Below are 56,317 nucleotides of genomic sequence, written 5' to 3'. Positions count from 1 at the left end.
GACGACCCAGAAAGCGTCGTTTCCGTCCTCCACTCGCTGCAGGAGGCCGGTCTCGATCCCGACGTGGACGACGTTCGATCCGGTCTCCGGAGCCTCTCCGACAAGGGTCTCTGCGAGCGCGTCCAGCGCACCGTCCCGACGTTCCGTCTCGCCGTGTCGCGCGACGAGCTCGCCGTCGAGGAACTCGACTGAGTTACGCTACTTCTCCAGGCCAGGTCGCTCGCGGTGGCGCTGTCGGTCGAGCAATCGTTTGATCGCTTTTCCCGGCCCGCCCTCGATCGGCCAGCCGCGCTGTCGCCAGGTCGGCGGCTCGGGTTCCCACGCGGAACAGGACCCGGAACACTCGGCCGCAGTCGGATGACAGCCTTTCGCACCGCACCACGGGAGCACGTCACCGTCCGCCGTCGCGAGCTCGAAGTGACGGCAGTCCGGTCGCATGGTGTCGGCGTAGGCGCGCCACCCGCGCTCGTAGGCTCGCTCGGCGATTTCGAGTCGCTTGTCGGTTTTCCACTCCGGGTCTGCGTACTCGAAGCGGGCCGCGGAGGCGTCGTGGTCGCCGCCGGACGGCCGCTCGGTGATGCGCGTCCCGGGGTCCTCGACGGTGAGCGTCCGTGGATTCCACGCGACCTCGGCCGTCGACCGCTCTGCGTCGACGGTCAGGATGCCAGCCTCGACGGGGATGTCCTCCAGCAGTGCCGGTTCGACGGTCGAGCCAGTGGCAGTGGTGGCGACCCACACTTCGTCGGCGAGCGCGAGCGCCACGTCGCGTTCGAGTTGCGGCGCGAGGTTCCGTGCCGCGCTGGCGTCCAGGTCCGGTTTGTTCTCGATAGCGACGATCCGTTCGACCCAGTCCGGGTAGCGCCAGTTCCGGCGGAGTTCGATCCGGCCGTTAGCGCCGCGCCGCGTCTCGACGATGCCGCGGTCGCTCGCCCGGTGGACCGCTTCTCGAACGTATCGCCACGGGTACCCGGGATACGGGAGCGCGTCGCGGTACCACTCCCAGTCGGCGGGCGCGTACCGGACGACGTCGAGAAGGTCCGAATCCAGTGCGTCGGCGCCGAAGTTGGCGCGCTGCCGAAGCGCGTCACGGTCGGCTTCGATGACGATGGTGTCCCAGCGACGGCGCTTGACGCCGAGTTGGCGGGCCACGATCGCGGTGGTGTCCGCGTCGAGCGAGTCCGCCGGTGGCCACTCGCGCTCTGCCCACTGGCAGACCTGCAACTCGAAGGTGAACTCGCTTTCCGCCGGGGACGATCGAGTCACGTGTGGATCTGGAGTGCCCGGGTTGTAACGTTTTCCGGCGCGGTCGCTAGCGACCGCGGGCGGTCACGCCACGAGTCGACGGTCCGAGCGGCTAGAACTCGGTCTCCTCGTCGATGAACTCGTGGGCTCGCTCCAGGATGGCGCGCGGGCCGTCCTGCGTGACCGTGTTGATGGCTTGTTCGTAGTCGCGCCACTGCATGTCGCGGTGTTCGTTCGAGAGTTCCGCGCTCGCTTCGAACGACTTGGCGATGAACAGGTGGACTGTCTTGTGGATCGTGTTCCCGTTGGCTTCGAACACGTAGTCGTAGTCTTCACGGAAGCCGTCAATGAGCCGGAAATCGCTGATTCCGGCCTCCTCTTTCACTTCGCGGATGGCGGTCTGCTGCAGTTCCTCGTCGCCCTCGACGCCGCCCTTGGGAAACTCCCAATCGCCGGGTCGGCTCTTGAGCAGGAGGTACTCGCGTCGGCCACGCGTATCGCGAAAGAGGATGGCTCCCGCGCTCGTGGCCTCTATCATTATCCCAATCTATTCGCGGGTTACTTAAGAGAATGTCGGAGGCCACCGTGGGCCTGTAGTCGGCAAAAGAATCCTTTTTGCCGACGGGCGTTCTCGGTCGTGGTAGATGCCGTTCGTCACCAAGCTCACGCTCAAAAGCGGCGATCGCCACAGCCTCGACGACGTGGTCGACACGATCAAGGAGTCCGCCGCGCGCAAGGGCGTCGAACTGAAAGGGCCACACCCGCACCCGCCCGACGAGAAGAACGTTCCGCAGCTCAAGGGACTGGTCGACGAACACGCGCAGTTCGACTCCTGGAACTACACCGTCTACACTCGGACCATCGAGATCGTCGGCCACGACGAGTTCGCCCGCTCGGTCGCCGGCCGGGAGTTCCCCGACGGCGTCCACGTCTCCGCCGAGATCGAACAGCAGCGCCAGATGAACTGAGCTTCCGGGGCGAACCGTTACCTTCCTGCGCTCGCTTCCCTCTCCTATGACTCCCGAGACCGAGCGCCTCGTCTCTCTGCGCCGCGAGTTTCATCGCCGACCGGAGCCCGCCTGGCGCGAGTTCTGGACCACCGCGCGCATCGTCGAAGAACTCGACGCCATCGGCGTCGACGACCTGTTCGTCGGGCCCGACGTGCTGGACGCCGAGGCCCGTATGGGCACGCCCGACGCGGACGACCTCGAGGCCTGGATCGACCACGCCCGTGAGGCCGGCGCATCCGACGACCTCCTCGACCGTCTGGCCGGGGGGACAACTGGCGCCATCGCCGTCCTCGACGGTGAGGACCCGGAGGGCGGGCCGACGATCGCCCTTCGCGTCGACATCGACGGCCTGCCCAGAGCCGAGTCCGACGCCGGCGACCACGTGCCAGCAGCCGAAGGATTTCGCTCTGAAAACGACGGCGCGATGCACGCGTGCGGGCACGACGCCCACGCGACCATCGGGATCGGCGTCATCGAAGCCCTCAAAGAAAGGGGATTCACCGGTCAACTCAAAGTCCTGTTCCAGCCCGCCGAGGAGGTCGTCGGCGGTGCCGCGCCGATGGCCGAAAGTGGCCACATAGACGACGTGGACTACCTGCTCGCGGTGCACATCGGACTCGACCACCCCACTGGGGAGGTCGTCGCGGGAATCGAGGGGTTCCTCGCCGTGAGTCACTTCCGTGCGGAGTTCGCCGGCGAGCCGTCCCACGCCGGCGGCCACCCGGCACAGGGCCGCAACGCCGTCCAGGCCATGGCCGCTGCCGTCCAGAACCTCTACGCGATCCCCCGCCACGAGGCGGGTGCGACCCGCGTGAACGCCGGCGACGTCGGCGGCGGGACGGCCGCGAACATCGTTCCCGAAGACGCCTACATCGAAGGCGAGGTCCGCGGCGAGACGACGGCACTGATGGAGTACATGCGCGAGAAAGCCGACCGCGTGCTCCGAAACGCCGCCGAGATGCACGACTGTTCGGTCGAGATCGAGACGAAAGGCGAAGCGCCGAGCGCGACGAACGACGCAGCGCTGGTCGATCTCGTCGAGGCCGTGGCTGGCACCACCGACGGCGTCGAGTCCGTGCTTCGCCACGACGACCTCGGCGGGAGCGAGGACGCGACCTACCTCATGCGCCACGTCCAGGAACAGGGCGGGAAAGCCGCCTACGTCTGCGTCGGGACCGATCACCCCGGCGGCCACCACACGGCGACGTTCGACGTGGACGAGGCGTCGCTCCCGATCGGTGTCTCGGTGCTCGCTGACGCGATTCGGCAGGTCGGTGAGCACCGTCCCTGACGACGCATCACTGGCTGAATGCGGCGACCAAGCTTCTTCTCGCCGACCCGATCGACGGCGAACTGCGAGCCAGTCTCAGGCCGTCGGTGACGTCCAGTCCGCCAACGTGAAGGATTTGCTGTCGTCCGGGTCTTCCCAGACGACCTGTGCCGAGGCGTGCTTCAGCGAGAAGGCCTCGTCGTCGAGGCTCTTACTGTACTCGCTGTCGAGGCTCTTTGCGGACACGTTCACCGCCATCCCAGCGGAAACGTCGGAAACGGAGCCCTGCTGGAGATCGTTCCATCCCACCCTCGGGTCGACAACTCCGACGCCCCCGTCAGCTGGCTTCGGAGTCGAGACGTCACTCACGGCGATCGCGATGGTGTCCGCGTTCACCGTGTCGCCGCCGTTGTGCTCTATTTTCAACGTGTGATACGGTACCTCGTTGCCGCCGATCACGTCCGTGTCCGCAGTGTACTCGAACGTGATCGCTGCCTTCGGTGTACTCGTGTTGTCGCCCGCCAGCCCCAGGAAAAACGACCCTGCCGTCGCCGCGAGCAACACCGTAATCGCAACCATGAGGATGACGCCAACGACTGGCGACACCGCTGTATCGTCTGTGATGAGTTTCGTGATGTCCATCTTCCTTCCCCCAACGTACGACCGGGTCGGCGACCCCCGTCGCCCTCCCGACCTGCGTTGCTGCGATTGCAGCACTGGAGCCGCGTTCCCCGCCGTATGTCTACTACGATAACGCCTCTCTACGTCGGTAAGTTTTGAGCAGTGTCATCCCGGCCCTTTATCCACGTTACACGTCTCGACACGGGCGCAACTTTTAATACTGAAAACAGGAACCCGAGCGTTCTCTGGTGGATTTTCAGTACTTCGGCTCTGCACCAGTGGTTTCGTAGATCTGATCCATCAGGTCATCCCGCTGCGACTGCCAGGTCTCGAATCCAGCGGGGCTGTCCGGGTAGTCGCCGTAGTGGTCGAGCAACTCGTCGGCGAGTTGCTTCGTCTGATAGAGGTCGTAGATGGTCTTCCAGTGACCGAAGCTCTTGATCGCCGTTTTCAGTTTCAGGAACGGTCCGATCTCGGCCGACCCCGAGTAGAGCGCCTCGGAGATCTGCTCGGCCGGCATCGCGGACATCAGCGCCATCAGATCGTCGAGCTCGTAGGCCGTCGTGAAGATGTTGTAGACGTCGAGCGCGGCGTAGCGGCCGCCGAAGTGATCCATGATGCGGGTGTTGTAGTCCCAGACGGCTTCCTCGGTCACGGCGCCGTCGCTGAGCGCGTCGATCGCTTCTTCGGCGGCGTACTGCCCGGCGTAGGCCGCGCCAGCGATGCCCCCGCCAGTGGTCGGGTTGACGTGTGCGGCGGCGTCCCCGACGGCGATGTAGCCCGGTGCGACCGCCGAGTCGTAGGGCCGTCGGGTCGGCAGCGCCGCGCCGAGTTTGTCCTTGACCGTGGCGTTCTTGAACTCGGGTCGGTTCCGGATGTCCCGTTTGAGGTCCTCGACCAGTTCCATCGGCTCTTCGTTCATCTGGAAGCCCAGGCCGACGTTGATCTCCGTGGGCGTCCGCGGGAAGTACCAGAGATACCCCGCCGACCGCTGGGTCGGCTTGAACACGAGCGCGTCGGACCACTCGACCGGTTCGTCGACCTCGACGACTTCGCGGTACGCCGAGGAGAACTGGGAGTAGCTCACGTTCGTGTCGAAGGTCGCGTCTTCGAAGTCGACCTTGTCCTGGAGCAGCGACAGCGACCCGGCCCCGTCGATGACGACGTCTGCTTCGTAGGTCACCGGCTCGCCCTGTCTGACGGCCTCGATCCCGGTGACGCGACCGGTTTCGTCCTGGGTGACGTCCTTGACGACGGTGTCGTAGTGGAACTCGGTGCCGGCCTTCTCTGCGCCCTCGATGATGAGGCGACCGTACTTCCAGCGGTCGATGACGGCGAGTTCGCCCGGCACTGGGATGTCAAGGACGGCGTTCTCTGCCGGGATCTCGAAGCGACCGTGGTCCACGTCCGTGTTCGTGAACGCCGGCTCGATCTGCGATTTCGGGATGCTTTTCGGGAAGTTGGATGCACCTTTCAGCGCGTCGCCGCATGCGATGTGCCCTGCCTCCGCTTCCGGTTTCCGTTCGACGATGACGACGTCGAGGCCCTCGTTGGCGATGGTGGCCGCGGCGTAACACCCCGAGGTCCCAGCGCCCACGACGACGACGTCGTACGTGCGGGTCCCGCCGCCGGCAGTCGGCGTGCCAGCGTCGGTCTCCTGTGTAGCCATGTCGAGTTCTGGTAACCCCATGGAGAAAACTCTTTATTTGCCTGGTCGCCCCCGAACGCGTGCCCGTTACGGCCGGCTGTTCACGGAAGAACGGCGACGGACCCGGTGATCGCAGTCGATATTCTGTCGCAGTTTATAGGTCAAATCGGGAATAAAGAGTTTTGTTTGGGCCTGTCATATCGCTCGCCATGACCGACTACTCCGTCGAGTTTGTGGGGACGGGCGAGACGATCACCGTCTCCGACACAGAGACGATCCTGCGCCGATGCATCGAAGAGGGGATCGCGCAGGAGTACTCCTGTCGCGTGGGGATGTGTCTCGCGTGCTCAGCGAAGATCGTCGAAGGTGACGTCACGCAGCCGGCCGCACACGGGCTGACCGACCAAGAGAAGGAAGAGTACGCGCTCACCTGCATGGCCCGACCCCAGTCCGACCTGAAACTCGACCGCGGGAAGTACCCGCCGAGCATCGAGGACGACGTCCCCGAAGCGAGCGCCGACGAGGCCGCCGCGGCCGACGACTGAAGCGATCTTTAGTTCTTTGTTCCGTCTGTCGCACCCTCTTGAGTGGTGTTTGTTACGTCGTTGGGCCCGTCTGCGTCGTTTTCTGCTTCATCGGTCCTTTTTTCCCATGCTTCACGGGAATCGTCAGTTCGAAGCTCATATCCTCGACGTTCGTACGATGACCACGACGCCGACCCCGGTTCGGGTGGTGCGCTGTAGCGGTACACCAGGTCTTCGACGGTGACCACGTACTCGCCGTCACCGTCTTCGATGACGCGACGGTTGCTGTCGATGGCGATGTCGACGAGTCCTTCGAGCGACTCCACGGGGACCACGGTTCCGTCGAGCGCATCCGCCGGTAACTGCGCACGCGTGATCCAGTCCTCGAACTCGGCACGGGCGCTCTCGTAATCAAGGTACGCCCGTTCGTGCTCGTCCAACTCTAACATCCCCCGGAACCGGCCAATTCCGAGAACGAGCAGGCCACTGAGGCCGACGACTGCCAGAGCCGGGCCACCGAGACGACGGAGCGGTCCTGGTGTTTTCGTCACCGTGACCGTCCGTTTCTGTTGCGTGGTGTTCGTGACAGTTCCCGGGTCCGCGATACGATAGATCCCTCCGTCCGGTGAAATACCGAGCGTATACTGCTGTTCGCGGGCAATCTGTTTTCCATTGACTGTGCCGTCGGTTTCAATATCGGCGACGACTTTCGTCTCAATGGTACCAGGCGTATCGCCGACCATCTTATCAAACTGTTCAGACCTGTTCGCCACCTCTGTCACGTTCTCGGAGAAGGTGAGGTTGAGAGACTCTCCCGGTGCGAGTGATGCGGTCCCCTGATCTAGTTGTTGAGTGTCCCGCCAATACTCAACAGTCGTATCCTCGGACTCGGAGTCAACGGATGCAATGATGAGTGTGAGTGTGCCGTCGACAGTCACGTTCCCGTCTCTCGATGCGGTGTAGCGGTAGCTGAACGTCCCGTTGAGTGTCGGCGTGAGTCTGCTGAAGTAGACACTTCGATTAGACAGCGTCGCCCCCTGCGGGAACACTGGATTCGACCGATTAACTGTTGCCTGGTGCGTAAATTCTCCAGTGTAAGTGGCTTCCGACCCTGGTTTCTGGTTAATTTCCGTCCCCTGTTCACCGTATGCCGTGTAGGTTATCTCTGCCCCGACGGTCGCGACCATAAACAAGATGATCGCGATGGTCGCGAACTGCGAGTCAAGGACTGCCCGTATTCGTCTCCCCCACCTGCCCATTGTTCATGCTGTATATGAATGTTCATATTGTTAACTTATTTTGTTCCCTCATCGTTCCTGATGCTTAGTCAAGAAGGTCTCTCGTTGGTGAGTCAGTGCGTGCCCGAGATCGAAGACGACCGGTTCCGAGAACGGCGATTCCGCCAAGGTAGAAGCCTCCCCCAAGAATTCCATCGATAACGAGGATCGGAAGCCACGGATGAATCCCGTACAATGTCCGGATGGTTGGCGCTGGAAGGATAGCGAGATAACGGTGCTGGACGAGGAACTCCCGGTAGTAGCCCGTCTCCGGTGGTGTCGAAAGGGTCACTGAAGCATTGACAGTCGTCTGCGGCGAAAGTTTGAGCTCTGTTGGTTCCACGGTGACTCCGTCGGTTGCTGATTCGAAGAATACCATTACTGGAATCAGTCCCGAGTTCGATACTTGGTAACCGACAGTTTCGTTCGTCCCCTGTTTGATGACACTCGGTCCTGGCGAGTCTGATTCGGCACTTACGATGCCGAATTTCTCTTGTCCAGCGGGAATGACCATCGCAGCCGTCGCTGAAATCACGATCAAAGCTGCGAACACTGCAATAAGGAGCTGCACACTTGTTCCCGAATTTCTGGACCGTTGTCTTTCTCGCGGCCGCTCCTCACTTCCACCGAGCCACAGATCTAGTAAGTAAGCGACGACCGATATTCCGAGCAAGATATATGCGAGTCCCTGGGTTCCGAGCAGTGATCTGGTTCCTAAAGCTGCGGCCAGTTCTCTCTGAACTGTTTCCAGTACTGTTTGTGAACTGGTGATGAGTGTTCCAAGATGTGGGATTGAAACCACTCTTCCACCCGACTGCCAGACAACTGCCACAACTTGTGCATTTTTAACGGGTGGCTCTTCGTTGTCTTGATCCGTGAACGGGTTGCCATCACCCTTAGTAATATATCCCTCTTTAGTCTCCCTGACAACTCGATGGGTTGTGAGCCCGCCATCGTGGAGTTCTTCGGCCTGAAAGACGACAACATCACCTTTCTCAATGTCGCCTACAATCGCTGAGGGTATCGCAATGAAGCCATCTCCCGGATTTAGTGTTGGCTCCATGCTTTCGGTCTTCACAAAGCTAAGCAGTACCGGCTGGCCAAGTATCTGGCCGACGAGTAATGCAGCTACGAATACAACTATGCACAGCTTCAGTGTGGCCCCCACCACCTCCCGTACCATGATCACATAATTCAATCAGCGCTCAAAAACCACTTACGGTTGATAAGATAACTCGTCAAGAAATTTTTCGCTCATCTCTATTACAGGCGACGAGATGCTTTCGATGCTAAGGAGTCTTCTCGCTACCTTGCGCAGGCTGACTTCAAAAGAAAAAGCTTAACAAAACGTTACCACCGAGTGAGTCTCAATTGATTAATAGACTAGCTCTCGCTCCCAAGAGGGTTGTCCTCATCTGTGACGGCGAATGTGATTTCTCCACCGGGCAAGTGAGCCTTGTCGCGAGTATCAATCATAACACCCACAAGTGTTGATTTACCCGACTCAAGACCCCCTCCACTTGCGTTGGTACTATCGTATCCCCCGAAGTCATCCCAACTGGGGTAGAAACTGTCTTCGGGATAATTACCACTGTATTCTTCGTACACCTCTTTTGGAACAAATTCCCATCTGTTGGGATTGTTCAGTCCGGTCTTATCGATGGTAATGTCAATGTCGTTCGGACCGTTATTTGTCATTCTGAACACTCCGTTAAAAGTGGTCACAGCATCTGCGTTCACGCCCTCACCACCGTTATCATTGTTAGCGAATTTCAGTTGAAGCTGTTTACCGTTGACTTGGGCGTACGGAGAGGTACCCTCGAGGCCGAGGTACGCTGACTTGTCGCCAGCAACATTAACTTGAACAGATCGGGTTGCTTCAACGCTCCCCCACGCACCTGTCCCTACTGCAGCTGCCGAACCGGCAGCGAGCGATCCTGCGCCAATTAGGAATTTGCGTCGTTCCATAGTCGTACTCTCACGCACCCACCCCCAAGGCGGGCTGCGCTCACCATGCTATCCGACCGGGATGGTGATTGTATTAACACGATTGAACACCGTTCAAAACGTGGCGGAAGCTCTTCTATGGTGGCCTATCTGTGTTCTGGCACAGCTATCGCCTCTGCAAAACCGGCCAGAGGACACCATAACATCCAATTACACTGCTATAGGTGGGGAATAACTCGACTTCCAGGAGAAACTAAGCAGTAGTATCGTATCACCGGCCGAAAAACGACCGCCTCTATATCTGAAATCAATTAGGGACTTGATTATTTTCCTGAATTCGCGCATCTAAGCCGTATGAATCCCCTCAAACCTCTTTTTCAGGTCAAACTATCGAAGGGTATATCAATGCTGTTGGATTACTAACTAGTCGCGAACGATAGTAGGTGGCATCCAAGGGTAGTGATGGGGCTCCGATAACAGCTGGCTATGTAGCCACTGCTGGCCCCATCGTCTCAGAGGGGAGGTTCCGACCGACTCATCGGTCGTGCAGGAGCTAGAAATGGGGGTAACCGTGAGTGACGCAGTACTGGAAAAAACAGGGACAGAGGGTGAACCGACGTTACAAGCCGAGGGCGCTCGTACGGCGGGCGAAGTCGTTTCGACGGACGAGGCGTTCGAGCTGTTGAGTAACAGGCGCCGTCGGTACACGCTCCACCATCTAAAACAGAGTGGTCCGCGCGTGCAGCTAGGCGACCTGTCAGAACACATCGCTGCCTGGGAGAACGGAACGACCGTCGAGGAAATAAGCGCAAACGAACGCAAGCGCGTGTACACGTCGCTCCAGTCACATCACCTGCCGAAGATGGCTGAGCGCGGGATCATAGAATACGACTCTCGCGCGGGCGTCATCGAACTGACCGACCAGGGCGACGAACTGGACGTTTATCTTGAGGTGGTCGCCGGACGTGACATCCCGTGGAGTCAGTACTACCTCGGACTGTCAGCGGTCAATGCGACGATAGTCGCCGCCGTCGCCGTCGGAGTCTGGCCGCTGAGTCTGTTGTCAGATATCGCCTGGGCAGCGTTCATCGTGACGACCGTGTTGGTGTCCGCGATCGCACACGTGTATCGTGATTCGTCGATGCAACTCGGGACGAACGAGAAACCGCCAGAACTCCGAGACACATGATCCGACTCAAACGCCTCAGTTTCGTGCTGATCCTCTCCGCCGCTCTGCTCACAGTGGGGACAGGCGGGTTCAGCGCCACGAGCATCGACCGCAGCACCGATATCTCGGTCGTCGAAGACGAACGCGCGTTTCTCGGACTCGAAGCCCACGGACGGGAACTCCCTTATGGCACCACGAGCGAGGAAACGACCCACTCGGACGTCCGACTTCTCACCATCGAAAACCAGTTCGAGAGCGACATCACCTCCCTTACGGTAACAGACGCGTCCCACGGGACGCCTCACGTTATAGGCTCGATAGAGACTCCAAACCGTCTTGAAGTTGGGTCCTCAACGACGATTTCCGCTGCTGTGGTCTGTAGCGCCAGCGGTGACGGGACCGTCGATCTTTACATCAAAGCGAGCACTGGTTCGACGACAGTCGAAAAGACGAAATCCGTCTCGGTCACCTGTTCGCTGCAACAGACGCCTGCGAACGCGAGCGAAAACTGATATTATCCAACAGACATGCACGTGAAGACGCAAGATAACTGCTTGTAGGTCGACTAGTCGCTGCTGTCCACGTGGTACTACTAACGACAACTAGTTGTATCCATACTCGGCCGGTGGGTGCGTCTGGAACCCTGGTGAAAATTCAAATCGGCATTTATCCGCGGCTTTTCGAGTAATATGCGTGGTAAATGGTGACGGAACCAACCAGGTTTAAGCAGTAGGATTCACGACATTATAGACAGATGTCAGACGCATCCGAGATACCGGAGCAGCCGTGGTTCAAGGAATACGAGCAGTTCGGGGTACCGAAGACGCTCGAGCCGTATCCCGACGAGCCGGTTCATCAGTTCCTCTACGAGACAGCCGAGGAACATCCCGACCAGGGCGTGGTGCAACTTGGGGAAAAGCACCCGTACACCGAGGTCGTCGATCACGTCGACCGACTCGCCACGGCGCTCCGCGAACGTGGGGTAGAGAAGGGGAGCCGTGTGGCAACGGTACTTCCGACATCAGCGCAGTTCATCATCGCCGAGAACGCCATCTCGCGAGCGGGCGGGGTGCACATTCCGAACGACTTCCTCGACGCCGAGGAGGACCTGATCTATCGGCTCGAACAGGGTGACCCCGAGGTGCTCATCGGGCAGGACAAGCACCGCGACCTCATCCTCTCGCTCAAAGACGAACTCGGCCTCACTGACGTCATCCTGACCGAGGTCGAGGACTACGGTCCGAACCCGCCGGCAGAGTACGACGAGGTCGAGGGCGTCGAGTGGCTCACCGAGGTCATCGTGGACACCGAGCCGAACCCGCCGGACGTCGAGTTCGACGTCGAGGAGGACGTCCACACGCTGCTGTTCACCGGTGGGACGACCGGACTCCCGAAGGGCTGCCAGCTCACGCACAGGAACCTCGTCGCCAACACGCTGCAGGGCGTCGCCGTTCAGTCTCGGATGGCGGACATGATGCGCGGCAGCGAGGCAGCGGTCATGTCGCTCCCGATGTACCACGCCTACGGCTACTCCGTGGCGCACTCGCTGGTCGAACTCGGGCTGGACCTCCTGCTCGTGCCCGACGCGCGGGACACCGAGATGATGACCGACCTCATCGAGGAGTACGAGCCGCTGGTGATGCTCGGGGTCCCGACGCAGTTCATGAACATCGTCAACGAGGACTTGGAACAGGACGTCATCGGCCTGTCCGGGTCCGCGCCGCTCGCCGACGAGACCAAAGAGGAGTTCGAAGAGAAGTCCAAGGGCATCTCGCAGGGGTACGGGCTCTCGGAGATGTCGCCGATCACGCACTTCAACGTCCGCGGGCTGCAGGACATGCTGCTCGGGCAGGACACGGCCGAGGAAGGCTTCGACAAGCCGACGATCGGCGTCCCGGCGCCCGACACGGAGATCAAACTCCGCGACGTCGACACGGACGAGGAGATCCCGATCGAGGACGCCATCGAGGAGGAACGCGAAGGCGAACTCCTCATGAAGGGGCCACAGCGCATGAAGAGCTACCTCGATCAGGACAAGGACCCCTTCGACGAGGAGGGCTACGTCTCGACCGGTGACGTCGCCAAGGTCGATCCGATGGGTCGGTTCTACATCGTCGACCGCGTGAAGAACATGATCAACGTGTCCGGCCTCAAGGTCTACTCCGAGGAGGTCGACGAGGTGCTGTTCTCCCATCCGGGCGTCCACCGGCCGGCGACCATCGGCGCGCCCGACCCGGACCGTCCCGGCAGCGAGATCGTCGTCATCTACGTCGAACCCGATCCGGACTACGACGGCGACCTCACCAAGGCGGACATCGAGGCGCACCTGGAAGGAAAGGTTCCGCGTCAGGCTATGCCCGAAGAGGTGCACATCGTCGACGAGATCCCGCTGACGGACATCGGCAAGACGGACAAGCAGCAGCTCAAGGAACGACACGAGGACTGAGCGCGACGCTCGCGCGTCGCGGGTTTCGCCCGTTATATTTCGGCAGTAACATCTTTATTCGTCCACATGCAGCTATCAGGTATGCAGCACATCCGTTTCTCAGATACGTTTGCCGTCCCGTCCGCTCCCCACCCGCAGTGGTGTGACGCTCGCTTCCGAACGGAGGTGGCGTGATGGCGATCACCGAGACGCTCCTCGCGAATAAACTGCAGGTCGTGATCGCTGGCATGGTCGTCATCGGCGGTGCCGGGGCGACGTACGTGGTACTCGACGGTGACCTTCCGTTCCTGGGTGAAGACCAGATGGCCGACAAAGTCCCCGAGGACGTCGACGTGGTGATGTACATGGATCCCGACGTCGCCGAAGACCAGACCACGAAGGAACTCGTCAACAGTCTCATCAACATGTCGAAGGAACAACAGGGTGAGCTGTACACGGGGCCGGACAGTTACGAGGAGATGATGGCGAACACCTCCTCGAACACGTCGCTGGAGATGGACAAGCTCAACAGCGTCATGATGTACGGGAAGTACCCTGACGCGAGCGAGTCCGCGAGTACAGGTCTCCCCGACGACAGCTACGCCGGGTTCGTCATCGACTCGGAGTGGAGCGAAGAGAAATTCATCGACGAGACCGATTCGAACGGCACCGAGTACGCGGAAGACGACTACGAGGGCTACACGATCTACAAGCAAGAGAACGTCTCGGAGGACGAGGACCGGGGCTGGATCGGCGTGCTCGCAGACGGCCAGTACGTCGTCGGATCGGAGGACGCGGTCAAGGACGCCATCGACGTGGACCGCGGTGAGATGGACGCGTTCGACGGCGACCTGCGGACCGCCTACGACGACACGCAGAGCGGTGAGAACACGTACATGAAGTTCGCTGCGACGTTCCCGGACGAGGAGAAACTGAACCAGACTGGAACGGGCGTGACGAGCGACCAACGGTTCGAGTCAGTCAAGAGCATCTCGGTCGTGTCCGGGTCGTACTACACGGCAGAGGACGATATCGGGATGCAGATGCGCATGGAGACCGGCGACGAGAGCGACGCTGACGACGTCGCCGCTCTGGTCAAGGCCGGCGTCGTCGGAGCCGAACAGTTCACACAGTCAAACGAGACAAAAGCCCTCCTCAACGACGTGAACGTCGAACAGGACGGGACGGCAGTGAAGATGACCTTCGAGAGCGACGTCGACACGATCGTCGACGCGTGGAAAGCCGCGATGGAGGAGTGGGGCGGGATGTACGGGAGTAGCTACGGAACCGACTTCGACACCGACACTGACTCCGGCTACGACTACGAAACCGGCTCGGAGTACGACCTCGACTACGGCTCTGACTCCGAGACCGATTCCAGCTACGAGAGCGAATCCGACTACGGATCTGAGTCCGGGTTCGGCGACGACGTCCCGACGGAAACTGCCACGCCTGTCGGGAGCGGGACCTAAGTGACACGGGTTCGGGTCTGCCGCGATGGAGGCGCCCGGTCCTGATTCCGAGCGCAACACCAGGCTGAAGTCCCCTGGCTTCGTCCCCAAGCGTAGTCTCGATGAATATTCTGTCGCTCTTACGGAAGGAGGTGCTCTGGAGCCGGCACCGAATGGTGACGCTCCTCTTTTTGCTCCTCTTGCTGCCGGGCTTTTTCGCTCTCACGACCGTCGTCTTCGAGACGGTCGTCCCCGAGGACGCCCCGATCGCCGTCGTCCCGGAGAACGAGACCGTCTCCGAGGACGGCCTGACGATCATCGAGGGTGGCGCAGCCACGTTCTCCGACCCGCAGCGCTACGAGAACAAGTCCGCGGCGATGACCGCACTCCGACGGGAGTCGGTGTACGCGGTCCTGGAGGTGCCGCCCGGCATTCTGGACGAGAACACGGAGAACGCCACGTTTTTCCTGTACATCGACGGGAGCATGGTGCCGTTCAAGGAGCCGTCGAAGGCCATCCGGAGTATCATGGCGTTCTATCTCGACCGGAACCTGCCGGCCGACATTTCCGTCGAGCGGGAGGTAGTCGGCCAGCAGCACACGCTCTCGGAGTATCTCGTGCCCGTGTTCTTGATGGGGATCGTCATGCTGTTCGCGTTCACGTACCTCCCCTACAACCTGGCCAGGGAAGCCGACGTGCTCGAACGGTTACTGGTCGAAACCTCGATGGACGCGGTGGTCGCGACCAAGATCCTCTACATGACGCTGCTCATGCTGGTCCCGATCTCGGCGTTCTACGGGGCGGCGTGGCATCTGGGCTACACCGTGACGTTCCTGTCGCTGGCGGTCGTCGGCGTCTTCCTGTTGACGTTCGTCTACCTCTCGGCGATCAGCGCGAGCATCATGATCCTGAGCGACTTCAGCACGCTCGGTCGGTTCGTCAACGTCGCGGTCATGTTCGCGTTACTGACCTTCTCCAGCATCGTCTACCCGGTCGGGTTCTTCTCGCCGCTCCGCAAAGAGATCGCTCGCCAGATCCCCCTGCACTACTCGATGATCGTCGCGCGAAGTCTGACGCTGAAGGACCTGCACGTCGGACTGTTCGCGGACTGGCTGCTCGCGCTGCTGGGGTTCACTGCGGTGACTGTGCTGCTGTTGAAACTCTCCATCGAACGCTACAAACGGACGATCTGAACATGGGAGACGAGCTACCACCCCCGAGAACGGAGGTCGTGCAATGGCAGTAGTCGAACTCCGGAACGTGACCAAGCGCTACGACGACGTGACGGCCCTGACGGGGGTGGACCTCACCGTGCAGCAGGGCACCTTCCACTGCCTCGTCGGCCCGAACGGGTCCGGGAAGACCACCCTGTTTCGGACGGTGTTGGGACTGACGACGCCAACGAGCGGCGAGGTGTCGCTCCCGGACGGACGGATCGGCTGCGGGTTCCAGCGGGCGAACTTCTACCGGGGACTGACGGTCGCGGAGAACCTCTCGGTGTTCAGTGCGCTGGTCGGCGCGACCGACGACGCGTGGCGGGCGGAACTGGTGACGACGCTCCGGCTGGATCGCGTCATGGATCGGAGCGCGGCCGAGCTATCCGGGGGGTTCGCGAAGAAACTCGACCTGGCGCTGGCGCTGCTCGACAAGCCGGACGTGCTCTTCCTGGACGAACCGCTCGGCGACCTGGACGACGTGTCGAAGAACCGCTTGCTCGACTTCCTCGGCGAGTACCGCGACGCCGGCAACGCCGTCGTCGTCTCGACGCACCATCTCACCGAGTTCGACCCGCTGGTCGACCACCTCACGGTGCTCTACGACGGCGACGTCGTCGTCGACGCCGACCGCGACGCTCTCTCGCTCGGCGAGCGCGACACGCTCCACGAACTGTACGTCGATCGCATCATGGCACTGGAACGCGGCGAGTCCAGCGCAGACAGCGAGTGACGGCCGCAGTCACGTCTCCTCACTGATGCCTTTCTTCGACGGAATAAATGGCCGTAATTTTTAGGGGGTAACAACTACCCTGTGGCCGTGGTGTTTGTGGACGACCCACAATGACACAGGTGGAGGACACCAGTCGATCGATGCGACTGGACAGGGAGTCGTTCGCACAGGGGTACTTCGAGAACGCGGTGTATCGGCACTGGGGCCCGTACGAGGACGTCCCGGAAGCGGATCTCGAAGCGGACCTGGAGAAGTTCGTCGAGGACGAACCGACCGAAGCGGAGTTCGACGAGTTCAGGACGACCATCGCGCTGTTCGGGGCGGGCGAGGAGGCGGTGACGGAGGACCTGATGCCGCTGGGGCTGGCGCTCGACGACATCGACAAGCAGATGTTCGTCTCCAGCCAGATCTACGAGGAAGCCAAACACACGCAGTTTTTCGATCGGTACTGGCGCAACGTCATCGACCCGGTGGCCGAAGAGCTGGGGTACGAAGTGACGTCGCCGACCGACCAGCGCTACTTCGGCGAAGCCTACGTCAAACTCTTCGACAAGAACGAGGCGGCGATGAACAGACTGCTGGAGGCGGACACGCCCGAGAACCGCGCGAAGGCGTACTGCCACTACCATCTCGTCATCGAGTCGGTGCTGGCTCAGACGGCCTACTTCGGACTTCAGTCGTCGTTCAGCGACTCGGGATCGGACGAGGTGGCGCTCCGGGAGTTCCCGAACTTGAACGGTCTCGTCGGCGGCATCACGAAAATTCGCAGCGACGAGGGCCGCCACGTCGGCTTCGGGATGAACGAGGTTCGGCGGCTGATCCACGACGAGGGCGTCGATCCAGAGATCGTCCAGGACACGCTCCAGAGCCTGATGCCCCACGTCGCCGGCATCGTCCAGAGCGCAGCGAACGTCGCGACCGACCCCGTGCCGCTCGTCGAGTACTCGCGAGACAAACTCACCCGGCGCGTCGAAATCCTGACCGAGTCGGACGCGGCGGTCCCGCCGGTCGACGAACTCGTCAAGATCGAGGGCGCCGACGACGCCGGGGCCGCCAGCGACGACTAATTCCCTCGGGCGCCCGGGTAGTCGTCGGCCCAGGGATTCGCTTCCTCGAACGCGGCCGCGATGGCGAGGAGGTCGTCCTCGGCGTACCGCGAACCGACGAGCTGGAGGCCGATGGGCAGTCCGTCGTCGGTCAGTCCAGCGGGCACTGACATCACCGGGTGACCGGTCATGTTGAACGGCCAGGTGAGTCCCCAGTCCATCGGGAGCCCGCCGGCGGACTCGCCCTCGATCTCGGTTGGGTAGGGTTCGTCGTGCGTCAGGGGCGGCGTCGCGAGTGCCGGCATCACCAGCGCGTCGTGGTCGGCCAGCACTGCCTCGACGGCGTCGTAGAGTTCCGTCCGAATCGTGTTCGTGTCCAGGTACTCGTCGGTGTCGTAGCCCTGCCCCATCGTGACCGTGCTGACGAACGAGGGAGAGAGGTCGTCGGCGGCCGCGCCAGTCACGTCGATCCCGTGTTCTCTTTTGAGGATGCGGGCGCCGCGGGCGAACTGCGGAGCGGCGGTCGTTCCGTACGCATAGGTCAGGTCGCCCTTGTCCGGCCCTCCGAACGTGATGTCTGCGACCGAGACGCCGGCGTCGGCAACCGCATCGACGGCGTCGCGGCAGACCGCCCGGACTGACTCGGCCACGGGAAAGGTGTCGAGGTCGGGCGTGAACGCCAGGCTGTACTCGTCGGCTGGCCGGTCGGTCGCGGCCTGGTAGTCCACGTCGGGGGCCGGGACGCTGAAGGGGTCGACGTCGTCCTTGCCGACCATCACCGAGAGCATGAGCGCCACGTCGTCGACCGTCCGGGCCATCGGGCCGAGCACGCCGAACGGGGTGTGGGAACTGAATGCGTCCGGACGGTCGTCGTGCGGAACCAGCCCGTAGGTCGGTTTCACCGAGACCACGTGACAGCAGGCCGCCGGATTGCGGAGCGACCCGCCCATGTCCGATCCCGTCGCCAGTGCACAGAGTCCGTCTGCGAGGGCGGCCGCGCTCCCGCCCGAGGACCCGCCAGCGTTGCGTTCTCCCTCGGGATCGAACGGCGTCGGCGTCGGGCCGAGGAGTTCGTTGTCCGTGCGCATCGTATGGCCCAGTTCAGGGGTGTTCGTCGTTCCGAGGACGATCGCCCCCGCGGCTTCCAGCCGCTCGACGACGAGCGCGGTTTCGGTCGCGACGTTGTCGGCCAGTGGTTTCAGTCCCTTCGTGTTCGGGACGCCCGCTTTTGGCTGGTGAAGGTCTTTGATCGCGATCGGGACGCCGTGGAGCGGTCCGAGGTCGGCCCCTTCTTCGATCGCCTGTTCGGCTTCACGCGCCCGTTCGCGCGCTTCGTCCTCTAACACGGTAACGTAGGCGTTCAATTCCTCGTTTCGGTCGGCGATACGGTCGAGGTACGCGTCGACGAGATCGACGGGCGAGCGCTCCCCCCTTCGGACGGCCCCGGCGAGGGCCGTCGCGGACTGGAACTGGATGTCCGTCATGCTGCTAGCCCGGGCGTGGGTCATTGTAATCGTTACCCAACAACAGACTCGTTTGCGCCAGTTCCGAACGCGAGGTTGCCGATCTGTTTCTCGCTGGTGTCCGGTCGTTGTAATAAACGTCCTTCGATAGGAGGGGTTGGTTCAAACGTCGTTCTCCTGGAAGAAACTGACACGACGGGGAACGATAATGTACGATACGGGGATCTTCGCGAAAAGCACTGGTGCATCGCTCGGTGTCGTTGCTGTCGTAGGAACGCTCTTTCTGAGCACGGGCGTGGCGTTTGCAGTCCCGATCTCGGGCATCGGCGGGTTCCGAATCCAGGCAGACAGGATCGCCGGCGACGACTTCATCCTCTACCCGGGAAGCGGCGACGCCGAGAACCACTCGAACTATCCACAGGGTGTCGCGGAACTCCGCGAGGTCGAGATCGAAGAGTTGCGACTCGGCAAGCGATTCAACCTCGATCAGTACGGCATGCGGGGGAACGCGCGCCTGGTGATAACCGCCGGGTCGGACGGCGCCAACGTGACGACTGGCCAGTTGCTCCTCAAGACGCCGGCGCTGAGCGCGGAGACCGTCGTGTTCAACGGTATGACCGTGTCCGAGCGGAACGTGCCGGACAGCAGGCACGGATTCAGCCGGATAATCACGCTCCGAACGCACGACGAACCGACTCGCAACGGGACGAACGCCGACCTTCCTGGTGGCACGCGACAGATCGAACTGACTGGCGGGTCGAATCCCGGTCTCCAGATGCGATACGCGGACATCCGCGCGACCTACCTGGCGACCAATCGGATTACGCTCCCGAACCTCGGACTCGAAGTCCAGTACGACCCCGACGAGGACCGCATCTACGAGTACGGGTGACGTGCGGACAACTTCGAGTTTCTCGTGGTCTCTTCACACTGACCATCGGTCTGAGACGGAAGGAGAGAACGGGTGTTTAGTCGTCCGCTGACGCCTCGCTATCGCGGCGGTGGGCGCGCGCTCGGCCGCGGAGTCGATCGGACATCCCCGGTGCGTCGGCGTCGTCGATCCCGCCCTGTGCTTCGATTTCGTCGAGCGACATCGGGAACGTTCGGAGGCCGTAGTGGATGTCGATGCCGGCCTTCGCACCCTGGCCCATGGCGACCGGAATCTGGTTGTGGCCGGGGACGACGTCACCGACTGCCCAGACGCCGTCGACGCTCGTCGCGCCGTGGTCGTCGACTGCGATCGTTCCGTCGTCGTTCAAGTCGACGCCGAGTTGCTCGGCGAGGTCGGTGTTGTACTCGGAACCGTACATCGCGAAGCCACCGCGATACTCCTCGAAGGTCCCGTCCTCGAAGACGAACCCTTCGAGCCAGCCGTCGTCGCCGTTCTCGACGGCCTCGATGTCGGCGTCGAACACCTCGACGGGATGGGCTTCGACCTGCCGTGCGGTCTCCTCGCTCCAGGTCGGCTCGTGCCCGCGCGTGAGGATGTCGACCTCGTCGGTGAAGTTGAGCATGATCATCGCGACCTTCGCGGCGGCCTCGCCGTGACCCATCACGTAGACGGGCTCGTCGACGAACATGTAGGCGTCGCAGTGGAGACAGTAGTGGAGGCCGCGGCCCGTGCGCGGGAGCGGCGGCTCGGGGCGCTTGTCGCTGAATCCCGTCGCGAGGACGACCCGGTCGGCGACGGCGGTGACGTTCCCGGCTTCGAGCCGGAACCGACCGTTTTCGGTCCGTTCGGCGCTGGTCACGAAGTCCTGGTGGTAGTCCGCGCCGTAGCCCTCGATCTGGTCGATCGCTGCCTGGAGCAACTCGTTGCCCGAGACGTCCTCGGTCGTGCCGATGACGTTGTGCGTCTCCTGCATCATCGCCGCGCGTCCGCCACCGCGGTTGATGACTGCCGTGTCGTGTCCCAGCCGCGTCGTGTAGAGTGCCGCAGTCAACCCGGCGGGGCCTCCACCAACGACGACGACCTCGTACTCCTTGGTATCGGTCATACGTATCCTAGAACGGTGGCCGTACTAAACTTCTCCCGTAACCTGCACGTTACCGCTTTCGCTACCCCTGGTCGACTCCCCTCGAGGCCACCGAAAACAGGGCCTCTCTGTGTGGCTGGAGTTAACACGATACACAGTTTACAGGCTTCACAGGAAGGACAGGCCATATATGGTAGGGGTGCGTATATCCCAGTGAACAGCCCGGTGTCAGCCGACCGCCACTCATTCCAAATCATGACCAGCCGCGTATACAGACTTCATTCGACACTTGAATTGCCGCTGGAAGACGTCTACGAGTATTTCGAGGATCCTGAACTCCCCGTGGAGATGCAGGACATCGACATCACTCGTCGCAACAACACGCTCATCATCAGTGCTGTCGCAGCCGACGAGAGCATGAGCAAGTACACGCCGACGGCACAGCTCAAAGCCAGCATCACAGAAAATCGGGTTTACGAAGAGGAACCCGAAGACGGTCCGGGCGGTCCGGGTGGTCGGAGTGGTGGTGGCACAGGCCCGCAGTGGGGCACGCTCGAAGAGGAAGAAGAGGAAATCGAGTCAGAGCTCGTCGAGTACGCTTGCTTCAAGGGCGATCGCGAGACCGTCCTCCAGAACACAGCACTTCAGTACCCGATGTTCGAGGTCCTCTGTGGTATCGCAACGATCGCAGAGAAAGGGACGCTCACGGCCGTTTCCGCCGTCGATGGCGAACTCCGAGCCACTCGCATCGTCGACGGCGAGAGACGACCCGCCTCCATCAACGTCGTCGAGGAACCGAAAGACGACGAACAGGGCGGCGGCGTCAACTGGCGCGACAACAAGTTCATCAGCTAACTGCAACGGACTGATCTCGTCCATCTTCTGTGCATCAAGAGCCCCAGCGGTGGCGCTCGCTCAGGAAGGCCGATGCCGGAAGGAGACCACTGTTCCCATCCTGTCCTGCCCGTCGACGGATTCGGTGGTGACGTTCAGCGCGAGCATGTCCTCGTCGTCGACGACGGCCGTCGCGATCGAGCGCAGGGCCGACGCCTCGGCGTCCTCGTCGAGCACGACCACCCGGATCGTCTCGCGATTCGCACTGATCTCGGCGACGTCGTACCCTTCGTCTTCGTAGGCCGTTCGCAGCTCGTCGTGCAACTGGCTCATACCCAGAGTGACTATGGCTAGTGCCTAAAACCCACAGGCCGACGTGGGGTCCGGGACTGCCGAGACACTCGTGTCGTGCGATAACACGGCACTCGACTGGCAGGCCGAAAAACACTTACCGCACCTAATTATATCTCATTACACCATGTCAGAGTTCCCGGAGTACCTGGACGTGGATTACGAGGACGGCGACGGCGAAGACCCGGCCGACTATCCGACCATCCAGGACAAAGTCGAGAAGGCGATCGAAGTCACCCGCCAGGGACTCGAACAGTACGAGAACCCGGCTGTCATGTGGACCGGTGGGAAGGACTCGACGCTCACGCTGTACTTCATCAAAGAGGTCGCCGAGAAGTTCGACCTCGACGTCCCGCCCGTCGTGTTCATCGACCACTTCCAGCACTTCGACGACCTCCACGACTTCGTCGAGAAGTGGGCCGACGAGTGGGACCTCGACCTCATCTACGCGCGCAACGAGGACGTCGGCGAGTACGTCGACGAGCACGACCTGACGCCCGGCGACGACATCGAGATCAGCGACCTCTCCGAACACAACCAGCACCACATCCGCGACCTGCTCGAGTACGAGGAGGACACGTTCCCGTTCCTGCTGGACACCTACGTCGGCAACCACCTGCTCAAGACGGTTGCGCTGAACGACGCCCTCGAAGAGTACGACGTCGACGGCGTGATTTCGGGCGTCCGCTGGGACGAGCAGGAAGCCCGCGCCGACGAGACGTTCTTCTCGCCGCGCCACGACCCGGACATCTACCCCCCGCACGACCGCATCCAACCGATCCTGCAGTTCGCCGAACCGGACGTCTGGGACGCCTTCTGGCACTTCGTCGTCCCCGACACCGTCCCCGAGTTCCCGGACGACGGCTACGTCCCGCAGGCCGACGACGACCTGCCGAACGACCTGACCAAAGACGACATCCCGGTCAGCCCCAAGTACTTCGCCGGCTTCCGCTCGCTCGGCAGTGAAGTGAGCACCGACAAGTCCGCCGAAGAGCCTGCCTGGCTGCAGGACATGGAGAACACGACCGAGCGCGCGGGCCGCGCCCAGGACAAAGAGGACCTGATGGAGCGCCTGCGCGACCTCGGTTACATGTAGTACCTTTTTACTTCAGGGGGTTTCCTCGCTCGGCCTTAGGCGCTCGCTGCGGGAACCCCCTTCGTAAAAATCTACGCTAAAAACTGCTGCCGGTTCGTGCCTCCGGCACTCACCGGCAGTGAACCGGCGCGCTTCGCGCGCCGGATGCTTGCTGACGACAGCACCTATCGGCCGTGAGCTACAGCACCATTCGCCTGTCCGCTGTCGAACCAGAAATACGCAGCCGTGGCTGCGACGAGGCCGACGATGACACCGGCGACCAGAGCGATGACTGTCCCGGTGCCGAAGCCGCCCGCTGCACCAAAGAGGACGACGAGGAAGGCGACGCCGAAGGTCCCCAGCGAGAGGGCGACTCGACGGCGTCCGGGTCCGGCCGCGGGACCGAGCCCGAGGGTGACGACGGCTGCCGTCGTCACGCCGGCGACGAGCCCAACCGGAATCCCGACGAACAGCGAGAACTCGACGTACGGGGCGGCGAGTTCGGTCGCGAGGACGCCGACGACGAGGAACGCGGCGATGCCGCTCGCCACGACGAGCGCAACGTTACGGAGGCGCATACAACGGATAGACAACGCGCAACAATGACGTTTTGCCTGCGGTTCTACGTTTCCAGTATCTCCACGAGGTTCTCGTCCGGGTCGCGGACGAACAGGATGCGCGTCCCGCTCTCCGTCGTTTGCGGCTCGCTGATCGTCTCGACTTCGTCGGGCAGGGTCTCGTAGAACGCGTCGAGGTCGTCCACCGCGAGTCCGACGTGTTTCGCGCCGGGTTGGTTGACGTCGCCGCCCGTCGCGTCTTCACCTTCGGGCTCGTACTCGACGAGTTCGATGCGGGCACCGTCGCCGTCGAGGTGGGCGAAGTCCGCGCTGGCGTTCGCGACGCCGACGCCCGTCGCGAACTCCTCGCCACCGACGCTGAAGCGGGCGAGTACGTCGAGTCCGAGCACGTCACGGTAGAACGACACGGCGCGGTCGAGGTCGCTGACGGTGATGCCGACGTGGTGTGCGCTGAGGTCCTGCATATCTGTCCCTCCCGGGGAAAGCCGGAAAACCACTTCGTCTCCACTCGCCGCGGCGATACCTACTTCTCCCGGACGGTCCCACCGCTGAGACCCTCCCACTCGACGCGGTACCCGAGCTGAGCGAGCACCGCGCTGGCGTCGTCGATACCGTATTCGTCGAGCGTCGCCTCGACTGTTCCGAGATCCATTCCCGCCTCGATACTGTCGTCCAGTGCGTCCAGCACGGCCGGCTGAATCAGGGTTCTGCCGACCACCTCGTGCTCGGGAAAGTTCTTGCCTTCGAGGGCACTTTCACTGACGCCGAGGCGGTCGGCCAGCGTCTCGATGGCGATCGCGTCCGCGTCGGGCGTCACGTCGGCCGGCAAATCGGCAGCAGCGTGTGCAGCCAGTTCCTCTTCGTACTGTCGGAGCGCGTCACGGACGTCTTTGAGACGGACGCGTCCCGAGTACGGAATCGCACGGTGATCGCGGGCTTCGATGTCCTCCCCGACTCCGAGGGTCTCGTCGACGGCGACCAACATCTCGACGTCCTCCAGGTCGGCCAGCCGCGCGAGTTTCTTCTCGACGTACTCGGGCGTCCAGAAGCCCATGATCTCGAAGTAGATGCGAAAGTCGGCGTGTCGGTAGTCGAACGCGAAGTCCGGGATGACGACGTGCGCGCCGGCTTCCAGCGGTTCGGGCTCTCGCACGAGATCCCAGTCGAGGTCGAGCGACTGGAACCGCGCAGCGAAGTCGGCCTCGACGTCGCTGTCGTAGGTCACCTCGGTCACCGGTTCGACGCCCGGCACCGACACGTCCGCGTCGGTAAGCGTCATCTCCCGTTCGGTTCCGCGGTCGTCGATGGTCGCCGTCAGTCGCCAGTCGGCAGTCTTGGCGACGGTCCGGAGCAATCTGGCGAATCGGGTCCCGTACCGGCGGGTTCGACGAAACAGTGCGTCGGGTCCTGTCACCACGACCTCGCGGTCGCCGTCCGTCCGTCGGATCTCGTACAGCAACCGGAGTCGCTTGACCGCCGAGACGACTCCCTTTGGATCGGACGAGCGTACCCGAACTTCGGTCGCGTCAAAGAGGGCGGTCTGGGCCAGCGAGAGGTTGTACTGGGCGAGCAGTTCGTCGGGGCTCCAGCGCACGTCGAGACTCGTGAGGACCTGCCGCTGTTCGCGATCGGCGTAGAGGGCCGCTGCCACGTCACTCGCCGCGGTGCCGAGCCGGTCGGCCGCCCGTGAGAGTGCCTGCTCGCGGTCCGTCTCGGACGCGACACCGACCGACTCGGCGGCTGTGAACGCTGCTTCGCGAGCACGTCGCGGGTCGACGGGGGCCCGCGTCTCGAACGTCGCCTCGCGGTCGAGCAGTTTTGCGAATCCGCGGACGAGTTTGAAGTCGTCGGCGTCTCGTTCGAGGTCCGTGAGCGCGTCGTCGAGGTCGCTTCGCGGGTGGTCGACGTGGCCCTGGTACGTACCGATGACGCGGGCGGCGAGCGGGCGGTCGCTGTCGCCGGCGAACTGCGGCTGAAAGCCACCCCCCGCGCGGGACACTCTGAGCAGGTCCTTCGTCAGCACGGGCGCTACTCGGGTCTCGACGGGCAAAAGCGGACGGAAGGCACACGCGAGAGAGAAGATTCATACCGTCGCCGCGACACCCCTGGCGTATGCAGCGTCGACAGGTCGTCCGCTCGCTCGGCCTTCTGGCAGCGGGGGTAGCGGGCTGTTCGGAGGCGCCCGCACCGGCGCCGTCACCGCCGACTGGGACGCCGGCTGAGCCCGACGACGACGGCGGTGGTGGCGGGCTGACGACGCGCCGTCCCCTCCAGGTCCGCAACGATTACGCGATCAGTGAGAGCGCCGACGGTAACGTCCGCATCGACCTCACCGTCACGAACCCGGCGTCCGTCGACCGCATTGCGACCATCCGGGTCACGGCCAGCCTGGACGGCGACGAGATCGAACAGGAACAGCCCCTCGACCTCGGGAGCGGCGAGAGCACTGATCTCTCCTTCGTGTTCTCGTTCGACTACGACGCGTGGCGAGACAGCGCCACGTCGCTCGATTTTGCCTTCGACTACTGACTTCCCTCACCGACGCCGCTCGGCCACTCTGCTCCCGGCCGACCACGTACTGTGAGCGTCTTCACCGACGCCGCTCGGCCACTCGCTCCTCCGCCGTCTCACGACTCACAACCTCGTACAGGAGCGCCCGCTTCCCGTCCGCCTTCGGCCGAAGAATCCGTCCGAGCCGCTGGGTGAACTCCCGCTCGCTGCCGCTCCCCGAGAGCACCACCGCCACGTTCGCGTCCGGTACGTCGACCCCCTCGTCGAGCACGTTCGCCGTCACGACTCGCGAGTACTCACCGGCCCGGAACCGCTCGATGATCTCTCGCCGCTCAGCGGTCGGCGTCTCGTGCGTGATCGCCGGCAGCAGGAACCGCTCCGAAAGTCGATACACCAGGTCCGTCGACGCAGTGAACACGATGATCCGATCCTCGCGGTGCCGGGCGAGGATCGACTCGAGTTCCTCGACTTTCCGGTCGGCGCTCAGCATCACGTCCCGCGCCCGCTGCTTGGCGAGCAGCGCCTCTCTCGCCCGCGGATCGGTGCCCGACCGCTTGACGAGTTCCTGGTAGTCGCTGCCGCTCCGGAGCTGGATGTTCGACTGCGCCAGGTAGTCGGTGAACACCTCCTGATTGCGCTCGTACTCCGCGCGCTCCTCGGTGGTGAGCGACACCTCGATCCGCTTGATGTCGTAGTCCGCCAGGTGCTCGCCGGCCAACTCGTCGACGCCCACGCGGTGGACCAGTGGCCCGACGAGGTCTGCGACGGCTTCGTGGGCGTCGTCCGGGCGCTCGAAGGTGGCGGTCAACCCCATCCGCGCGGGTGCGGCGAGCAGCCGTGCGATCTCCCGATAGCCCTCGCCACCGAGGTGGTGGACCTCGTCGAAGAGCACGAACCCGAACGTATCACCCACCTCGTCGGCTCGCAGGTACGCCGAATCGTACGTCGAGACCGTGACGTCCTCGCGGCGCTGCTCGCCGCCGCCGAACTGCCCGATCGGGACGTCGAACTCCGCTTCGAGTTCTCGTCGCCACTGCTCCAGGAGGTCGATCGTGGGGACGACGACCAGCGTCGGCGTGGCCAGAGACTCGATGGCTTTGATCCCGATGACTGTCTTCCCGCTGCCGGTCGGAAGTTCGAGCACTCCCCGCTCGTCGTTGTCCCGCCAGGTCGACAGCGCGGTCTGCTGGTACCCCCGGAGTTCGTACGTCGAGGCGAGGTCGAGCGGTGGGAGATCGAGGACGCGGTCCTCGTAGGGGACGCCGCGTTCGTCGAGAGCGTCGCGGATGTCGCGATAGCGGAACCCGGGCGCACGGGCAGTTTTCGATCGCGGGTCGCGTTCGACGCCCGGTAGTCCGGTCGGCACGTCGCCGGCGAGACGGATGGTCCCTTCCTCGTAGGCGAGCCTCAGCACGCCCGTTCGTTCGGGAGTCGGTCAGATGAGTGTGTCGAGGTCCGCCGCGTACCTGCCAGTGGGAAGAGCCGCTTTCTGAACCCTTTTACCCGTCCCGGGCCTTCCCGGGAACATGAGCGAGCCGGACGCCTCCGAGACGGCGGACGATCAGACGGAGCCCGACGACGACGGTACAGCGAACGACGAGCAGTCAGCTGCCGAGGCGTCTTCCGGAGATGCGGACGCGCTCGACGACATTCTCGACGACGCGGACGTTCCCGAGGACGCATCACTCGACGAGATCGCTGACGCGGACGCCGCTGCCGACGCGGACCTGATCGAACGCATCCAGGACACCGACGCCGAGCAGTTGGCGACTGAGATCACCGCACTCCGGACGAAAGTCGCCTCGCTGGAGCAACAACTCGACACGACCGAGCAGGAAAAGGACGACCTCGAATCCCGGCTCAAGCGCACGCAAGCGGACTTCCAGAACTACAAGAAGCGGATGAAGAAACGCCGGGAAGAGGAGAAACAGCGCGCCACCGAAGACCTCGTCGAGCGGTTGGTCGAAGTTCGCGACAACCTCGTGCGCGCGTTGGACCAGGACGAGAACGCCGACATCCGCGACGGGATCGAAACGACGCTCCGGCAGTTCGACGAGGAACTCGAACGCGAGAACGTCGCCGAGATCAAGCCCGAACCCGGCGAGGAGGTCGACCCCCAGCGCCACGAGGTGCTCCTCCGCGTCGAGAGCGACCACCCGGAGGGAACGATCGACGAGGTTCACCGCCCCGGCTACGAGATGGCCGAAAAGGTAATCCGGACCGCACAGGTCACAGTTAGCGACGGGCCTGGATCGGACGGTTAGTCGGCCTGGAAACCGACGCCTAGCGGTCCGAAGAACGATTGATTTGCGGTACCTAATATAAGTCCCGGTCAGATCGCTGGACGGCGGTCGAAAACGCCGGACACGGCCGAACTGGGCCGTGGTCGGTCGTCACGAATCTAGCAACTTTTAACCGATTCAGACCGGTAGGGGATGATAACAATGGCGAGCAACAAGATTCTCGGTATCGACCTCGGTACCACCAACAGCGCCTTCGCGGTGATGGAGGGTGGCGACCCGGAAATCATCGTGAACAGTGAGGGAGACCGGACGACGCCCTCGATGGTGTCGTTCACCGAGGACGGCGAGCGGCTGGTCGGCAAGCCCGCGAAGAACCAGGCCGTCCAGAACCCGGAACAGACTATTCAGTCCATCAAGCGCCACATGGGCGAGGACGGCTACTACGTCGAACTCGACGGCGAGGAGTATACGCCCGAGCAGATCTCGGCGATGATCCTCCAGAAGATCAAACACGACGCCGAAGAGTACCTCGGTGACGAGGTGGAGAAGGCCGTCATCACCGTTCCGGCGTACTTCTCGGACCGCCAGCGCCAGGCGACCAAGGACGCCGGCGAGATCGCTGGCTTCGAGGTCGAGCGGATCGTCAACGAGCCGACCGCCGCGTCGATGGCCTACGGACTCGACGACGAGTCCGACCAGACGGTGCTCGTCTACGACCTCGGTGGCGGGACGTTCGACGTTTCGCTGCTCGACCTCGGCGGCGGCGTCTACGAGGTCGTCGCGACCAACGGTGACAACGAACTCGGTGGGGACGACTGGGACCACGCCATCATCGACTATCTGGCCGACGAGTTCGAGGAAGAACACGGGATCGACCTCCGCGAGGACCGCCAGGCGCTCCAGCGCCTGACCGAGGCCGCAGAGGAAGCCAAGATCGAACTCTCCTCCCGGAAAGAGACGACGGTCACCCTGCCGTTCATCGCGGCCGACGACGACGGCCCGAAGGATCTCGAACAGAAGATCACGCGCGCGACGTTCGAGTCGCTGACCGAGGACCTCGTCGAGCGGACGGTCGGCCCGACCGAGCAGGCGCTCGAAGACGCCGGCTACTCCAAGGACGACATCGACGAAGTGCTCCTGGTCGGTGGCTCCACCCGGATGCCCCAGGTTCAGGAGAAAGTCGAGGAACTCGCGGGCCAGGAACCCCAGAAGAACGTCAACCCCGACGAAGCGGTCGCCCTCGGCGCGGCGATCCAGGGCGGCGTGCTGGGCGGCGAGGTCGACGACATCGTCCTGCTCGACGTGACGCCGCTCTCGCTCGGGATCGAGGTCAAGGGCGGCCTGTTCGAGCGGCTCATCGAGAAGAACACGACCATCCCGACCGAGGAGTCGAAGATCTTCACCACGGCCGCGGACAACCAGACCTCCGTGCAGGTCCGCGTGTTCCAGGGTGAACGCGAGATGGCCGAGGAGAACGAACTCCTCGGGGAGTTCCAGCTGACGGGCATCCCGCCGGCGCCGGCCGGAACGCCCCAGATCGAGGTCGGCTTCTCCATCGACGAGGACGGCATCGTCAACGTCGAGGCAGAGGACAAGGGCTCGGGTAACTCCCAGTCCATCACCATCGAGGGCGGTGCCGGTCTCTCGGACGACCAGATCGAGCAGATGCAGGAAGAAGCCGAGCAACACGCCGAGGAAGACCAGGAGCGTCGCGAGCGCATCGAGGCGCGCAACGACGCCGAGGCTGCGGTCCGCCGCGCCGAGAAGCTCCTCGACGAGAACGAGGACGCCGTCGACGACGACCTCCGCGAGTCCATCGAGGACGCCATGGACGAGGTCGAGGAGACGCTCGAAGACGAGGACGCCGGCAAGGAGGAACTCCAGGAGGTCACCGAGAACCTCTCCGAAGAACTCCAGGAGATCGGCAAGCAGATGTACCAGCAGCAGGCCCAGCAGGCCGCTGGCGGCGCAGGCCCCGGCGGTGCCGCGGGCGCTGGTCCGGGCGGCGCTGGCCCCGGTGCCGGAGCAGGTCCGGGCGCGGGCGCAGCGGGCGCCGGTGCGGGTGACGAGGAGTACGTCGACGCCGACTTCGAGGACGTGGACGACGAGGACGAGTAACGCAAGTCCGAGTCGTCGACTCGGAAGACGAACGCAGTGACGTCTTCCGGCGTCTCGAAAAGCGACCGAAGGGAGGTTTTCGAGGGAAACGAAGACGAGGACTGAACGGACGAGTCTTCGTCGGCTCGGAAGACGAACGCAGTGACGTCTTCCGGTGTTTCAGAAAGCGAGCGTGAGCGAGCTTTCTGAACGGACGAGAACGAGTAACGCGAGTCGTCGCTCTCGTCGGCTCGATAGACGAGCGAAGCGAAGTCTATCGGCGTCTCGAAAACCGACCGAAGGGAGGTTTTTCGAGGGAATTGAAGACGAAGAGTAACAGACGAGTCCTCGCCAACACGTCAGAGATTCGCTCTGACGGCGTCTCGGAAAGTAACGCGACCGGAATCGCGCGCCCTATCTCTCTGCGCCTAACGGGCCGTGATGCGCCGTAAGTAACTGACTGCTTTTGGTAGCGTCGTCGAGCCAACCTGCCGCGCTCGTTACGGCTGACTGGCTGGCAAAACTATCAATTTAAAAACAATGTCTTTTGCTTGGCGGGTGGTATCGTCGCCCATGGACATCAACTGGCGTGCGGTGTTCGTCGGGTTCCTCGTGGCCGTAACGCTCGGACTGATCGTTTCGTGGCTGGTGCCGCCCACACAATCGACCGCGTTCGTGCACGTACTGCCGGGGTTGATCGGCGGCGCGGTCGCCGGATACATGGTCGCCGGGGTGGGTGACGGAGCCCTTCACGGCGGATTGGCGACGGTCTTCGGTGGGCTGCTCACCCTCGTCGTCTTGACCGTGTTTGCGGCCCTGTTCACTGGCCTGGTCTTCACCCTGGGGGCGTTCATCGTCGGTCTGGTCGTTCTGTTCGGCCAGGCGATTCCCGGTGCGATCGCCGGTGCCTTCGGTGGCTGGGTCAGCGGTCGGGCCGAGGCCCGCGAGACCCCGGCGACCGAGGCACGCTGAAGGAACTGAAGTCGCCCTTCGCGATCTCGACGAGACCGGCCGGAGCAATGGCACTCAACTCTCGCGCCGGGGTGGACGGCGTCGACTGCGTCGAGCAATTCTCACACTTTGAAAATCGGCCTCATTCACTATGGTCTGTATCTCCGACTGACCTGTCGAGGGATCTATCAGTGGCGCTCATCGAGTGGAACGAGACGAAGTACAGCACGGACATCGATCGCTTCGACGACCAGCACAAGCGACTGTTTTCGCTGCTCAACGACCTCCACGAGGCCATGGAGGAGGGGCGTGCCCAGGAAGAACTCGGGGACATCCTCAAGGAACTCGAAGAGTACACCGAGTATCACTTCGGGGACGAAGAGGAGTTCATGCAGGACTGTGGGTACGCGCGGGACTGCTCGGAGTGTTTCCACAACCACGAGGAGATGCACCAGAACTTCGCGTCGAAGGTGACCGAACTGCGAAAGAAGCACGAAGACGGCGAGTTCATCACGATGGAGGTACTGGAGTTCGCCCGCGACTGGCTCGACAGCCACATTGCGGGCGACGAGCAGGATCAAAGCTACGGCGAGTACTTCCAGCAGGAAGTCGACGAGTACGAGTTCGAGTGACGGATATCGAGTGGCTTCGAAGCCGCGTACGACCCCAGAAATACAACGACAGCAGGAATTTCTGTTCAATCTATGGAACAATCCTCAGACGAGATGCACGTTTTCGGGCAGGGCGGGCTCAACGACGAGGTAGACGTCGACGACCTCGTCGACAGCATCGGACTCGACCCGGAAGAGATCGCGTGGCGAAAGGACTTCATCGACTTCGACGAGGGCGACGTGCGCCGTCTCCGTTCGCTCGAAGAGACGTTCCGTGAACACGACGACGAAATCGCGGACCGGTTTTACGACAACCTCTCCCAGTACGACCGGGCGACTGACGTGATCGGCCGCTCGCCGAAGGGGATCGAGGAGCTAAAGCAGACCCAGCGCGCTTACTGGACGACGCTCACGACCGGCGGCTACGACACCGAGTACTTCCAGAACCGCGCTCGCGTCGGCAAACTGCACGAGTTGCTCGATATGCCCGCGAACCTCTACATCGGGCAGTACGGCGTCTACTTCGATCTGTTGCTCTCCGTGTTGACCGAGCAGGTCCAGGAGAACGTCGCATCCCAACTCCGCGAGGCCGGCGTCTCCGAGGATACCATCGATGACGTCGCCGCGGAGATCGACGACGGATCCGACCGGGTCCTCTCGGCGCTCAAGATCATGAACCTGGATCTGCAGGTCGCGATGGACACGTACATCGACAGCCATTTACAACAGATCGAGGCGGAAGTCGAGCGTCGTCGCCAGATCGCCGAGGAAACCCAATCGGCGGCGCAGGACCTGCAGGAGTTCGCGACCGAGGTGTCCGAGAGTTCCCAGCGGATCAGCGATCTCACGAACACCGAAGTGGGGAACATGGACGAGATACGATCCGAGATGGCGAATCTGAGCGCGACCATCGAGGAGATCGCCGCCACGTCGAACGACGTCCACGAGACGAGCGAGCGAGCCCTCGACGCCGCCGCCGACGGACAGGAGTCGGCGTCAGCGGCGGTCGACGTGATGGAAGACATCGAGGACTCCGCCGCCAAAATCGATGCGAAAGTCAGTGATCTGGAGGCCCAGACTGAAGAGATCGGCGAGATCGTCACCATCATCAACGACATCGCCGACCAGACGAACATTCTCGCGCTCAACGCCTCCATCGAGGCCGCTCGCGCGGGCGAGGCCGGCGAGGGGTTCGCCGTCGTCGCCGACGAGGTGAAGAACTTGGCCGAGGAGTCCCAGTCGCAGGCCGATCAGATCGAGTCGATGATCTCCGAGATCAAAACCGACATCCAACAGACTGCGGGCACCATCGAAACGACGGCGACGGATCTCGAGACGGGCATCGAGCAGGTCGAGAACGCCATGGCCCAACTCGACGAGATCGTCACGGTCGTCGAGGAAGCGGCCAACGGCGTCCGCGAGGTCGCCGACGCGACCGACAGTCAGGCGGTCACGGCCGAAGACGTCGCGACGATGGTCGACGACGCGACCGACCGCATCAACGAGATCAACGACGAGATCGAGGAGATCGCGCGAGCGAACGAACAACAGACCGCCAAGGTGTTCAAGGTCACCTCGGATCTCAAACAGCTCAGTGAAGACATCTGACGCCCGTGATGAGCGTCAGTCGGCCGTCCGATGATCGACCCGTTCTTTTCAAGTACCTCAATCGAATATGGATCGGTAACGAATGAGCGAGGACTTCTACGAGGTACTCGGTGTCTCCCGAGACGCCAGTGAAGACGAGATCAAGCAGGCGTACCGGGAGAAAGCTCAGGAGTATCATCCTGACGTTAGCGACCACGACGACGCAGAGGAGAAGTTCAAGAAGATTCAGCAGGCCAAGAAAGTACTGACCGACGAGGAGAAACGGCAGGCATACGACCGGCTGGGCCACGACCGCTTCGAGCAGGCACAGAAGCAGGGCGGCTTCGACGGCGGTGGCGGCCGCCGCGGTGCAGGCGGCGGCAATCCCTTCGGCGGCGGTGGCGGGGGCGGCCCCTTCGGCGACATGGGCGACATCTTCGAGCAGTTCTTCGGCGGCGGCGGGTCCCGAAACGGGCCACGCCAGGGCGCAGACCTGCGAACGTCGCTGGAGATCGACCTCGAAGACGCCTTCAACGGCGCCGAGAAGGAGCTGACGCTCACGCGACCCGAGAGCTGTCCGGACTGTGACGGCAGCGGCCATCCCCCGGGCGCCGATTCGGAAACCTGTCCGGAGTGTAACGGACGCGGACAGGTCACGCAGGTGCAGCAGACGCCCATGGGACGGGTCCAGCAGACGACGACCTGTCGACGCTGCAGCGGGGACGGGACGCTGTACGACGAGACCTGTGACACCTGTCGCGGCGACGGGACGGTCCGCAACGAGGCGACGCTGTCGGTGGAGGTTCCCGCAGGAATCGAAGACGGCCAGACGCTTCGAATGGGCGGCGAGGGCGCACCCGGCGAGAACGGCGGTCCCAACGGCGATCTGCTCATCGAGGTGTCGGTGGCGGACCATCCGGAGTTCGATCGAGAGGGCTCCGATCTCTACTACCAGCACGCCATCTCGTTCCCCCAGGCGGTCTTCGGTGACACCGTCGAGGTGCCGACCATCGACGGGACCGTCGAACTCGAAATCCCGGCGGGGACACAGAGCGGCGAAGTGTTCAGACTGCAGGGCAAAGGGATGCCGCAACTGCGACGGCGCGGCCAGGGCGATCTGTACGTGCGCGCCCAGGTCGTCACGCCCGAAAGTCTCAACGAGGAACAGCGCGAGGCGCTGGAGGCCTTCGCCGAGGCCGGCGGCGAAGAGATCGACGTCGATCAGGGCTTCTTCGAGAAAATCAAAAACAGCTTCTGACCGCCGGTCCTCCGACCGCCAGAATTGAAAGGTTCCTGACTGGATTCGTTCCCCCGTCATACCGCCGAGAACACGTCTCGTCGCCAGAATGTATTATTTACCTTCAATTACGCTTAATATTATCGCGGCCGTATCTAAATTCGGCGCGGGGTCGGTATCGGTCGATCGACCGCTACTTGTAACCCCACCCCCTTCCCCTCGGCGGCCTCGCGCCGTTTTTCCGGGAGTATATGACCCTCGAACGGGTAGCCGTCGGTATGGACGTCATCGGGGACCTCGTCGCACGGGAGCGCCGTCGGAAGGAGCCGCTCGTGTACTCGGACGCCTCGCAACCGTACACTGCGCACAAGTTCTGCACGGACGCCTGGAAAGCAGCGAGCCTCTTCCGGTACCACGGCGTCGGCCCGGGCCGGCAGGTCGCGATCGTCGACGACGCGACGCCACAGACCCTGCTCGCGTTCTTCGGCGCCGCGTTGCTCGGGGCACCTGTCCGCTTCGGCGACCCGCTGGAGGCCGACGCCAGGCTGGTGATCGGTCCGGCAGCTACCGTCACCGACTGGGAGCCGACGCCGGGTACCAAACGGGTCGCGTACGGTGGCCAATCCGACGATCCGGAAGTGATCCACTTCGAGCGCGACGTCTGGAGCGAGAACCCGACGATGCCACCGGACCGGGTCGACGCTGACGCGGACCTGCTGGTGACTGACGGCGAGACCTACAGTCACGATCACCTCCTCGCCGCGACCGAGCAGGTCGTCGCCGAGACTGACCTCTCGGCAGACGACGAGGTAGCCGTCAGGTCCTCGCTCACACAGCCGGGAACGCTCGTCGCCGGGGTTCTCGCACCGCTGTCCGTCGACGCGACGATTCTCGTTCCGGGGGCGGACCGAACGGGGACGGTTGCCGTCACAGCGGACGACGCAGCAGAAGCACGGACGCTCTCCCCCGGAACTGTTCTCTGAATCCGGTCGCCTGTCAGTACCGAGTCACGTTCTCCTCCCCGGCCAGTGACGACGGTCGCGGGTTTTAGCCACTGTCTCGGCGGCGACCAGCGGTCCGATCCCAGTGCACGGGAAGATACCTAACTAGTCGGGGTAACCGCTTAGGTAGGGGTATCGAAACATCAATATCATGACGAGCGATATCACGGATCGGGCAACCGACGCCGGTGACGGGTACAAGATCTCGGCCGCGGATCGGCGAGGGGTCGACGGCGACGCGCTGGCGACGGAGATCGGCATCGACAGTACCGAAATCCAGTGGCGCAAGGCGTTCACCGGGTTCGACGAGGAAGACGAAGCGCAACTGGCGGCAGTCTCTCACGTGTTCGAGGACGTGGCCCAGGACCTGGTCGAGGAGTTCTACGCGCATCTCCAGTCGTTCGACGAGAGCGTCGCGATCCTCCAGTCCTCCTCGAAGGGCGTCGAGATGCTCAAGCGCGATCAAACGCAGTATCTCCTCGACCTCGGCGCGGGAACCTACGAGTCGGACTACTTCGCCCGCCGGGCTCGGATCGGGAAGATTCACGACATGCTCGACCTCGGGCCGAAGGTCTATCTCGGCGCGTACAGCGTCTACTACGAGGGACTGTTGGACGGACTGGCGGACGATGCGGTGTCGGAGTTCGTGCCACCGGGGGCCGCCGACGAGACGCGAGAGACGGCTCAGCAGGTCGCCGACGCTCTCTCCGAACGGATGGGATCGCTGCTGAAGCTGTTCCTGCTCGACCAGGGCGTCGCGATGGACACGTACATCGATTCGTACAGCAACGAACTCGAGAACGAACTCGACCGCCAGCGGGAGGTGGCCGAGACCGTCGATCAGGAGGTCACCGACCTGCAGGCGAAGGCCGGCGAGGTATCGGACCGCTCGAAGGAGATCGGCGACCTCTCGAACGAGCAGGCCGCGAACATAGAGGAGGTGGCGGCCGAAGTTTCGAACCTCTCGGCGACGATCGAGGAGGTGGCCTCGACGGCCGACGAGGTCGACGCACGAAGCACGGAGGCCACGGACCTCGCCGTCGACGGTCAGGAATCGGCGGAGGAAGCGATCTCGATGATGGAGACTGCTGCTGACTCGGCCGACTCCGTCCGAGCCGACGTCGACCAGCTGAACGACCGCGTCGGCGAGATCGACGAGATCGTCGACGTCATCAACGACATCGCCGACCAGACGAACATTCTCGCGCTCAACGCCTCTATCGAGGCCGCTCGCGCGGGCGAGGCCGGAGAGGGGTTCGCCGTCGTCGCCGACGAGGTCAAGAGCCTCGCCGAGCAGTCGCAGGAGTACGCCGGCCAGATAGAACAGCGGATCGAGAACATCCAGCGCGACACCGAGCAGACGGTCGAGAGCCTGGAGACGACGACCACCCAGGTCGACGACGGAATCGAGCAGGTCGAAGCCGCCATGGCGAAACTGACCGACATCGTCGAGAGCATCCAGGACGTTTCGGACGGCATCCAGGAGGTCGCAGCCGCGACGGACGACCAGGCGGCTTCGACCGAGGAAGTCGCGAGCATGATCGACGAGGCCGTCGAGCAGGTACACGACATCTCCGACGAGATCGGCGCCGTCGCGACCGCGAACGAGGAACAGACCCGCCGGATCGAGGAAATCAACGACTCGGTCCAGCGGCTCAACTGAAAGACTTCTGAGTCAGGGCGGTCAGCGAGCGTCTTCGAGCTCGTCGAGCGCGTCGGGATTCTCGATGCTGCTCATGTCGCCGAGGTCCTCGCCGGTGTAGGTCGCCTCGACGGCCCGGCGGATGATCTTCCCGGACTGGGTCTTGGGGAACTCGTCGACGAAGAGAATCTCGCGCGGCCGGAACGGCTTGCCGTGTTCGTCGCCGATCATCGCCCGGATTGCTTCGCGCAGTTCGTCGGTCTCCGCGACGCCTTCCTCGACGATGACGTACAGCACGACGGCGGTCCCGGTCGTGTCGTCGGGGACGCCGACGGCCGCGGCCTGGTTGACGGCGTCGTGTTCCATGGCGGCGCCTTCGACTTCGGCGGGGCCGACTTTGCGGCCGGCGACATTGAGCGCGTCGTCGGCGCGCCCGTGGAGGAACCAGAAGCCGTCCTCGTCTTTCTGTGCCCAGTCGCCGTGGTCCCACAGCGGCGGGTTCTCGAAGGACGACCAGTACTCCTGGAGGTAGCGGTCGTCGCCGCTCCAGAGAGATTTGGTCATCGACGGACAGGAGTCGCGCGCGACGAGATAGCCGCGCTCGTGATCCTCCTTGATGCTGTTGCCTTCCCGGTCGACGACGTCGATGTTCATCCCCAGTCCGGGCCCGCCGAGCGTGCAGGGTTTGAGCGGCTGGGTCGGCATCGGCATGAGGAAACAGCCCATGATCTCGGTCCCACCGGAGATGTTGATGATTGGCGTATCTCCCCCACCGACGTGTTCGTAGAACCACTGCCAGGATTCGGGGTCCCACGGTTCGCCCGTGGAGCCGAGCAGGCGCAGCGACGACAGGTCGTAGCCCTCGACCCACTCGTCGCCCTGCTTTCGGAGTGCGCGAATCGCCGTCGGAGAGATGCCGAACTGGGTGAGTTTGTGGCGGTCGATCATCTCCCAGAACCGATCGGGCTCAGGGTAGTCGGGCGCACCTTCGTACATGAAGATGGTGCCGCCGAAGGCGTGGTTGCCGATAAGCGTCCACGGACCCATCATCCAGCCGATGTCCGACACCCAGAAGAACCGATCCGAGGGCTTCAGATCGAAGCCGAAGTGGAGTTCCTTGGCGGCCTGCATCAGCGCGCCGGAGTGGGTGTGGACGATGCCTTTTGGCTTGCCCGTCGTCCCGGAAGAATAGAGGAGCATCGACTCCTGATCGGACGAGAGTGCTTTCGTGTCGTAGTCGTCGTCCTGGGATTCGACGGCGTCGGTCCACAGTTCGTCGCGGTCGTCGTCCCAGGGAATCTCTCCCGAACTCGCGAGCCCCAACCGATCGAAGACGATGGTGTGTTCGACGTGGCCGGCCTGCTCGATGGCTTCGTCGGCTGTCTCCTTGAGCGTGACTTCGCTGCCGCGGCGCTGGAAGCCGTCGCCGGTGAACAAGACGGAGCACTCGGGGTCTTCGATGCGCGTGGCGGTGGCGTCGACGCCGAAGCCGGAGAAGATGGGGACGGCGATGGCGCCGACTTTGAAACAGCCGTAGAGGATCGAGACGACCTCCGGCACCATCGGCATGTACAGCCCGACGGTGTCGCCAGTCTCGATGCCGCGCGCTTCCAGGGCGTTGGCGACTTTGTTGGCCTGGCGATTGAGTTCGTGGAAGGTGACTTCTCGAATCTCGCCGTCTTCGCCCTCCCAGATGCAGGCGACTTTGTTCCGGGTCTCGCTGTCGACGGCGGCGTGGCGATCCAGCACGTTGTGGGCGATGTTGAGCTCGCCGCCCGGGTACCAGTCGGAAAACTGTGGGCCGTCGCTGTCGTCGCGAACTTGATCGTACTCGTTGTAGAACTCGATGTCGAGGTAGTCGACGAGTTCGTCCCAGAACCACTCGACGCCCGACTCGGGTTCCCCGTCGACCTCGGTGGTCGTGCGCTCGATGAGTTCGTCGTAGTCGTCGACGTCGTACGCCTGCATGAACTCCCAGACGTTCGTCGAGTCGACGAACTCCTGGCTCGGTTCGTGGATCACCTCGTCTATCTCGGTCTGTGATTCTGACGCCATTGGTATCCCGTACGGACATTTGGACCGGACGGACAGTAGTGTTAAGGGTGTACTTGTAAACCACACCAGCCGTCAGCCGCCAGCCGTCACGTGCGTCCACGAAGGTGATCGAAGCAGTTGTCCACTGAGCTGTCCGTCTCGAACTGCCGATCTGCCCTTCTGCTGCGTGAAACGCTGGCCCCGCCACGCTGTCCGGGCGGTCTCGGTCGGGTGATCGCTGTCCGGGGAGTCACCCCGTCGCCTGCACCCAGGCCAGTCCGGTGGACGGTCCGTTCTCGCTCGCCGACACCTCGAATCGCCAGGAGCCGCCGTCGAGCTGCCTGACGTCACTGAGCGCGAGTCGCGCTCGTGGGAGGCGTCGCAGCAGGTCGATGACGATGGGGAGCGTCGGCATCGCGTCTGGTGCCGTCGGAAGCGCGTAGTCGTCGATGGTCACGGTCCAGGACTGCTGTCCCACCACCCACTCCGGGGAGCTCTCGACCGCGTAGTCCCCGATGATGGTGACGGTCTGTAGCCGTTCGAACGTCTGGGTCAGCGGCGTCCCGCCAGTGTTCGGTCCCGGGAACTCGCCGGCGGCGGTCCGCAGGACTCGGGCCTGTTCGGCGCTGGTCAACTGGGAATCGAACTCCGCCGCGAGCGTCGTCAACAGGTGGAGGCAGAGGTCGTCGGGGTCGTCGATGGCGTCGGCGGATTCACAGTACGCGTCCATGATTGCGGATTCGGCGTCGGCGAACCCTTCGGCGGAGAGCGCCTCGAAGACGGCGGCGGCGACGTCGTGACAGAACCCCGTCAGCGAGGCGTTCCGTCGTCCCGTAGCCGTTGCTCGCCGACCCGGCCCGACGCCCAGGCCCTCGGGGACCTCGCAGGCGATGAAGTCGTAGCAGGGCGCGCGCGGGTCCCACCGCCTGAGCACGGCGCGATATGTCGTCGCTGCTTCGGCCGCTTGCTCGGCCGTCGCCCGATCCTCGAACCGCGCGTCCGTGACCGGCACGGGGCGCACCCCTGTTCGCCCGCACAGGACGCAGAAGTCGCCGTCGTCTCTCGCCAGGGACTCGATTCGCGCGCGGAGCTTTCCGAGGGTCTCTCCGACCATTTTAGGCTACCCTAAAACAACGCCGTGAAAATAGGTTTCGGTCGGGGACGTTCCCTGCGGACGTTCGCGTCGTCTGAGTGCGATAAACCCTTTTCACTGGGGGCAGCCAAGAGACGAGTATGTACGTCCGGGACGCGAAAAACCGTGAGGAGGTCTGGCTGCTGGATCACATCGAGGAGATGGGCCTGGACGAGACCGCTTTCCGCTCGCGCGATTACGTCATCGCCATCGACGAGGAGACGAACGAGAAGGCGGGCTTCGGGCGCATCCGCATCCACAAGACCGACGACGGCGACGTGTGTGAACTCACGTCCATCGGCGTCCTCGACGACTGGCGCGAGCAGGGCGTGGGCGCACACGTCGTCGAGCGACTGATTCAGAAAGCCAGTGACGAGGGCTTCGAGACCGTGTACTCCCTGACCGACGCACCGGAGTATCTCAAGCAGTTCGGCTTCGACGGCATCCAGACCGGCAACCTCCCAGCGAAACTCCAGAGCCGACTCGACGAGAAACGCGAGATGAGTGCACCCGACGCCGTTCCGATGCAGTTGACCGTCGACGAGTTCACGATGCCTCGCAAGTTCCGCGAGGCGTTCAAGCGCGCCGACCCGAACGAGGGCGACGGGGAACCCGAGGAAGGACCGGAAGATTTCGGCATCGATCCGGACGAGGCCACCTACAAGTACGACACCGGCCGCTAAGGGTCGGGCGGCCTCGTCAGTTCGACGACTCGGTGACCGAGGAGCGTGGACCGTGCTCGTTGTTTCGTTCCTGCGGCTGCCGGTCTGTCAGTGACGCGATGCCGGTCACCTCGAACCGTGCGCCCCCCGACTCGCTTTCCGTGACTGCGATCTCCCAGCCGTGGGCCTCGACGATGCTCTCGACGATGGAAAGCCCGAACCCGGTTCCGTCCTCGTTGGTGGTGTAGCCGTCCTCGAACACGTCGTCGCGTTCGTCCGCGGGAATGCCGGGGCCGTCGTCGGCGACGTAGAACCCGTCTTCGGTCTGGCCGACGGTAACGGTGGTCGTCTCGCGGCCGTGTTCGATCGCGTTCCGGAACAGGTTCTCGAACGCTCGCAGGAGTCGAGACTCGTCGGCCGCGAACGGACAGTCGGCCACGACCTGCAGTTGTGCGTCGGCGGTTTCTACGTTCCGCCAGGCGCGAGTGGCCAGGGACTGAAGCGAGACCTGCATCCGGTCGTCGACCTGCTGGCCCTGGCGGGCCAGCGTGAGCACGTCGTCGATGATGCGGTTCATGCGCTCGTGGGCTTCCTTGACGTCCTCGAAGTGTTCGGGCTCGTCGTTGACCATGCCGAGTTCCAGTTTCCCGGACGCGACGTTGAGCGGATTGCGCAGGTCGTGCGAGACGACGTTCGCGAACTGTTCGAGCTGTTCGTTCCGGCGTTCGAGTTCCTGCTGGCGGCGCTTTTGCTCGGTGACGTCGTTGACCAGGAACAGCCGCCCGATGACGTTGTCGTGTTCGTCGGACAGCGGTGTGTTCTGAACCTGGTACGTGTTCGTGCCGAAGTCGACCTCGGCTTCGACTTCGTCTGTGGTGTCTGCGGCGTTCTGGAAGGTGTCACGGACCGCCGGGTAGCCGGCCAATGCCGCCGTCGCGTGGCGTCCGATGACGTCCTCGTTCTGCAGGTCCAGCAACTCTCGCCCTTTCGGGTTGACGTCCACGACGCGGTCGTCCACGTCGAGCACGAACACGCCAGCACCGATGTTGTCGACGACCGTGCTGCGGGCGATCGGGACGATGTTGAGGAAGTCCTGACTGAACATCGCCCACCACAGTGCTAACCCGGTGATGGCGAACGCCAGCGAGGTGATGTCCACGGAGACCGGTCCGAACAGGTACAGGACGTTGCCGATCCAGGGTGCGAACACGCCCACGAGGAATATGCCGACCTGACGCTGATAGATGTACTCCGAGCGGAACGCGAACGTGACGAACATGACTGCGGCGGCGCCCATCAACACGTACGAGTAGGTCGTGTGGACGAGGAACAGCGGCCCTTTGATGAACGCGTAGCCGAAAAACGAACTCGCGTCTCTCGCCCCGTACTGGACGAAGTGCTGTTTCAACGGCGGAACCCACACCGCGACGTTGGTGAGGACAGGATGGACGAGCAACAGCGCGACCGTCTTTCGCGTGATGTATCGCTCGCGACCGGTGTATCGGAGGGCGAGCAGGAACAACAGCAGCGTCAGCACCGGGATCGCGAGGAACTGCGACCGTGCGATCGGTCGCACGATCGGCGTTCCGGCGAAGTGGACGATCAACGACGTGGTCGCCATCCAGTAGACGAGCGTGGCGAAGATCCCGACCAGTAGCGTGGCGCCGCGTCGCTCGCGGCGTCGCCAGGCGTACACGCCGACTCCCACGCACAGCAGTATCCCGACCGCCAGAATACTGTGATACAGCATGGCGTGGGTACTCATGTCCCAGGTTTATTCACTGCCGATTTATATACTCATTGGCAAAATCGGCGGTTTCGGTCGCGGCGAGTTGGCTGGCTAATATATAAACTTCGATGCGCTCGAACAATGTTTATACGCTGCCGCCTCGGAATCGGAGATATGTTCGACGAGGAGGACCTCCGGGAGATTCGGTCCGCCAAAGCCGACTGGGAAGAGGAGTCGGTCGAGCCGACGGTCGAACGGTTCGGCGAGCGCAAAGACGAGTTCACGACCGATACCGGGGGCCACACCGTGGACCGGCTGTACACGCCGGCCGACGTCGAGGACCTCGACTACGGGGAGGACCTCGGGTTCCCCGGGCAGGCACCGTACACGCGCGGCGTCTACTCGACCGGGTACAGGGGTCGCCTGTGGACGATGCGCCAGTACGCCGGCATGGGGACGGCCGCCGAGACCAACGAGCGATTCAATTACCTGCTCGATCAAGGCCAGACCGGCCTCTCGATGGCGTTCGACCTGCCCACGCAGATGGGCTACGACTCCGACAACGCCATGGCCGCCGGCGAAGTCGGGAAGACGGGCGTCGCCATCGACTCGCTGGACGACATGGAGACGGTGTTCGAGGGCATCCCGCTGGACGAGGTCTCGACCAGCATGACCATCAACGCGCCGGCCAGCGTGCTGCTGGCGATGTACATCGCCGTCGGCGACAAGCAGGGCGTCGACCGCGAGGAACTGCGGGGCACCATCCAGAACGACGTGCTCAAGGAGTACATCGCGCGCAACACCTACATCTACCCGCCCGAGCCGTCGATGCGCATCATCACGGACATCTTCGAGTTCTGTGCCGACGAGGTACCGAGCTTCAACACCATCTCCATCTCGGGCTACCACGTCCGCGAGGCCGGCTCGACGGCCGCCCAGGAGATCGCCTTCACGCTCGGGGACGGCATCGAGTACGTCGAGGCCGCCCTCGACGCCGGCCTGGACGTCGACGAGTTCGCCCCGCAGCTCTCTTTCTTCTTTGCCTCCTACAACAACATCCTGGAGGAAGTCGCGAAGTTCCGGGCCGCTCGCCGCATGTGGTACAAGATCATGGAGGAGCGCTTCGACGCGGACAACCCCAAGTCCAAGCAGTTGAAATTCCACACGCAGACGGCCGGCTCGACGCTGACGGCCCAGCAGGTCGAGAACAACGTCGTCCGCGTCGCCTACCAGGCGCTCGCCGCCGTGCTCGGTGGCACCCAGAGCCTCCACACCAACGGGAAAGACGAAGCGGTCAGTCTCCCGACCGAGAAGTCCGTGCGGACGGCGCTGCGCACCCAGCAGATCCTGGCCCACGAGTCCGGCGCGGCCGACACCATCGACCCGCTGGCCGGCAGCTACTACGTCGAGAGCCTCACCGACGAACTCGAAGCGGAGGCGTTCGAGATCCTCGACCAGATCGACGACCGCGGCGGGATGCTCCCCGCGATTCAGGACCAGTGGGTCCAGCGGGAGATTCAGGACACCGCCTTCGAGCGCCAGCAGGAACAGGAAGCGGGCGACCGGATCATCGTCGGCGTCAACGAGTACCAGGTCGAGGAGGAGGAAGACGTGGACATCGAGGAAGTCGACGAGGAACTGGAACAACAGCAGATCGACAGCCTCGATTCGCTCCGCGCCGAGCGCGACGACGAGGCCGTCGAGGCCAAACTGGAAGCCGTTCGCGAGGCCGCGCGCGGCGACGAGAACCTGATGCCCTATCTCATCGACGCGGTCAAGGTGTATGCCACGACCGGCGAGATCTGTAACGCGATGCGCGACGTCTTCGGCGAGTACCGCGGCGGCGGCGTCTGAGCCGGCCGACGCTGGTCCTGGTCGGCGTTCTCGGCGCGGGTGCGCCACAATCGTTTAGTTTCCGAGGTCCTTCTCACCGGGAGTGACAACACGATCCGTCGCGCTCGGCCACCTCGTCGACGAAGATCGCCGATGTACGGCCGACTCAGTGTCCCTCTCGACGGACGCGGACGCCTGCGAACGCGTCCGGACGTACCTCGTCACGGCGGGGTCGGTCCGCGGGAGCGAAGCGACGACGTGGGTGTTCGGCCGTCGCGCCGTCGACGAACAGTTCGTCCTCGTCGAGTTCGGAGCCCGCGACGACCCGGCTGCGACCGCCTGCCTGCTGACGGACACCGGCCACCTGCTGTTCGACCGCGGCGGGCCGCTGGTGGCAAACGAGTACGTCGCAGCGTTGCTCGGCGGATACATTCAGTTCCACGACGGCGAGTTCGAACTCCACGCCGAACCGATCGGCGGGATCGACGCACTCCGGGCTGCACGGGACGAACTCACGGGGACGGGCCTTGTCGACGACGCCGGCGAAGGCAAAGGTCCGTTCGCCGACGGGCTCTCACGGTTGGCGACGGGTCTCGACGACGCGATCGCAGAAACGGAGGCCTGAGAGCGGCGACTCTCAGAGGGGAAGTTCCATCATCACTTCGTCGACCGGATCGCCGTCGATCCGGTAGTGCCCCTCTCTGACTGCTTCGACGGCGGCGCCGCAGGCCTCGAAGAACTCGATGGCGGCCGTGTTGGTCGCCGGGAAATTGTTGTAGAGCTTCGTCAGGCCCTCCTCGCGCGCCCATGCGAGGGCGCGCTCGATGAGGAGGCGGCCGATGCCGTTGCCGCGGTACTCCTCGACGAGGCCGATCGTGACTTCGGCGGTGTGGTCGAGTTTGTCCAGTTCGGGCACGTCGAGGTGCACCCAGCCGACGACATCGTCTTCGACCTCTGCGACGAAGAACACGCGCGACTCGAACTCGTTGTGCCGAAGCAGCGATCCCTCGTAGTCGAGCTGTTGAGCCACGCTCTCGGCCTCGATGTAGGTGCCCGCCTCGACGACCTGTCGGATGGTACCGACGATGCCACCGATGTCGTCCTGGCGGGCCGGGCGAATCGTCGCCGTGAACTCGCCCAGCTCGTACTCCTCCTCGTCGCCGGTGTCGAGGGCGATCTCGAAGGCGCCGTCGTGCCGTTCGAGATAGCCGTCGCGCGTGAGCATCGAGAGGTGGTGTCCGAGCCGTCTGGATTCGTACTCCATCGCAGTCTGCAGTTCGTCGCGGCTGACCCGACCGTGGCGCTCGACGTACTCGTAGACGCGTTGTCGTTCTGCTTCCAGGTCGACGGGCCCCAGCGAATCCATGTGGTCCCTGTCGGCGCCCCTGGAACTTAGTTTTTGACTCGTGGTAACATCGGTCGTGTCAGGGGAATACTCACAGTTGGGACACTGCCTCGATCTCTCGGCGCCGTCTTCATACTGAATCACATCCGGTGCCCCTGCCGTACACACCCCTCATAACAACTGTTATCTCCGTCTCATAGCAGGTTGAGAACAGTTAGCGCAGGTCAGTACACATATGAGTATTGTCGAACGAATCAAGGCAATCGGTCCCGGTGCGATGGTCGCCGCGGCGTTCATCGGTCCGGGAACTGTCACGACGGCGAGTGTAACGGGCGCGCGGTTCGGCTACGCGCTCATCTGGACGATCGCGTTCTCGGTGATCGCGACGATCGTTCTCCAGGAGATGAGCGCGCGACTGGGGCTGGTGACGCGCGAAGGACTGGGCGAAGCGCTCCGGGAGCGGTTCGACAACCCGCTGCCGCAGTTCGTGAGCATCGCCCTCGTCGTGAGCGCGATCGGCATCGGGACGGCGGCCTACGAGGCCGGGAACATCCTCGGCGGTGCGGCCGGCCTCGCGACGATCACCGGCGTCAGCCAGACGGTCTGGGGTCCCCTGATGGGTCTCATCGCCGGCGTCCTGCTGTGGACCGGGAACTACAAACTCATCGAACGCGCGCTCATCGGCCTCGTCGCCATCATGGGCGTCTCCTTTCTCATCGACGCGATCCTCATCGGGCCGGACGTCGGCGCCATCATGGGCGGGTTCGTCCCGCGAGTTCCGGACGGCTCGGCGTTCGTCATCACGGGCCTCATCGGGACGACCGTCGTCGGCTACAACCTCTTCTTGCACGCGAGCAGCGTCCAGGAACGCTGGAGCAGCGTCGAGGACCTCGGGGAGTGCCGGACCGACACGGTCCTCTCGATCGTCGTCGGCGGGTTCATCACGCTCGCGATCTTGACGACGGCGGCCGCCGCGTTCCCCGTCGGCACCAACATCGAGGACGTCGGGACGATGGCCCAGCAGCTCGAACCGCTCGTGGGCACGCACGCGAAGATCTTCTTCAGCATCGGGCTGTTCGCCGCCGGCTTCACTAGCGCGACCACGGCGCCGCTGGCCGGCGCGTACGCGACCGCCGGCGCGCTCGGCTGGGAACGCGATCTCACTTCGACGCGCTTCCGCGCCGTCTGGGGGACTATCCTGCTCGTCGGCGTGGTCTTCTCCGCGCTCGGAACCAGCCCGGTTCAGGCCATCCTGTTCGCACAGGTCGCCAACGGCATCCTGCTGCCGATCATCGCGCTGTTCCTCATCTACGTGATGAACGACCGGACGACGCTCGGCGACTACGTCAACACGACGCCACAGAACGTCCTCGGCGGCGTCGTGACAGTCGTCGTCGTCTGGCTCGGCCTCCGGACGCTCCTGTCCATCGCTGGCGTTATCTGAGTCTTCCACACACTCACTTCTCATGCACATCCGATTCGACGTCGACGGCGACCGTACAGACGCGCGACCGACAGACCCAGCCACTGTGACAGGCTGCCAGGAGGGACGGTTGTGACGACCAGACTCGGCGTCATCGTCCCCTCCTCGAACACGACCGCTGAACCGGAGTTCGCAGCCGCCTTCCCGGGGGTCGCGACCGTTCACACCGCGCGGATGCCGCTAGCTGACGTGACGGCTGACGCACTCGACGAGATGGCCGACGGCGCCGCCGACGCTGCCGAGCGCCTCGCCGACGCCGACGTCGACGGCGTTGCCTACGCGTGTACGTCCGGCAGCTTCCTCCACGGCGCGTCGTTCGCGCGCGAGCTGGAGTCGCAACTCGCGACTGCGGTGGACGCGCCCGCAGTCGTGACGGCGCTGTCCGTCCGGCGAGCCCTCGACGCCCTGGACGCGAATGCGGTGGCCGTCGTCACGCCATACGTCGACGACATCAACGAGCGCGAACGCGACTACCTGGACGACGCTGGGTTCGCGGTCGAGACGCTTGACGGACGCGGCATCGTCGACAACACGGTCATCGGCGAACTGACGCCGGACGACGCCGTCTCACAGGTGCAGGCCGCGGTCGATCCCACCACCGTCGACGCCGTGTTCGTCTCGTGTACGAACTACAATACCCTGCCGGCAGTCGAACGGCTGGAAGCCGATCTCGGGGTCACCGTCGTGACGAGCAACCAGACGACTGCCTGGGACCTCTGTCGGGAACTGGAACTTCCGACGACGGCAATTCCCGGCAAGCTGGGCGACACCTAACGGTCGCGCCGACTCGTTTTCGAAAAAGAACTGCGATCGTCAGTCGTCGCTGACCTTCTCGTCCGCGCGATCGCTGTCACGTGCCGCCTCGTCGCGGTCAGCCGGGTCGCCGTAGCCGCCACCGCCCGGTGTGCGGATGGTGACGGTGGTTCCGGCCGGCGCGTCCTGCGTGGTCTTCGCCGGTACTGCGTCGTCGTCGATCAGGTTCTGGCCCGTGGCTCCGTCCTCGCCGCCGTCGACGCCGGCCGGTGCGTGTCGTCGGCGTTCGGTCAGCAGTGAGACCACGGAGTCGGTCTCGACGGTGATCGCGCGTTCGAGGCCGAGACCGCCGCGATGCTCGCCGTCGCCGCCGCTGTCGGAACGGAGCGCGTAGCGATCGACGCGGAGCGGGTACTCCGTCTCGATGGACTCGACGGGCGTGTTGAGCGTGTTGGTCATCCCGACCTGGACGCCGTCCATCCCGTCGCTGTCGGCGCGGGCACCGAACCCGCCCGCGATGGTCTCGTAGTAGGTGTAGCCGTCGGCGTCCCGGCTGCCGATGATGAGGTTGTTCATCGTGCCCTGGCCCTGGGCGGGGACCGTCTCGGGGACGGCGTCGGCGAACGCGTCGAGGACAACGTCGGTCACCCGCTGGCTCGTCTCGACGTTGCCGCCGACGACGGCCGCCGGCGGCGTCGGGTTCAGCAGTGAGCCTTCGGGTGCCTCGACGCTGATGGGGGCGTAACAGCCGTGGTTCGGGGGGATCTCGGGGTCAGTGACGGCTCGGACGACGAAGTAGACCGCGCTCTTGGCGACTGCCAGCGGCGCGTTCATGTTCCCGTTGACCTGGTCAGCCGTGCCGTCGAAGTCTACCGTGACGCTTTCCCCGTCGATCGTGACCGTCGCCGCGATAGGGACGTCGTCGTCGGTGACGCCGTCCCCTTCCATCACGTCCCTGGCGTGGTATGTTCCGTCTGGAACGTCGGCGAGTTCTGCGGCCACGCGGTCGTGGGAGTACTCGATGACGGCCTCGAAGGCCGAGGCGAGTCGGTCGCGGCCGTGCTCGTCGACGAGTTCGCCGACGCGCTCGGCGGCCCGATCGTTGGCCGCGAGCTGTGCCCGGATGTCCGCACGGCGCTCGTCGGGGTTGCGGACGTTCGCGAGCACCACGTCCAGCACGTCGTCGACGACGTCGCCGTCGGCTCGGAGCCGCACGCCCGGCAGTCGAAGCCCCTCCTGGTAGATCTCGGTCGCTCCGGCGGGCATGCTCCCCGGCGTCATGCCACCGATGTCGGCGTGGTGTGCCCGCGTCACCGCGTATCCCACAATTGTGCCTTCGTGGGCAATCGGGGAGACGATGGTGACGTCGGGGAGGTGCGTTCCGCCGGCGAAGGGATCGTTCAGGAGGTAGGCGTCGCCGGGTTCGGGATCGCGGTCCCGGATGGCGTCGACGGCTTCGGGCATCGCGCCGAGGTGGACCGGGATGTGCTCGGCCTGGGCGACCAGTCGCCCGGTGGCGTCGAACAGCGCCGCCGAACAGTCCTGGCGCTCCTTGATGTTCGGGGAGTAGGACCCGCGGATGAGCACGTGGCCCATCTCCTCGGCGATGCCTTCGAGTTGGTTGCGCAGGATTTCGAGCGTGATCGCGTCGATGTCGGATTCGGTCATTGGTCGCCCTCCGTCGTGAGCACCATCGTGCCGTCCGCTTGCACTTCTCCGGTCCAGGCCGGGGGCACGACGGTGGTGCTCTCTTTCTGTTCGAGAACCGCCGGGCCGGACACGGTCGCACCCGGCGGGAGCGACCGCCGGTCGTAGATGGCGGTCTCGTAGGCGTCGCCGCCGAAGTACGACTCGCGCGTGCCGAGGCGTGCCTCGCCTGCGGCGTCGTAGGCGGTTTCGGCGATGCCTCGCTCGACGCGTGCGGTCGCCCGCAGGTTGACGAGTTCGATCGCCTCGTCGATGCTGTAGCCGTACGCGCGCTCGTGGGCGGCGTGGAACCGCTCGCGGAGCGCGGCCGCGTCGAAGTCGTCGTCGATGGGCACCGGCAACTCGAAGCTCTGTCCCTCGTAGCGGAGGTCCGCGACGGTTTCGACGGTCGCGTCGGCCGAGTCGGCGACGTCGGCGAGGACTTCGGCAGTCAGTTCCTCGAGCGCATCGTCGACCGTCGCCGGCTCGGCGTCGGCCAGCAGCGTGAGGTGCGTCCGGACCGCGTCGTACTGCTCGTCGGCGTCGAGCAGGCCGTACGCCGAGAGGACGCCGCCGGCCATCGGGACGATGACCGACTCGATGTCGAGGTCGGCGGCCAGTTCCGCGGCGTGCATCGGGCCGGCACCCCCGAACGCGACGAGGCCGTACTGACGCGGGTCGAACCCCCGCTCGACGGTCACCTCCCGGATGGCGCGGGTCATCTTCGCGTTCGCGACGCGGTAGACGCCGTGTGCAGCGTCGAGCGCCGAGTCGAGGCCCGCCTCGTCGGCCAGCGCCGCGAGTGCGTCGTGTGCGGCTTCGACGTCGAGGTCGAGTTCGCCGCCGAGCGCGGTGCTGTCGCCGATGTAGCCGAGGACGACGTTGGCGTCGGTGATCGTCGCTCGCTCGCCGCCGCGACCGTAGCAGGCCGGTCCCGGTTCGGAGCCGGCGGACTCGGGACCGACGCGCAGCGCGCCGCCCGCGTCGACCCACGCGATGGACCCGCCGCCGGAGCCGATGGTGTGGATGTCGACCATCGGCGTCCGGACGGGGATGCCGTCGATCTGGGTGTCCGTCGTTCGCTCGGCGTCACCGTCCCGGACGAGGCTCACGTCGCTGGAGGTCCCGCCCATGTCGAACGTGACGAGGCCGTCGAGGTCGTTCTCGTTTTGTACTGTGGACGCCGCTCGGTTGGCGCCGACGACGCCCGCCGCCGGCCCCGAGAGGACCGTCGTGACGGCGTGCTCTCGGACGGTGGTCGCGTCGGCGATGCCGCCGTTAGACTGCATGATGCGCGGTGCTGGGACGCCCTCGTCGGCCGCTCGCTCTTCGAGGCGGCCGACGTACGCGTCGATCTTCGGGGTAACGTAGGCGTCGACGGCCGTCGTTGCCGTCCGCTCGAACTCGCGGAACTCGGCCAGCACCTCGTGGGAGGCCGACACCGGCACGTCGAGTTCCTCGCGGAGGATCTCCGCGGCTCGTCGCTCGTTTTCGGGATGTGCGTAGGCGTGCAGGAACGCGACGGCGACGCTCTCGGCGTCCGCGGCGCGGATGTCTGCGGCGACCGCTCTGACGGCCGACTCGTCGACCGGCTGTTCGATGCCCTGGGGCGTCGCTCGTTCGGCCACCTCGAAGCGACGGCGGCGGGGGACGAGCGCGGCCGGTTTCTCGGCGTCGAGGTCGTACAGCGCGGGCCGGTCCTGGCGGCCGATTTCGAGCACGTCGCGGAACCCCTCGGTCGTGACGAGGGCCGTCTTCGCGCCGTCGCGTTCGAGCAAGGCGTTCACGGAGACGGTCATCGCGTGGGTGAACTCGCGGATCTCGCTCGGGTCGATGCCCGCGTCAGCGCAGGCTTTCCGGATGCCCTCGATGACGCCGTTGCTCTGGTCCGCCGTCGAGGGAACTTTCGCGGTCACGAGATCGCCCGCTTCGGTGATGAGCGTGACGTCGGTGAACGTGCCGCCCACGTCGACGCCGACGCGCGGTCGCTTCACGCGGTGGTCACCTCCCGTTGGCTTCGATATCGTGGTGCTGTGACTATCGTTGGCATCGTATCTGTGACTATCTCTCACAGGTCCCGAAATCCGCAAAAGGGTTGTTATGACCGTGACATCCGAGATGTGAATCCGTGTGAACGCCGGCAGTGAGCGGAGCGTATTTCCGGTCCTGGCTCCCGGTGTTCTACATGGTCGCCGACCGGATCACCGTCTCACTCGACGACGACGCTCGCGACGCGCTGGACGAGCTGGTCTCCCAGACCGGTGAGGGAAACAGCGTCCTCGTCCGGCGTGCGCTCTCGTTCTACGCGGCGAACTACCAGGCTGCGACGGCCGAGGCGAGCGTGGACCTCGAAGAGTACTACGAACTCCTCGCGGGGGGAGAACACGCGCTGCTCGACATCGACTTCCTGCACGTCCTGCTGGCGAACGTCAAAGACGACGACGGCGAGTGGCCCGAGACGTTCGTCGCCGACGTCGACCGGGTCGCCAACTTCCACGCCGCCGAGTACGCGGACCGCTTCGACACGCTCGGCGAACTGCTCGACTGGCTCTCCGTCTGTGGCTTTCTCACCGTCCGCGAGAGCAGCGCCGACACGTTCCACGTTGTCTTCCCGACGGAGGACGTCAAGTGGTTCATCCTCCGATTCCTGCGCAAGAGCACGCGCGACCTCCCCTTCGATCTGGAAATCGAAGAAGGCGTCTCGAAAGTCCTCCTGACGAAGATCGAACCCTGATCGGAATCGACCCGGGCGGTCGTTCCGGTACGCTGAAGAGCGCGTTCGCGGAAGTCCCGATATGCACTTCGACCACGCTGGCATCGCCACGGACGACGCCGCGGCGCTCGCCGACCAGTACGCCACGTTGTTCGACGCACCGGTCGCACACGAGGAAGAGTTCGACGGCATGCAGGTCGTCTTCCTGGACTTCGGCGACAGCTACTTCGAGCTGCTGGAGCCGCTGTCCGACGAGGGCGCGATCGCCTCCTATCTCGACAGCAACGGTCCGGGCATCCACCATCTCGCGCTCGCAACCGACGACATCGAGTCGGCGCTCGCACACGCACGCGAACTGGATATTACGCTCATCGACGAGGAACCGCGCGAGGGAGCCTGGGGACACGAGGTCGCGTTCTTACATCCGAAAGACACCGGGGGCGTCCTCCTGGAGTACGTCCAGCACTAGGGGTTCCACTCGGCAGCGCGGAACTCGTTTTCCGGATGCATCCGCTCGGGCGGATCGGCGAACCAGGCGGCGCCGTTGAGTTCGCCCGGTTGGACGCGGATCGTCCCGCCCTCGTAGCGGCCGTCGAAGAACACCCAGAGCGTGTGGAGTCGCTCGTCGTGGTCGCCCTTCGAGACGCTGACGCGCTGGCGGATGAGAAACGGCTTCTCGATCGAACACTCGATGCCCGTCTCCTCGTTGACCTCGCGGGCGGCGGCCTCTTCGTAGGTCTCGCCGCACTCGCGGCCGCCACCGGGGAGGCCCCAGCGACTCGTTCCGCGGCTGAGGATCATGAGCACGCGCTCGCGCTCTTCGATGTCGTCGGGCAGCGGCTCGGCCAGGGGGGCCGTCTCCTGTGGGTCCCGGACGACCCAGACGTAACCGCCGCCCGTGTATCCCTCCACTGCCAGGTCACGGAGGTCGGGGAAGATGTCGGCGGGCACTTCCTCGTGTTCCTCCCGAACGGACACCCCGTCGTGCTCGCTGAGGAGTCTCGACTTCCGGCGTTCGACCTCCTCGCGGTTGACGTCTGTGGGTGCCATGTTCCTGACCGCCCTTTTTGATTCGCACTGAAATGTCCTCCGACTCCGGCGTTCACGCGGCGAGCCACGCCGCGATGTCCGCTTCGTGTTCCGTGACGATCGAGAGGTGATCCAGGTCGGGATAGATGTGTGCCTCTGCCGTCGGAATCTTCTCGGTCAGGTACAGCCCCATCTCCGGCGGAACGAGCACGTCGGCTTTCCCGTACCAGAGACCGACCGGCACGTCGATGGTCGACAGATCGAACCCCCAGGGGCTCCCGAAAACCCTCGTTTCGGTGACGAGGGGGTCCAGGCCGTGATTGCGACGGGCTTCGATCATGCTCGCGTGGACGACTTTCCCCACTTCGCCGGTCCACAACGCCTCGTCAGCGGGCGCTGCAGACTCGGCCATCGATTCCAGGAACGCTTCCCGGTCGTCCATCGCTCGCCGACCCAGCAGCCAGAGCGCGAGTTTGTTCCCCGACGGGAGAAAGCGCGCGCTGTAGTACCAGAGCCGCTCTCGAACGTCGACTGCATCCATCGGTGCCAGGCCGCACGCGATCGCAGCGCGCTCGACGCGCTCGCCGAGCAACGCGGCGGTCGCCGCCGCGTACGGCCCGCCCCCGGAGATGCCGAAGACGGCGAACTCGTCGACGCCGAGCGCGTCGGCGACGTCCGCGACGTCGGCGGGCCAGTCGGTCAGCGTCCGGTCCGGCTGGGGGTCCGAGACGCCGAGACCCGGTCGTTCCGGGGCGACGATGCGAAGCCCGTGTGCGCGCCCCGCCTCGTCGAACAGCGCGCCGAACACCCGGGAGTTCGGAAACCCGTGGAACACGAAGACCGGGTCGCCGTCCGGATCGCCCACGTCGGCGTAGCCGATGGTGCGACCGTCACGCGTGTCGGCCGTCTGTGGGTCGTCCATGATTTCGGCCGCGAGTTCGAGTACCGGCGGGTCGTCGCCGGTCGTGATCGCCGTCGACGCGGCTTCGCCGTCTCCCAATCGGTTCGCGAGGAAGCTCCTGAGACTGGCCATGGTGACTTGTTTGTCCGAGACGAGGAATATCCTGTCGGTCGCACGGATTCGAGTGGCCTCGACAGCCGCTCCTTCACTCCTCGTACTGCTCGATGTAGATCGCGATGAGCTTCAGCCCGATCAGGACGCCCAGGGTGAGCCCGATGATGGCCTGCCCGATGATGTGGTCGACGAAAAACGAGAAGATCGCGCCGAGGACGCCACCGACGAACCCCGCGATGCCACCGAGGAATCCAGTTATGGTCCCGACGATGCCGCTACTGCTCGCACTCGTCTCGTTCCCGGTAGCGGTTGTCGTTGCGGTTGCGGCCCCGCTGCCGGTCTCGTTGCCCGCGCCCTGTTGCAGGTACGAACCCGCCAGCTCAGCAGTCGGGGCGGTCTGCCCGTCGACGGCTGGTGCCGCTGCAGCGACCGGCTGTACCACGCTCGTCAGGAGACAGAGCGTGAGTACGAGAGGACGAAGCAGAGACAGTGCGACGTGACAGGTGCGACGACCCGAACTCATTACCCAACGAACGGATGGGTATCACATAATATCTATGAATTTTGGGGTGAACGGGTGCAAATCCGGCTGCTAGGGGCGCTACCGGAAAATTAAACGTATTGATTAGTTAACCAAAGTTCTCGACCTTCGCTTTGTCGGGGTTGATGCCGGTCGCTTCGACGGCTGCGGTCGCGGCGTCGAGGAAGTCGGCGAAGCCGTAGATGAACACCTGTTCGCCGTCGGTCCCGGTGACGACGTCGGCGACGGTGTCGGTCATGTCGGCGTCAGCGTCGAGAACGTGGACGGTGACGCCGTCGGACTCCAGGGCGGCCAGGGCGTCCTCGTGGATCGGCTCGTCGTCGCGGTAGACGATGGCGGCGTCGCCACCGTCGTCGACGGCGCGCCGGGCGATGCCGACGGCGGGCCCGACGCCGGGACCGCCTGCGAGCACGACTACGCGCGGTTCGTCCTCGTAGTAATCGCTGCCGTACGGGCCAGACATGGTGAGCGAGTCACCGGCAGCGAGGTCGTCGAGGTACGGACCGAACTCGCCCTCGGGGTCGATCTCGACGGTGACGTCGAACGTCTCGTCGACGTCGGCCGAGGAGATCGTGTAGAAGCGGTTCATCTCTTCGCCGTCGACGACGGTCCCGAGTTTGACGAACTGC

General features: G+C 63.9%; 53 protein-coding genes and 1 pseudogene (2 of these 54 running past the window's edge). 30 read left to right on the top strand and 24 right to left on the bottom strand.

Going from position 1 to position 56,317, the window contains the following annotated elements; genetic code table 11:
- On the top strand, positions 1-192 hold the end of the coding sequence (locus MU553_RS02895; protein ID WP_247375257.1) for a DUF5797 family protein. 291 nt of this gene lie to the left of the window's left edge; only the last 192 of its 483 coding nucleotides appear in the window; its start codon lies off the left edge, out of view; its stop codon occupies positions 190-192.
- Between the two features lie 6 nt (positions 193-198).
- On the opposite strand, the gene MU553_RS02890 is transcribed toward MU553_RS02895, so the two are convergent.
- Together MU553_RS02890 and MU553_RS02885 are read right to left on the bottom strand one after the other, a co-directional pair.
- Positions 199-1,263 (bottom strand): DUF5787 family protein, encoded by a 1,065-nt coding sequence (locus MU553_RS02890; RefSeq protein WP_247375253.1) that lies wholly within the window; start codon positions 1,261-1,263, stop codon positions 199-201.
- Positions 1,264-1,354: 91 nt separating this feature from the next.
- Entirely contained in the window at positions 1,355-1,780 is a 426-nt protein-coding gene (locus tag MU553_RS02885) for a bis(5'-nucleosyl)-tetraphosphatase (RefSeq protein ID WP_247375251.1), read from the bottom strand.
- Positions 1,781-1,886: 106 nt separating this feature from the next.
- Here MU553_RS02885 and MU553_RS02880 point away from each other — a divergent pair, with 106 nt between their 5' ends.
- Positions 1,887-2,210, top strand: a complete 324-nt coding sequence (locus MU553_RS02880; protein ID WP_247375248.1) for an uS10/mL48 family ribosomal protein — start codon at positions 1,887-1,889, stop codon at positions 2,208-2,210.
- Between the two features lie 46 nt (positions 2,211-2,256).
- On the top strand, positions 2,257-3,543 hold the full coding sequence (locus tag MU553_RS02875; protein ID WP_247375245.1) for an amidohydrolase: 1,287 nt from the start codon (positions 2,257-2,259) through the stop codon (positions 3,541-3,543).
- A 75-nt stretch (positions 3,544-3,618) separates the two neighbouring features.
- Here the strand turns inward: MU553_RS02875 and MU553_RS02870 are convergent, their stop codons facing one another.
- Both MU553_RS02870 and MU553_RS02865 read right to left on the bottom strand, forming a co-directional pair.
- Positions 3,619-4,164 carry a type IV pilin domain-containing protein gene (locus tag MU553_RS02870; RefSeq protein ID WP_247375243.1) on the bottom strand — a complete coding sequence of 182 codons (546 nt, stop codon included), beginning with the start codon at positions 4,162-4,164 and terminating at the stop codon, positions 3,619-3,621.
- A 235-nt stretch (positions 4,165-4,399) separates the two neighbouring features.
- Positions 4,400-5,812, bottom strand: a complete 1,413-nt coding sequence (locus tag MU553_RS02865; RefSeq protein WP_247375240.1) for a geranylgeranyl reductase family protein — start codon at positions 5,810-5,812, stop codon at positions 4,400-4,402.
- A 188-nt stretch (positions 5,813-6,000) separates the two neighbouring features.
- On the opposite strand from MU553_RS02865, the gene MU553_RS02860 reads away from it, so the two are divergent.
- Complete coding sequence (locus MU553_RS02860) at positions 6,001-6,336, top strand: 2Fe-2S iron-sulfur cluster-binding protein (RefSeq protein WP_247375237.1); 336 nt, start codon at positions 6,001-6,003, stop codon at positions 6,334-6,336.
- Between the two features lie 8 nt (positions 6,337-6,344).
- Here MU553_RS02860 and MU553_RS02855 read toward each other — a convergent pair whose 3' ends face one another.
- From MU553_RS02855 to MU553_RS02845, 3 genes are all read right to left on the bottom strand, one after another.
- Entirely contained in the window at positions 6,345-7,502 is a 1,158-nt protein-coding gene (locus MU553_RS02855) for a DUF5305 domain-containing protein (RefSeq protein ID WP_247375235.1), read from the bottom strand.
- A 136-nt stretch (positions 7,503-7,638) separates the two neighbouring features.
- On the bottom strand, positions 7,639-8,775 hold the full coding sequence (locus MU553_RS02850; protein ID WP_247375232.1) for a signal peptidase I: 1,137 nt from the start codon (positions 8,773-8,775) through the stop codon (positions 7,639-7,641).
- Between the two features lie 200 nt (positions 8,776-8,975).
- Entirely contained in the window at positions 8,976-9,560 is a 585-nt protein-coding gene (locus tag MU553_RS02845) for a hypothetical protein (protein ID WP_247375228.1), read from the bottom strand.
- Positions 9,561-10,098: 538 nt separating this feature from the next.
- On the opposite strand from MU553_RS02845, the gene MU553_RS02840 reads away from it, so the two are divergent.
- The 7 genes from MU553_RS02840 to MU553_RS02810 all read left to right on the top strand — a co-directional run bounded on the left by MU553_RS02840 (position 10,099) and on the right by MU553_RS02810 (position 17,597).
- Positions 10,099-10,728 carry a DUF7344 domain-containing protein gene (locus MU553_RS02840; RefSeq protein WP_428222010.1) on the top strand — a complete coding sequence of 210 codons (630 nt, stop codon included), beginning with the start codon at positions 10,099-10,101 and terminating at the stop codon, positions 10,726-10,728.
- Positions 10,725-11,219, top strand: coding sequence for a hypothetical protein (locus MU553_RS02835; RefSeq protein WP_247375223.1), 495 nt, complete (start codon positions 10,725-10,727; stop codon positions 11,217-11,219). Before MU553_RS02840 ends, MU553_RS02835 begins: the two co-directional genes overlap by 4 nt.
- Positions 11,220-11,461: 242 nt before the next feature.
- A complete protein-coding gene (locus MU553_RS02830; RefSeq protein WP_247375219.1) occupies positions 11,462-13,153 on the top strand; it encodes an AMP-binding protein in 1,692 nt (563 codons plus the stop codon).
- A gap of 173 nt (positions 13,154-13,326) precedes the next feature.
- Positions 13,327-14,604: an MSCRAMM family adhesin SdrC gene (locus tag MU553_RS02825; protein ID WP_247375216.1), complete on the top strand. Its 1,278-nt coding sequence runs from the start codon at positions 13,327-13,329 to the stop codon at positions 14,602-14,604.
- A gap of 152 nt (positions 14,605-14,756) precedes the next feature.
- A complete protein-coding gene (locus tag MU553_RS02820; protein WP_247375212.1) occupies positions 14,757-15,776 on the top strand; it encodes an ABC transporter permease in 1,020 nt (339 codons plus the stop codon).
- Positions 15,777-15,819: 43 nt separating this feature from the next.
- Complete coding sequence (locus MU553_RS02815; RefSeq protein ID WP_247375209.1) at positions 15,820-16,530, top strand: ATP-binding cassette domain-containing protein; 711 nt, start codon at positions 15,820-15,822, stop codon at positions 16,528-16,530.
- Between the two features lie 110 nt (positions 16,531-16,640).
- Positions 16,641-17,597 carry a ferritin family protein gene (locus MU553_RS02810; RefSeq protein WP_247375206.1) on the top strand — a complete coding sequence of 319 codons (957 nt, stop codon included), beginning with the start codon at positions 16,641-16,643 and terminating at the stop codon, positions 17,595-17,597.
- Here the strand turns inward: MU553_RS02810 and MU553_RS02805 are convergent.
- Complete coding sequence (locus tag MU553_RS02805) at positions 17,594-19,060, bottom strand: amidase (RefSeq protein ID WP_247375204.1); 1,467 nt, start codon at positions 19,058-19,060, stop codon at positions 17,594-17,596. The two genes, MU553_RS02810 and MU553_RS02805, sit on opposite strands and share 4 nt — an antisense overlap.
- A gap of 187 nt (positions 19,061-19,247) precedes the next feature.
- Between MU553_RS02805 and MU553_RS02800 the strand changes: the two genes are divergently transcribed.
- A complete protein-coding gene (locus MU553_RS02800) occupies positions 19,248-19,931 on the top strand; it encodes a hypothetical protein (RefSeq protein ID WP_247375201.1) in 684 nt (227 codons plus the stop codon).
- A gap of 76 nt (positions 19,932-20,007) precedes the next feature.
- On the opposite strand, the gene MU553_RS02795 is transcribed toward MU553_RS02800, so the two are convergent.
- Positions 20,008-21,036, bottom strand: a complete 1,029-nt coding sequence (locus MU553_RS02795) for an NAD(P)/FAD-dependent oxidoreductase (RefSeq protein WP_247375199.1) — start codon at positions 21,034-21,036, stop codon at positions 20,008-20,010.
- Between the two features lie 234 nt (positions 21,037-21,270).
- On the opposite strand from MU553_RS02795, the gene MU553_RS02790 reads away from it, so the two are divergent.
- Positions 21,271-21,870, top strand: coding sequence for a DUF7110 family protein (locus MU553_RS02790; protein ID WP_247375195.1), 600 nt, complete (start codon positions 21,271-21,273; stop codon positions 21,868-21,870).
- A 60-nt stretch (positions 21,871-21,930) separates the two neighbouring features.
- On the opposite strand, the gene MU553_RS02785 is transcribed toward MU553_RS02790, so the two are convergent.
- Complete coding sequence (locus tag MU553_RS02785; RefSeq protein WP_247375193.1) at positions 21,931-22,182, bottom strand: hypothetical protein; 252 nt, start codon at positions 22,180-22,182, stop codon at positions 21,931-21,933.
- A gap of 145 nt (positions 22,183-22,327) precedes the next feature.
- Here MU553_RS02785 and MU553_RS02780 point away from each other — a divergent pair, with 145 nt between their 5' ends.
- Entirely contained in the window at positions 22,328-23,296 is a 969-nt protein-coding gene (locus MU553_RS02780; RefSeq protein ID WP_247375190.1) for a phosphoadenosine phosphosulfate reductase family protein, read from the top strand.
- Positions 23,297-23,460: 164 nt separating this feature from the next.
- Here the strand turns inward: MU553_RS02780 and MU553_RS02775 are convergent, their stop codons facing one another.
- From MU553_RS02775 to MU553_RS02765, 3 genes are read right to left on the bottom strand one after another with little or no spacing between them, the layout of a single operon-like run.
- On the bottom strand, positions 23,461-23,853 hold the full coding sequence (locus MU553_RS02775; protein WP_247375187.1) for a DUF8147 domain-containing protein: 393 nt from the start codon (positions 23,851-23,853) through the stop codon (positions 23,461-23,463).
- A 44-nt stretch (positions 23,854-23,897) separates the two neighbouring features.
- Complete coding sequence (locus MU553_RS02770; RefSeq protein ID WP_247375185.1) at positions 23,898-24,317, bottom strand: VOC family protein; 420 nt, start codon at positions 24,315-24,317, stop codon at positions 23,898-23,900.
- Positions 24,318-24,376: 59 nt separating this feature from the next.
- Positions 24,377-25,876 (bottom strand): DUF790 family protein, encoded by a 1,500-nt coding sequence (locus tag MU553_RS02765; RefSeq protein ID WP_247375182.1) that lies wholly within the window; start codon positions 25,874-25,876, stop codon positions 24,377-24,379.
- A gap of 89 nt (positions 25,877-25,965) precedes the next feature.
- On the opposite strand from MU553_RS02765, the gene MU553_RS02760 reads away from it, so the two are divergent.
- Positions 25,966-26,382: a hypothetical protein gene (locus MU553_RS02760; protein WP_247375180.1), complete on the top strand. Its 417-nt coding sequence runs from the start codon at positions 25,966-25,968 to the stop codon at positions 26,380-26,382.
- Between the two features lie 61 nt (positions 26,383-26,443).
- On the opposite strand, the gene MU553_RS02755 is transcribed toward MU553_RS02760, so the two are convergent.
- Positions 26,444-27,778 (bottom strand): DEAD/DEAH box helicase family protein, encoded by a 1,335-nt coding sequence (locus tag MU553_RS02755; protein WP_247375177.1) that lies wholly within the window; start codon positions 27,776-27,778, stop codon positions 26,444-26,446.
- 112 nt (positions 27,779-27,890) lie between these two features.
- Between MU553_RS02755 and MU553_RS02750 the strand changes: the two genes are divergently transcribed.
- The 8 genes and pseudogenes from MU553_RS02750 to MU553_RS02715 all read left to right on the top strand — a co-directional run bounded on the left by MU553_RS02750 (position 27,891) and on the right by MU553_RS02715 (position 37,754).
- The gene (locus tag MU553_RS02750) at positions 27,891-28,628 is read left to right on the top strand and encodes a nucleotide exchange factor GrpE (RefSeq protein WP_247375173.1); all 738 of its coding nucleotides are present in this window, start codon (positions 27,891-27,893) and stop codon (positions 28,626-28,628) included.
- Between the two features lie 180 nt (positions 28,629-28,808).
- Positions 28,809-30,725: a molecular chaperone DnaK gene (gene dnaK / locus MU553_RS02745; protein WP_247375170.1), complete on the top strand. Its 1,917-nt coding sequence runs from the start codon at positions 28,809-28,811 to the stop codon at positions 30,723-30,725.
- Positions 30,726-31,277: 552 nt separating this feature from the next.
- Positions 31,278-31,676, top strand: a complete 399-nt coding sequence (locus tag MU553_RS02740) for a DUF5518 domain-containing protein (RefSeq protein ID WP_247375153.1) — start codon at positions 31,278-31,280, stop codon at positions 31,674-31,676.
- A 152-nt stretch (positions 31,677-31,828) separates the two neighbouring features.
- Positions 31,829-32,284: pseudogene (locus MU553_RS02735) on the top strand (bacteriohemerythrin); the annotation flags it as partial.
- Positions 32,285-32,359: 75 nt separating this feature from the next.
- Positions 32,360-33,874 carry a globin-coupled sensor protein gene (locus MU553_RS02730; protein ID WP_247375130.1) on the top strand — a complete coding sequence of 505 codons (1,515 nt, stop codon included), beginning with the start codon at positions 32,360-32,362 and terminating at the stop codon, positions 33,872-33,874.
- 82 nt (positions 33,875-33,956) lie between these two features.
- Positions 33,957-35,111 carry a molecular chaperone DnaJ gene (dnaJ, locus tag MU553_RS02725; RefSeq protein ID WP_247375111.1) on the top strand — a complete coding sequence of 385 codons (1,155 nt, stop codon included), beginning with the start codon at positions 33,957-33,959 and terminating at the stop codon, positions 35,109-35,111.
- 257 nt (positions 35,112-35,368) lie between these two features.
- A complete protein-coding gene (locus MU553_RS02720) occupies positions 35,369-36,073 on the top strand; it encodes an acyl-CoA synthetase family protein (RefSeq protein WP_247375109.1) in 705 nt (234 codons plus the stop codon).
- 169 nt (positions 36,074-36,242) lie between these two features.
- Complete coding sequence (locus MU553_RS02715; protein WP_247375106.1) at positions 36,243-37,754, top strand: globin-coupled sensor protein; 1,512 nt, start codon at positions 36,243-36,245, stop codon at positions 37,752-37,754.
- A gap of 21 nt (positions 37,755-37,775) precedes the next feature.
- Here the strand turns inward: MU553_RS02715 and MU553_RS02710 are convergent, their stop codons facing one another.
- Positions 37,776-39,788: an AMP-binding protein gene (locus MU553_RS02710; protein WP_247375103.1), complete on the bottom strand. Its 2,013-nt coding sequence runs from the start codon at positions 39,786-39,788 to the stop codon at positions 37,776-37,778.
- 229 nt (positions 39,789-40,017) lie between these two features.
- Positions 40,018-40,881, bottom strand: coding sequence for a DUF7551 domain-containing protein (locus tag MU553_RS02705; RefSeq protein ID WP_247375100.1), 864 nt, complete (start codon positions 40,879-40,881; stop codon positions 40,018-40,020).
- 119 nt (positions 40,882-41,000) lie between these two features.
- Between MU553_RS02705 and MU553_RS02700 the strand changes: the two genes are divergently transcribed.
- Complete coding sequence (locus tag MU553_RS02700; RefSeq protein ID WP_247375096.1) at positions 41,001-41,582, top strand: GNAT family N-acetyltransferase; 582 nt, start codon at positions 41,001-41,003, stop codon at positions 41,580-41,582.
- Between the two features lie 16 nt (positions 41,583-41,598).
- On the opposite strand, the gene MU553_RS02695 is transcribed toward MU553_RS02700, so the two are convergent.
- A complete protein-coding gene (locus MU553_RS02695) occupies positions 41,599-43,326 on the bottom strand; it encodes a sensor histidine kinase (RefSeq protein WP_247375094.1) in 1,728 nt (575 codons plus the stop codon).
- Between the two features lie 138 nt (positions 43,327-43,464).
- Between MU553_RS02695 and MU553_RS02690 the strand changes: the two genes are divergently transcribed.
- Positions 43,465-45,144 (top strand): acyl-CoA mutase large subunit family protein, encoded by a 1,680-nt coding sequence (locus tag MU553_RS02690; protein ID WP_247375090.1) that lies wholly within the window; start codon positions 43,465-43,467, stop codon positions 45,142-45,144.
- An 82-nt stretch (positions 45,145-45,226) separates the two neighbouring features.
- Positions 45,227-45,748 carry a hypothetical protein gene (locus MU553_RS02685; protein ID WP_247375088.1) on the top strand — a complete coding sequence of 174 codons (522 nt, stop codon included), beginning with the start codon at positions 45,227-45,229 and terminating at the stop codon, positions 45,746-45,748.
- Positions 45,749-45,760: 12 nt separating this feature from the next.
- On the opposite strand, the gene MU553_RS02680 is transcribed toward MU553_RS02685, so the two are convergent.
- A complete protein-coding gene (locus tag MU553_RS02680; RefSeq protein WP_247375069.1) occupies positions 45,761-46,489 on the bottom strand; it encodes a GNAT family N-acetyltransferase in 729 nt (242 codons plus the stop codon).
- A 214-nt stretch (positions 46,490-46,703) separates the two neighbouring features.
- Here MU553_RS02680 and MU553_RS02675 point away from each other — a divergent pair, with 214 nt between their 5' ends.
- Positions 46,704-47,912 (top strand): Nramp family divalent metal transporter, encoded by a 1,209-nt coding sequence (locus tag MU553_RS02675; protein WP_247375066.1) that lies wholly within the window; start codon positions 46,704-46,706, stop codon positions 47,910-47,912.
- 111 nt (positions 47,913-48,023) lie between these two features.
- The gene (locus MU553_RS02670) at positions 48,024-48,725 is read left to right on the top strand and encodes a maleate cis-trans isomerase family protein (protein ID WP_247375047.1); all 702 of its coding nucleotides are present in this window, start codon (positions 48,024-48,026) and stop codon (positions 48,723-48,725) included.
- Between the two features lie 39 nt (positions 48,726-48,764).
- Here MU553_RS02670 and MU553_RS02665 read toward each other — a convergent pair whose 3' ends face one another.
- Both MU553_RS02665 and MU553_RS02660 read right to left on the bottom strand, forming a co-directional pair.
- Entirely contained in the window at positions 48,765-50,372 is a 1,608-nt protein-coding gene (locus MU553_RS02665; protein WP_247375025.1) for a hydantoinase B/oxoprolinase family protein, read from the bottom strand.
- Positions 50,369-52,414 carry a hydantoinase/oxoprolinase family protein gene (locus MU553_RS02660; protein WP_379814343.1) on the bottom strand — a complete coding sequence of 682 codons (2,046 nt, stop codon included), beginning with the start codon at positions 52,412-52,414 and terminating at the stop codon, positions 50,369-50,371. The genes MU553_RS02665 and MU553_RS02660 overlap by 4 nt, the downstream gene beginning before the upstream one ends.
- Before the next feature lie 161 nt (positions 52,415-52,575).
- Between MU553_RS02660 and MU553_RS02655 the strand changes: the two genes are divergently transcribed.
- Both MU553_RS02655 and mce read left to right on the top strand, forming a co-directional pair.
- Positions 52,576-53,124, top strand: coding sequence for a ribbon-helix-helix protein, CopG family (locus tag MU553_RS02655; RefSeq protein ID WP_247375014.1), 549 nt, complete (start codon positions 52,576-52,578; stop codon positions 53,122-53,124).
- Between the two features lie 61 nt (positions 53,125-53,185).
- Positions 53,186-53,572, top strand: a complete 387-nt coding sequence (mce, locus tag MU553_RS02650; RefSeq protein WP_247374993.1) for a methylmalonyl-CoA epimerase — start codon at positions 53,186-53,188, stop codon at positions 53,570-53,572.
- On the opposite strand, the gene MU553_RS02645 is transcribed toward mce, so the two are convergent.
- The 4 genes from MU553_RS02645 to MU553_RS02630 form a co-directional block, all read right to left on the bottom strand.
- On the bottom strand, positions 53,569-54,153 hold the full coding sequence (locus MU553_RS02645) for an NUDIX hydrolase (RefSeq protein WP_247374974.1): 585 nt from the start codon (positions 54,151-54,153) through the stop codon (positions 53,569-53,571). The two genes, mce and MU553_RS02645, sit on opposite strands and share 4 nt — an antisense overlap.
- A 52-nt stretch (positions 54,154-54,205) precedes the next feature.
- Positions 54,206-55,165, bottom strand: a complete 960-nt coding sequence (locus MU553_RS02640) for an alpha/beta fold hydrolase (RefSeq protein WP_247374972.1) — start codon at positions 55,163-55,165, stop codon at positions 54,206-54,208.
- A gap of 73 nt (positions 55,166-55,238) precedes the next feature.
- A complete protein-coding gene (locus tag MU553_RS02635) occupies positions 55,239-55,670 on the bottom strand; it encodes a hypothetical protein (protein WP_247374969.1) in 432 nt (143 codons plus the stop codon).
- A gap of 106 nt (positions 55,671-55,776) precedes the next feature.
- Positions 55,777-56,317 carry the 3' portion of a ferredoxin--NADP reductase gene (locus tag MU553_RS02630; RefSeq protein WP_247374966.1) on the bottom strand. 101 nt of this gene lie beyond the right edge of the window, so the window shows 541 of its 642 coding nt (coding positions 102-642); its start codon lies beyond the right edge, outside the window; its stop codon occupies positions 55,777-55,779.

This window comes from Halorientalis brevis, from assembly GCF_023077655.1.
The sequence above is the reverse complement of the archived record's forward strand: the minus strand, read 5'-3'. Positions and strand labels throughout refer to the sequence as shown.

Bases quoted from the DNA above. Each gene is read 5' to 3' on its own strand.
- MU553_RS02885 (WP_247375251.1), bottom strand. From the start codon at position 1,780: ATGATAGAGGCCACGAGCGCGGGAGCCATCCTCTTTCGCGATACGCGT.
- MU553_RS02880 (WP_247375248.1), top strand. From the start codon at position 1,887: ATGCCGTTCGTCACCAAGCTCACGCTCAAAAGCGGCGATCGCCACAGC.
- MU553_RS02875 (WP_247375245.1), top strand. From the start codon at position 2,257: ATGACTCCCGAGACCGAGCGCCTCGTCTCTCTGCGCCGCGAGTTTCAT.
- MU553_RS02870 (WP_247375243.1), bottom strand. From the start codon at position 4,164: ATGGACATCACGAAACTCATCACAGACGATACAGCGGTGTCGCCAGTC.
- MU553_RS02865 (WP_247375240.1), bottom strand. From the start codon at position 5,812: ATGGCTACACAGGAGACCGACGCTGGCACGCCGACTGCCGGCGGCGGG.
- MU553_RS02860 (WP_247375237.1), top strand. From the start codon at position 6,001: ATGACCGACTACTCCGTCGAGTTTGTGGGGACGGGCGAGACGATCACC.
- MU553_RS02855 (WP_247375235.1), bottom strand. From the start codon at position 7,502: ATGGTCGCGACCGTCGGGGCAGAGATAACCTACACGGCATACGGTGAA.
- MU553_RS02850 (WP_247375232.1), bottom strand. From the start codon at position 8,775: ATGGTACGGGAGGTGGTGGGGGCCACACTGAAGCTGTGCATAGTTGTA.
- MU553_RS02845 (WP_247375228.1), bottom strand. From the start codon at position 9,560: ATGGAACGACGCAAATTCCTAATTGGCGCAGGATCGCTCGCTGCCGGT.
- MU553_RS02840 (WP_428222010.1), top strand. From the start codon at position 10,099: ATGGGGGTAACCGTGAGTGACGCAGTACTGGAAAAAACAGGGACAGAG.
- MU553_RS02835 (WP_247375223.1), top strand. From the start codon at position 10,725: ATGATCCGACTCAAACGCCTCAGTTTCGTGCTGATCCTCTCCGCCGCT.
- MU553_RS02830 (WP_247375219.1), top strand. From the start codon at position 11,462: ATGTCAGACGCATCCGAGATACCGGAGCAGCCGTGGTTCAAGGAATAC.
- MU553_RS02825 (WP_247375216.1), top strand. From the start codon at position 13,327: ATGGCGATCACCGAGACGCTCCTCGCGAATAAACTGCAGGTCGTGATC.
- MU553_RS02820 (WP_247375212.1), top strand. From the start codon at position 14,757: ATGGTGACGCTCCTCTTTTTGCTCCTCTTGCTGCCGGGCTTTTTCGCT.
- MU553_RS02815 (WP_247375209.1), top strand. From the start codon at position 15,820: ATGGCAGTAGTCGAACTCCGGAACGTGACCAAGCGCTACGACGACGTG.
- MU553_RS02810 (WP_247375206.1), top strand. From the start codon at position 16,641: ATGACACAGGTGGAGGACACCAGTCGATCGATGCGACTGGACAGGGAG.
- MU553_RS02805 (WP_247375204.1), bottom strand. From the start codon at position 19,060: ATGACGGACATCCAGTTCCAGTCCGCGACGGCCCTCGCCGGGGCCGTC.
- MU553_RS02800 (WP_247375201.1), top strand. From the start codon at position 19,248: ATGTACGATACGGGGATCTTCGCGAAAAGCACTGGTGCATCGCTCGGT.
- MU553_RS02795 (WP_247375199.1), bottom strand. From the start codon at position 21,036: ATGACCGATACCAAGGAGTACGAGGTCGTCGTCGTTGGTGGAGGCCCC.
- MU553_RS02790 (WP_247375195.1), top strand. From the start codon at position 21,271: ATGACCAGCCGCGTATACAGACTTCATTCGACACTTGAATTGCCGCTG.
- MU553_RS02785 (WP_247375193.1), bottom strand. From the start codon at position 22,182: ATGAGCCAGTTGCACGACGAGCTGCGAACGGCCTACGAAGACGAAGGG.
- MU553_RS02780 (WP_247375190.1), top strand. From the start codon at position 22,328: ATGTCAGAGTTCCCGGAGTACCTGGACGTGGATTACGAGGACGGCGAC.
- MU553_RS02775 (WP_247375187.1), bottom strand. From the start codon at position 23,853: ATGCGCCTCCGTAACGTTGCGCTCGTCGTGGCGAGCGGCATCGCCGCG.
- MU553_RS02770 (WP_247375185.1), bottom strand. From the start codon at position 24,317: ATGCAGGACCTCAGCGCACACCACGTCGGCATCACCGTCAGCGACCTC.
- MU553_RS02760 (WP_247375180.1), top strand. From the start codon at position 25,966: ATGCAGCGTCGACAGGTCGTCCGCTCGCTCGGCCTTCTGGCAGCGGGG.
- MU553_RS02750 (WP_247375173.1), top strand. From the start codon at position 27,891: ATGAGCGAGCCGGACGCCTCCGAGACGGCGGACGATCAGACGGAGCCC.
- dnaK (WP_247375170.1), top strand. From the start codon at position 28,809: ATGGCGAGCAACAAGATTCTCGGTATCGACCTCGGTACCACCAACAGC.
- MU553_RS02740 (WP_247375153.1), top strand. From the start codon at position 31,278: ATGGACATCAACTGGCGTGCGGTGTTCGTCGGGTTCCTCGTGGCCGTA.
- MU553_RS02730 (WP_247375130.1), top strand. From the start codon at position 32,360: ATGGAACAATCCTCAGACGAGATGCACGTTTTCGGGCAGGGCGGGCTC.
- dnaJ (WP_247375111.1), top strand. From the start codon at position 33,957: ATGAGCGAGGACTTCTACGAGGTACTCGGTGTCTCCCGAGACGCCAGT.
- MU553_RS02720 (WP_247375109.1), top strand. From the start codon at position 35,369: ATGGACGTCATCGGGGACCTCGTCGCACGGGAGCGCCGTCGGAAGGAG.
- MU553_RS02715 (WP_247375106.1), top strand. From the start codon at position 36,243: ATGACGAGCGATATCACGGATCGGGCAACCGACGCCGGTGACGGGTAC.
- MU553_RS02710 (WP_247375103.1), bottom strand. From the start codon at position 39,788: ATGGCGTCAGAATCACAGACCGAGATAGACGAGGTGATCCACGAACCG.
- MU553_RS02705 (WP_247375100.1), bottom strand. From the start codon at position 40,881: ATGGTCGGAGAGACCCTCGGAAAGCTCCGCGCGCGAATCGAGTCCCTG.
- MU553_RS02700 (WP_247375096.1), top strand. From the start codon at position 41,001: ATGTACGTCCGGGACGCGAAAAACCGTGAGGAGGTCTGGCTGCTGGAT.
- MU553_RS02695 (WP_247375094.1), bottom strand. From the start codon at position 43,326: ATGAGTACCCACGCCATGCTGTATCACAGTATTCTGGCGGTCGGGATA.
- MU553_RS02690 (WP_247375090.1), top strand. From the start codon at position 43,465: ATGTTCGACGAGGAGGACCTCCGGGAGATTCGGTCCGCCAAAGCCGAC.
- MU553_RS02680 (WP_247375069.1), bottom strand. From the start codon at position 46,489: ATGGATTCGCTGGGGCCCGTCGACCTGGAAGCAGAACGACAACGCGTC.
- MU553_RS02675 (WP_247375066.1), top strand. From the start codon at position 46,704: ATGAGTATTGTCGAACGAATCAAGGCAATCGGTCCCGGTGCGATGGTC.
- MU553_RS02665 (WP_247375025.1), bottom strand. From the start codon at position 50,372: ATGACCGAATCCGACATCGACGCGATCACGCTCGAAATCCTGCGCAAC.
- MU553_RS02655 (WP_247375014.1), top strand. From the start codon at position 52,576: ATGGTCGCCGACCGGATCACCGTCTCACTCGACGACGACGCTCGCGAC.
- mce (WP_247374993.1), top strand. From the start codon at position 53,186: ATGCACTTCGACCACGCTGGCATCGCCACGGACGACGCCGCGGCGCTC.
- MU553_RS02645 (WP_247374974.1), bottom strand. From the start codon at position 54,153: ATGGCACCCACAGACGTCAACCGCGAGGAGGTCGAACGCCGGAAGTCG.
- MU553_RS02640 (WP_247374972.1), bottom strand. From the start codon at position 55,165: ATGGCCAGTCTCAGGAGCTTCCTCGCGAACCGATTGGGAGACGGCGAA.
- MU553_RS02635 (WP_247374969.1), bottom strand. From the start codon at position 55,670: ATGAGTTCGGGTCGTCGCACCTGTCACGTCGCACTGTCTCTGCTTCGT.